Genomic DNA, 57,671 nt, shown 5'->3' with positions numbered 1-57,671 from the left:
CAATGGTGTTTGCTTAACGGTAGTTGACTTCGGAAGCCACTATTACAGTGCTGATCTGTCATTAGAAACCTTGAAGAAAACTGGGTTTGCTGATTACCAAGTAGGCGATAAGGTGAATCTAGAAAAAGCCATGTTGCCAACAACGCGGTTGGGTGGACATATCGTTTCTGGCCATGTCGATGGGGTTGGTGAAATTGTCGAACGCAATTCAGTTGGCCGTGCGATAGAGTTTTGGGTTGCAATGCCTGCGGAAATTAGCAAGTACGTTGCAGAGAAAGGCTCGATTACTGTTGATGGTATTAGCCTAACCGTCAACGACTTACGTAAAAATGCTTTTAAGCTGACGATCGTTCCTCATACGAGTGAAGAAACTACGATTGACCAGTTTCAAGTGGGGCGCAAAGTCAACTTAGAAGTTGATGTACTTGCGCGTTATATGGAGCGTTTACTGCAAGGACAACAAGAAGATAAGGCCGAGTCTCGTATCACGATGGACTTTTTACAGCAAAACGGTTTTGCATAAGTCTTGGGAGTGGCTGCGTGAGGCATGCGATAAAGAGCAGACTCACAGAACACCGCGAGATTCATTGACTTGCTTAATGCAAAGCTCAAACTATTGACCTAACTAGCATTCACTGCAACGTAATTTTTCATTGCTGTCGCAATAACAAATTTAGAATAACGGGATAACAGACTATGCCAATCAGTACGCCACAAGAAATTATTGATGATATTCGCGCAGGCAAAATGGTCATCCTAATGGATGATGAAGACCGCGAGAATGAAGGTGACTTGATCATGGCTGCCGAGCATATTACGCCGGAAGCCATCAACTTTATGGCAACCTATGGCCGTGGCCTGATTTGTTTAACCATGACCAAAGATCGTTGCGAAAGTCTAGGTCTGCCACCAATGGTGCAAGACAATAATGCGCAATACACCACCAACTTTACTGTTTCGATTGAGGCAGCAGAAGGGGTAACGACTGGTATTTCAGCCGCAGATCGCGCACGTACCGTTCAAGCAGCAGTCGCGCCAAACGCTAAAGCTGCGGATTTGGTGCAGCCTGGTCACATCTTCCCTCTCGCAGCTCAAGACGGCGGTGTACTGACTCGTGCAGGTCACACTGAAGCTGGCTGTGATTTGGCTCGTCTTGCTGGTTTAGAGCCAGCATCGGTGATTGTTGAGATCTTAAATGACGACGGCACGATGGCTCGTCGCCCAGATCTAGAGATCTTTGCAGAGAAGCACGGTATTAAATTGGGCACTATTGCCGACCTAATTGAGTACCGCAATAACACTGAGACAACGATTGAGCGTGTGGCAGAGTGCAAGCTACCGACAGAGTTTGGCGAGTTCACGTTAGTCACGTACAAAGACACCATTGATAACCAAGTGCACTATGCAATGTGCAAGGGCGATTTGAAAGAAAAAGCGCCATTGGTTCGCGTTCATCTTCAAGACGTTTTTACCGACTTACTACGTAGCGATCGTAATGCAGAGCGCAGCTGGACACTAGATAAGGCAATGAAACGCATTGGTGAAGAAGGCGGTGTGCTGGTTGTTCTTGGCCATGAAGAATCGACCGATCTACTTATTCATCGCGTGAAGATGTTCGAAGCGCAAGACAAAGGTGAAGCCCCAACGCTTGCTAAAAAACAAGGCACGTCTCGCCGTGTTGGCGTTGGTTCACAGATTCTTGCGGATCTCGGTGTACATGATATGCGCCTTCTGTCATCGACCAACAAAAAGTACCACGCGTTAGGTGGTTTTGGTCTGAACGTTGTTGAGTACGTCTGCGAGTAACAACCGAACAATAAGTTCCTAGTCTTTGACGTGCTTAACTCGTCAATGGCTAGGAACCGGTGATTTGCCTCCAATTTCCATTAGATATTGCTCACAAATTTGTGCTAGAATCCGGCGATTCTCACTTGATGAACATATTTCACTTATAAATAGAGTTAAAGGAAAGCTTATGAAAGTGATCGAGGGTGGCTTCCCAGCGCCAAATGCAAAAATTGCTATCGTTATTTCTCGTTTCAACAGTTTTATTAACGAAAGCCTACTTTCTGGTGCGATCGATACACTAAAGCGTCACGGACAAGTAAGCGAAGACAACATCACGGTTGTGCGTTGTCCAGGTGCCGTAGAACTACCTCTAGTAGCTCAGCGTGTTGCTAAAACTGGCAAATTCGACGCTATTGTTTCTCTAGGGTCTGTTATTCGCGGTGGAACGCCTCACTTTGACTATGTTTGTAGTGAAATGAACAAAGGTCTAGCACAAGTGTCTATGGAATTCAGCATTCCAGTAGCATTTGGTGTTTTGACTGTTGATACGATCGATCAAGCGATTGAACGCGCAGGAACCAAGGCTGGTAATAAAGGTGCAGAGGCTGCACTAAGCGCACTTGAAATGATTAATGTACTATCTGAAATTGATTCCTAATGGGGGCCAGTGTGAAACCAGCCGCACGTCGTAACGCACGTCAATTCGCTCTACAGGCGATCTACTCATGGCAAATTACTAAAGAGAATGTTGCCAAGATTGAAGAACAGTTTTTGTCTGGCGACAAATACGATGAAGAAGAACTTCATGCATCTGAGCCAGCGCTTGCTGCTCCAGAGACAGACGTAGCTTACTTCCGTGAACTATTAAGCGGTGTTGTACTTAGCCACGCTGAGCTAGATAGCAAAATTCGTCCATACATCTCTCGTCCTATGCAGGATTTAGATATGATGGAACTTGCTCTTCTTCGCCTTGCTATGTACGAGATGACTCGTCGCGAAGATGTTCCTTACAAAGTTGTTATCAATGAAGCGATTGAACTTGCAAAAGTTTTCGCAGCAGAAGATAGCCACAAGTTTGTGAATGGTGTACTTGATAAAGCAGCACCTCACATTCGTAAGAAATAACGATTTCTTCAATGAAAAGGTCAGCACATGCTGACCTTTTTTGTATCAAAAGCTTTTACATCAAAAAGTAAGTGAATTATGTCTGGTGAATTTAATCTGATAGACAAGTACTTCGTCGGTCGTCAGAGCCAACGTAAAGATGTCCATCTAGCCGCTGGTGATGATTGCGCTTTGGTCAAAGCGCCAGCTAATGTTCAGATTGCGATTAGCACGGATACATTGGTAGCTGGAACGCATTTCTTAGCCGACGCGAACCCAGCATGGGTCGCACACAAAGCATTGGCTTCTAACATCAGTGATTTGGCAGCGATGGGCGCAACGCCTGCATGGGTGAGCTTTGCATTAACGATGCCCGAGCCAGATGAAGAATGGCTTGCACCTTTCTGTGATGCATTTTTCGAACTGGCTGATTATTATGGTATTCAGTTAATAGGCGGTGATACCACCAAAGGGCCATTGTGTCTGACACTCACGGTGCAAGGTTTTGTACCTGAAGACAAAGCGCTCAAGCGATCCGGCGCAAAGCCTGGGGATTGGGTATACGTAACGGGAAACCTTGGCGATGCAAAAGCTGGCTTGGATGTGATTCTAGATGACTCTCTGCGCAGCAGAGCCGGCGCGGAAGCACTAGAGCGAGCTCATTACCTTAGTTCTCCGCGTGTGCTTGCTGGACAAGCTCTTGTTGGCTTAGCCTCTTCTGCGATAGATATTTCAGATGGTTTAATCTCTGATATTAAGCACATTTTACAGCGATCTCAGGTTGGGGTGAGTATTGATGTCTCTCAGCTACCGATCTCTTCAGAATTAGTTCAGTTTTTAGATGATAAGATCAGCGCGCAGCAGTATGCTTTAGCAAGTGGCGAAGAATACGAGTTGTGTTTTACCGTGCCGGAGCAAAATCGAGGCTCGTTACAAAGCGCTTTATCTCATACTGGCTGTAAGGTCACATGTATTGGTCAAATCCGACCAAATGGAACCTTCGAGCTGCATGATAACAATCAACCACTTGATTGGGACTTAAGTGGCTTCGACCACTTTAAATGATCTAAGCTAAGCTCTAGCCAAGAGCCTGTTACTATTGAGTAACTCGCAGGCATGACGATTGAAACCAAACTAGCAGTATAGGTTTAAGGATATGACCAACCCTCTTTCTCTGATTTCATTAAAGAACCCGTGGCATCTATTGGCAACGGGTTTTGGCAGTGGATTATCCCCGTTTATTCCTGGAACAATGGGCACACTGGCGGCCGTGCCTTTATTTTTGTTGTTGGCACAATTACCATTTACGGCGTATGTCATTGTTGTTCTGATTTCGTGTGTGATCGGCATTCAAATATGCCAAGTGACCTCTGCAGACATGAAAGTACATGATCATGGTTCAATCGTATGGGATGAGTTTGCAGGCTTTTGGATTACGATGAGCATTGTACCTGCACTGAATATTCCACTCACTGAATGGAAGTGGTTGATCACTGGCTTCATCTTATTTCGTTTTTTCGATATGGTAAAACCTTGGCCAATTGGGTGGCTAGATAAGCGAGTTCACGGTGGGCTAGGTATTATGGTTGATGATATCGTGGCGGGAGTTATGGCCGGTGTTGCCCTGTTTCTAGTCGCAAAATATGCGGGCTGGATGAACTAAACGTTGACCGTAAAAAAAGGGATGCGATGAGCATCCCTTTTTACATTCTATTTTGCTAAATAATCCAAGATGGATTTTTCAATTCCTTTTGCATCGAGACCAAGCTCTTCATGCAGTTCATCTTGTGTTCCCTGATGAATAAACTCATCTGGTAAACCTAGGTTCAACACAGGTTTAATGATTTTATCTTTCATCATGAACTCAACGACACCAGCACCAGCACCACCCGCGATAACATTTTCTTCTAACGTCACGAGCACGTCATGATCTGCGGCTAGTTGACGAATCAATGCCTCATCGAGCGGCTTCACAAAGCGCATATCAGCAACAGTGGCGTTAAGGTATTCTGCCGCTTCTAGCGCGTTACCCAAGAAAGTACCAAAGTTCAGAATAGCAACTTTTTCACCTTGGCGAACCATGCGTCCTTTACCGATTTCTAAAGCCGTAAACTCAGTTTCGATTTCTACGCCCATGCCGCTACCACGAGGGTATCGAACCGCACTCGGGCCAGAATGCTTATGGCCAGTGTAAAGCATTTGTCGGCACTCGTTTTCGTCGCTTGGCGCCATGATCACCATGTTCGGAATACAGCGCATAAAGCTCAAATCGAACGCACCTTGGTGAGTTTGACCATCTGCGCCAACGAGACCTGCGCGGTCGATCGCAAACATCACTGGTAAGTCCATGATCGCGATGTCGTGGATCAATTGGTCATAACCACGTTGCAAGAAAGTCGAATAGATAGCAACGATTGGATGATCGCCCGCAATTGCCATGCCTGTTGCCAGTGTCACCGCGTGCTGCTCAGCAATCGCCACATCAAAGTATTGGTCTGGGTACTCTTTTGAGAAACGCACCATACCCGAGCCTTCGCGCATCGCTGGCGTAATTGCCATTAGCTTAGGATCTTGGGCCGCCATGTCACATAAAAAGTCACCGAAGATCTTTGAGTAAGTTGGCTTACCGCCACTGCTCTTCGGTAAGCTATTGTTTGCCGGTGCGAACTTCGGCACTGCATGGTAGCCGATAGGATCTTTCTCGGCAGGCTCATAACCTTTGCCTTTCTTGGTCATGATGTGTAGGAATTGAGGACCTTTGAGCTCACGCATATTTTTCAGCGTTTTGACGAGTTCATTGACGTCGTGCCCATCAACCGGGCCAATGTAATTAAAGCCGAACTCTTCGAACAGAGTACCAGGCACCACCATGCCTTTTAGGTGCTCTTCCGTACGGCGAACCAACTCTTTAATAGGTGGAACACCAGACAGCACTTTCTTACCGCCTTCACGGATAGAAGTGTACAAGCTACCAGAAAGTACTTTCGCAAGGTGGTTATTCAGGGCGCCGACGTTTTCTGAAATCGACATTTCGTTGTCGTTCAAAATCACCAACATATCAGGATGAACGTCGCCAGCGTGGTTCATGGCTTCGAATGCTATGCCTGCTGTAATTGCGCCATCGCCAATCACACTGACAATTTTACGGCCTTTGCCTTCTTTTTGTGCGCTGATGGCCAAGCCAAGACCTGCACTGATAGATGTCGAAGAGTGACCGACAGACAACGTGTCATATTCACTTTCTTCACGCCAGGGGAAAGGGTGTAGACCATCCTTTTGGCGAATTGTTGGCATTTTATCGCGACGTCCGGTGAGGATTTTGTGCGGGTAAGCCTGATGACCAACATCCCAAATCAATTTGTCGATAGGGGTGTTGTAAACATAATGCAGAGCGACAGTTAGCTCTACGGTGCCTAAGCCAGACGCTAAGTGTCCGCTAGATTGGCTCACTGAATTTAGCAGATACGTTCGCAGTTCATCACACAGATTTGGTAATGTTTCTTTCGGAAGAAGACGTAATTCTTCCGGTGTATTTGCTAACGCCAGTGTTGGGTACTTTGAAATATCAAGAGTCATATAAATGCGCGCTTATAGTGTTAATTTTTGCGCTCGATGACATATCGGGCGAACTCTTCGAGTAACTGAGTATTGTATGGGATAGCTTCCAATGCTTGAAGTGCTTCCTGTAACAGAGTGTGAGCTTTCTCTATGGCTCCCTCTAAACCCAGCAGGGAAGGATAAGTGCTCTTATTCAGACCTTGGTCGGAACCTTGAGGCTTACCCAGTGTTTCTGTGTCACTGATGATATCAAGAATATCGTCTTGAACCTGAAACGCCAAACCAATTGCTTTTGAGTAGCGCTCCAAGTGAGGTAGAACCTCGATACCTTTCTCACCAGCAGCTAATGCACCTAATTTTACCGCACAATCAATCAGAGCTCCGGTTTTTTTACGGTGTATCTCTTCCATTTCTTCAAGAGAAACTTGGCGATTTTCCGCGCCTAAATCTAAGGCTTGCCCTACACACATGCCGCTGGCACCAGAGGAATGCGCTAAGGCTTTGATCATGCTGATGCGTTGAGCTTCAGCCGCCGGGCTTAATTGACCATCAGCAATAATAGTGAAGGCAAGAGTTTGTAGTGCGTCACCTGTCAGTATTGCGGTTGCTTCATCAAACTTAATATGACAAGTTGGTTGACCTCGACGCAGTTCATCATCGTCCATGGCTGGCAGATCATCATGAATGAGTGAGTAGGCATGTATACATTCGATAGCAGCGGCGGGGGTGTCTAAGTCTTCAGGTTTACAGCCGAGCATTTGACCTGTGATGTAAACAAGAAAAGGGCGAACGCGTTTTCCACCTAGCAAAAGGCCGTATTTCATTGCTTGAATCAATGGCTGCTCTTGATATGGAAGCTGATCGAGCCACAAATTCAATTGCTGATTGTTTCTTTGTTGAAAAGACGTCAATGTCTGTTGCATCACATTGCTCACTACTGATTGTTATTCTGAATCTGGTTTGAAGTCACTCAGTGGTGCTTCATCATCTTCATTAAGAAGAATGCTCACGCGCTGTTCGGCGTCGCTTAATTTAGTTTGGCCTGCACGAGCTAAGGCAATGCCTCGTTCAAACTTACGCAGGGCATCATCTAGAGCAAGATCGCCATTTTCTAATTGATCAACCAAGCTATCAAGCTCTTCAATGGTTGCTTCAAAGGTCATGTTTTCTGGTTTCTTGACCGCCATCTTTTTTCTGCCTTAATCAAGCCTCGGGTAAGATGCACGAAAGTTACCTTAGCCTAGTAACTTGGTCAAATTTAACCTTATATAATTGTCACAAAATTAGCGTTCAACGAGTCTAAGCGGTGAAACCCCATATTTTGGTTGAGGTTGTTAGGTGTAATTTGTGATCCATTAGCTAAGATTTTTCTAAAAATTCTGCGCGAGTTGTCGATACAGGTAATAATCCGCCCAATGGCAGTATTTGAGTATAGCGTGAGGAGTGCTTTGTGGATTTAGCAACCCTATTAGGTTTGATTGGTGGTTTTGCATTCGTCATTATGGCGATGGTGCTTGGTGGCAGCATCGGCATGTTTGTCGATGTCACGTCGATCCTTATTGTCGTTGGTGGCTCAATATTCGTCGTGTTGATGAAGTTCACAATGGGACAGTTTTTTGGTGCGACAAAGATTGCAGGCAAAGCTTTCATGTTTAAAGCGGATGAACCCGAAGACCTGATCGCAAAAATTGTGGAAATGGCCGATGCGGCGCGTAAAGGTGGTTTTCTTGCTCTTGAAGAGATGGAAATAAACAACACATTCATGCAGAAAGGCATTGATCTACTGGTTGATGGCCATGATGCCGACGTTGTGAGAGCGGCACTCAAAAAAGACATCGCGCTTACGGATGAACGACATACGCAAGGTACTGGTGTATTTCGCGCCTTTGGCGACGTTGCTCCTGCAATGGGAATGATTGGCACCTTGGTTGGTCTTGTTGCGATGCTTTCAAACATGGATGACCCTAAAGCGATTGGACCAGCAATGGCCGTTGCACTCTTGACCACATTGTATGGCGCGATCCTGTCCAATATGGTGTTTTTCCCTATTGCGGATAAGCTTTCTCTTCGCCGTGACCAAGAAACGCTAAATCGCCGTTTGATCATGGATGGCGTATTAGCGATTCAAGATGGCCAAAACCCGCGAGTGATCGATAGTTACTTGAAGAACTACCTCAATGAAGGTAAACGTGCCCTTGAGATTGACGAGTAACTTGGAGAGTCGTGATGGATGATGAAGATAACAAATGCGATTGTCCGCCACCTGGCCTCCCGTTATGGATGGGGACATTCGCAGATTTGATGTCGCTACTGATGTGTTTCTTTGTTCTTCTGCTCTCGTTTTCTGAGATGGATGTACTGAAGTTCAAACAAATTGCAGGATCAATGAAATTTGCCTTCGGTGTGCAAAATCAGCTTGAAGTGAAAGACATTCCTAAAGGTACTAGCATTATTGCCCAAGAGTTTCGACCGGGTCGGCCGGAACCAACTCCGATTGATGTCATCATGCAGCAAACCATGGACATCACTCAGCAGACGCTCGAATTTCATGAAGGGGAGTCTGATCGAGCTGGTGGCACAAAACGTGATGAAGGCAAGTTAACGGGTGGGCAATCGCCAGAAACGTCAACTCAAAACAATGAATCTGCCGAAGCGGACATGCAGCAACAGCAATCTAAAGAGATGTCGCAAGAGATGGAAACCTTGATGGAAAGCATCAAGAAAGCCTTAGAGCGAGAGATTGAACAAGGCGCCATTGAAGTTGAAAACCTCGGTCAGCAGATTGTTATACGTATGCGTGAAAAAGGTGCATTCCCAGAAGGTTCGGCCTTCTTGCAGCCTAAGTTTCGTCCTTTAGTTCGTCAGATTGCAGAGCTAGTAAAAGACGTGCCAGGCATTGTTCGAGTATCTGGCCATACAGACAATCGACCGCTAGACTCGGAACTTTATCGTTCTAACTGGGATCTCTCTTCTCAGCGTGCAGTATCAGTCGCGCAAGAGATGGAGAAAGTGAGAGGCTTCTCTCATCAACGTTTGAGAGTGCGGGGTATGGCGGATACGGAGCCCTTGTTACCGAATGATTCTGATGAAAATCGCGCGCTTAACCGACGGGTTGAAATCAGCATTATGCAAGGCGAGCCTCTCTACAGTGAAGAAGTGCCGGTAATTCAATAACTAGGCTTTAGTTTTAAGTCAGTAAAGAGATAAGAAAGCGAGCAGATTGCTCGCTTTTTTTGTTTTTCCAATCCGCTTGGGTGTATAATCTTGCGCCTTAAAAGTGAGCTCAGACTACTTTTTGTGACTGAAACGCGGTTTTACTGCGTATGAAGTATTGAAGTTGAGTGTCACTCTTTGTTGATTGCGAAACTAACCTGCGAATTAGACTATGAAATTTATTGTAAAGCCCCATCCAGAAATTTTTGTAAAAAGTGAATCTGTGCGTAAGCGCTTCACAAAGATTTTAGAGTGCAACATTCGTAACATCATTAAGAGCCGCACGGAGTCTGTCGCGGTATTTAACCGTCGTGATCACATTGAAGTGACCTCTGAGAGTAACGAATTCCACGCTGAAGTTCTTGAGGTTTTGACTCATACACCAGGCATTCACCACGTACTGGAAGTGAAGCAAACTGAATTTAAAGACTTGCACGATATCTTCGAGCAAGTGCTAGAACTCAACCGTGCTGCACTCGAAAATAAAACCTTTGTTGTACGTGCGAAGCGTCGTGGCAAGCATGACTTTACCTCTATTGAACTAGAGCGTTATGTAGGCGGTGGTTTAAATCAAGCGATTGAAAGCGCTAGTGTTAAGCTACGAAACCCAGACGTGACGATCAAGGTAGAAGTCTCGAACGACAAGCTAAACCAAGTATTGTCTCGTCATAAAGGCCTAGGTGGTTTCCCTCTGGGTACGCAAGAAGACGTGTTAAGCCTGATCTCGGGTGGTTTCGATTCTGGTGTTTCAAGCTATCTTCATATCAAGCGTGGTTCAAAAGTACATTACTGCTTCTTTAACTTGGGTGGTCCAGCACACGAAATCGGCGTTAAGCAGGTTTCTCACTACCTATGGAACAAATACGGTTCTTCAGCAAAAGTACGTTTTATCTCAGTTGATTTCGAGCCTGTGGTTGCGGAAATCCTAGAGAAAGTCGATGACGGCCAAATGGGCGTGATCTTGAAGCGTATGTTCATGCGTGCAGCAGGCATGATCGCTCAGAAGATGAAGATCGAAGCATTGGTAACAGGTGAAGCGCTAGGTCAAGTATCGAGCCAAACGCTAACCAATCTACGCCACATCGATAACGTAACAGACACGCTGATTCTGCGTCCGCTTATCAACTGGGATAAAGAAGACATCATCAATCTAGCACGTGAAATCGGCACAGAAGATTTCGCGAAGACAATGCCAGAATACTGTGGTGTTATCTCTAAGAAGCCAACCGTGAAAGCGGTGAAAGGCAAGCTAGAAGCTGAAGAAGAGAAATTCGACTTCAGTATCCTTGAGCAAGTGGTTCAAGAAGCTCGCATGATGGACATTCGTGATATCGCGAAAGAGTCTGAGCAAGCCGCACCAGAAGTAGAGCAAGTTCAAGCGGTAGAAGAGCACGCGGTTGTGCTAGATATTCGTAGTCCTGAAGAGGAAGACGATAACCCACTTGAAATCGAAGGTGTGGATGTGAAACATATCCCTTTCTACAAGCTGGGTACACAGTTTGGTGACTTAGACCAGTCTAAGACATACCTACTTTACTGTGACCGCGGTGTGATGAGCCGTCTGCAAGCGCTTTACTTGCAAGAGCAAGGCTTCAGCAACGTAAAAGTTTACCGTCCATAGCTGACTGTTAAAATACGTTAAAAGGCGCAAATTGAGACATCAATTTGCGCCTTTTTTGTTTTTGATCGCGTTACAGACAACCATTACTTAGCATAATGTTGAGGCTTATCGCAAAGCCATACACTTTGTGTTGATATAACGATAATTAATCCGAAAGAAGAGTAATAAAGTGATATTGCTGCCAGATATGCGGATGAGATTTTTGATAGATAAAAAAACACCGCCTAATTTAGGCGGTGTAACAAATTTGACAGACAGGTCAAAAATAAATACAGGAAGTATATGTTTTGTCACAGGGAGTGTGGACAAAACATTATGGTAGAAATCTACCTAACTCGAAATACGAGTTTGCAAACACAACATCGCAACAACGAAGCCAATTGATTTCCAAAGAAATCAAGCCGTTCAGGCCCGTGTTGCGGGGTGAAATATAGAATTTATCTGGCTGTTCGACAACGGACATTTTATAATGTTTCAGATTAAAAAAACTAATCCTATTAGAGGTCCCATATGTCTCGCAGATTGCCTCCATTAAATTCGCTTCGAGTCTTCGAAGCGGCTGCTCGTCATCTCAGTTTTACACGAGCAGCAGAAGAGTTATTTGTTACTCAAGCCGCGGTCAGTCACCAGATTAAAGCGCTTGAAGAGTTCTTATCATTGAAGCTCTTCCGTCGACGTAATCGTTCTTTGTTGTTAACAGAAGAAGGCCAAAGTTACTTTCTCGATATCAAAGATATTTTCACCTCGATTGCGGAAGCGACAGATAAGGTGTTGGAACGTAGCGAAAAAGGGGCATTGACGATTAGCCTACCGCCGAGTTTTGCTATCCAATGGCTTGTACCTCGTTTGGCCGATTTTAATGCTCAAGAGCCCGATATCGATGTACGTATTAAAGCCGTAGATATGGATGAAGGCTCACTGACTGATGATGTTGATGTGGCGATCTACTATGGCCGTGGGAACTGGCCAGGTTTGCGAGCAGATAAATTGTACCAAGAGTTTTTGATCCCACTTTGTTCACCTTCATTACTTTTGGGTAACAAACCATTAGAATCTTTAAGTGACCTCAAATTACATACTTTGTTACACGATACTTCGCGTAAAGACTGGAAGCAGTTTGCTCGTCATTACAACATTGAAGGCATCAACGTAAACCACGGTCCTATTTTTAGTCACTCAACGATGGTGCTACAGGCTGCTGCACACGGTCAGGGGGTCGCGCTCGGTAACAACGTACTCGCCAAACCTGAAATGGAAGCCGGACGACTCATTGCACCATTCGACGAGGTGTTGATATCTAAGAATGCATTTTATGTGGTGTGTCATGAACAGCAGGCAGATATGGGCCGAATCGCAACGTTTAGAGATTGGATGTTAGCAACCGCGAGAAAAGAACAAGAGGAAGTATTGGATGAATCACTGGATAGCTGAGGGGCCTGAAAACGGACCGCTGTTTATTTTTGCTCACGGCGCAGGTGCGGGGATGGAGCATGACTTCATGACAGCGGTCGCCAAAGGATTAGTGGAGCAAGGTATTCGTGTAGTGCGTTTTAATTTCCCTTACATGGTGAAACGTTCGGAAGATGGCAAAAAGCGTCCGCCCGATCGCGCGCCAAAGTTGCTCGAAGCATACAGCGAAGTGATCGCTCACTTTACTTCTTCTCCCGTGGTTATTGGTGGTAAGTCAATGGGCGGTCGTATGTCGAGCTTGTTGGCTGAAAATGAGCTGGTGGCGGGCATTGCCTGTTTAGGGTTTCCATTTCACCCGCCGGGAAAGCCAGAGAAATACAAAGGCGAACACTTAGCAACCATTGAGAAACCTACGCTGATTCTGCAAGGGGAACGAGACACCTTTGGTAAGCGTGAGGAATTCGATGATTTCGTCCTTTCGTCACAAGTAACGGTGAGCTTTTTACCTGATGGTGACCACAGCTTCAAACCGCGCAAGATCTCAGGTCATACTGAAGTGGGTAACATTGCACTCGCGATAGAGCAGTTAGCGGCGTTTATAAAAGAGGTGTACAGTGAAAAGTAAGTGGTTACTCTCATTCTCTGGTTTGTCTGGGCTGCTTTCGGTCGCTCTTGGAGCATTTGCTGCTCATGGGCTAAAAGCGACACTGGCCCCTTATTTGCTCGGTGTATTTGAGACCGGAGTTCTGTATCAATTTATTCACACGTTGGCGATTGTGTTTTGTGCCATTCTGCTTCTGCTCAATTTGGGACAAAAAGCACAAAAATATTTTTTCATTGCGGCGATTTGCTTTATTATCGGCATCTTTTGTTTTAGCGGCAGTCTTTACGCGCTGGCGCTGACGGGCATTAAGTGGTTTGGGCCAATTACTCCTGTAGGAGGGTTGCTGTTCATGATTGGTTGGTGTCTGTTCTTTTTAGCTGCGTTCAATATCAAAGAGGTCTCCAAGTGAAACAACTAATGCTCTATTGCCGTTCTGGCTTTGAGAAAGAGTGTGCTGGTGAAATTCAGGACAAAGCGACACAGTTGGAAGTGTATGGCTTCCCTCGTGTGAAGAGAAACTCAGGTTATGTTGTCTTCGAGTGTTACCAAGATGGAGATGCCGACAAACTTGCGAGAGGTTTAGACTTTAAGTCTTTAATTTTTGCTCGACAAATGTTTGCGGTAGCAGCTGAGTTTCAATCGTTGCCAAGTGATGACCGCATTAGTCCAATTTTGAATGAACTAGCAGACATTGAAGCATTCCCTCGTTGTGGTGATTTAAGAATTGAAACGCCAGATACAAATGAAGCGAAAGAGCTACTGAAATTCTGCCGTAAGTTTACCGTCCCAATGCGTCAAGCGTTGCGCGGCAAAGGCTTAATGCTGAACAAAGATAACGCGAAAAAACCAGTACTGCACATTTGCTTTGTTGAGCCTGGCCACTGTTACGTTGGTTACTCTTACACTGACAACAACTCACAGTTCTTCATGGGTATCCCTCGCCTTAAATTTCCAGCAGACGCTCCAAGTCGTTCAACACTTAAACTGGAAGAAGCATTTCATGTCTTTATTCCACGTGAAGAGTGGGATGAGCGTTTGGCACCAGGTATGTGGGGTGTGGATTTAGGTGCATGTCCAGGCGGTTGGACGTACCAATTAGTGAAGCGCTCAATGTTCGTTCACTGTGTTGATAACGGCATGATGGCAGACAGTTTAATGGAAACTGGCCAGATCAAGCACCATATGGTGGATGGTTTTAAGTTCGAACCAGACCGCAAGAACGTAACATGGATTGTTTGTGACATGGTGGAAAAGCCAGCTCGTGTTGCTCACCTAATGGGACAGTGGCTGTTAAAAGGTTGGGCAAAAGAGGCTATCTTTAACCTTAAGCTGCCAATGAAGGGGCGTTATGACGAAGTCCTGCAAGACCTTGAAAATCTGAAGCAGTTCCTCATTGATAATAAGGTAAAGTTCAAGCTACAAGCTAAACATTTGTATCATGATCGTGAAGAGATCACGATTCATATCCAATGTCTGTCGAATATTTCACCTTACTAACTTTATTCCCCGAGTCTTTTGGGAATAGTGATTAGAATAGAAAAAGCGCCTTCAAATGGCGCTTTTTTAATATCTGAGGGTTTCATGGTGTGAAACTACCATCGGGCACTACTTCGCTTTGTTTGGCCCTAAAAAGCGAATATCTTGCAAGTTAAAGCCTAGTTCGATATCGCACTTTAAAGCGGCGACGCGTTTACATAAACGAGCAGACTCAATGTGCTCGTCCAATTTTTTACGGTATTTCGGTACGAGGTCTTCACTAGCGTAGGCAGCTTCAATACTCTCAAACTGAGTGAGAATCTCTTTCGCTGCTTTCGGGCCAATTCCAGGTACGCCCGGAACCTGGCTAGAGCTTATCCCTGTCAATCCCCAGTAGTCCGCTAGTTGATTTGGTTTTACGCCGAACTCTTTTTCGATAAATGGTTCATCTAACCAACGGTGTTGGAAATAATCACGGATTTGTAGGGTAGGGGAAAGTAGCTGGCAGTAACCTTTGTCTGTGGAAACGATGGTGACTTTTTCACCATGGCTGGCCACTTTCGTTGCGAGTGTAGCAACCAAATCATCTGCTTCATCGCCTTCAGAAAGCAATGAATCAATACCTTGCTCCCACCACGCTTGTTGAATCGCATCTAACCCTTGCAGTAGTGGCTGAGGCATTGGTTTTCGGTTTTGCTTATAGTCAGGGAGAATTTCAGCGCGCCAACCTCTGTCTTGTTCGTGGTGATCAAAAACTGCGATGATGTGTGTCGGGTTGGCCTCTGACAGAATGCGAGTGAGGGTTCTTTGCGTTGTGGTTATGGTTCTTGCTATGTCGGTTGGATCTGGTTGTGCTGAGTGCACTCGGCGGATCAGGTTTAGGGCATCAATGATAACAAGATGAATAGACATAATGACTTAGCAATAAAAAAGGGGCGTAATGCCCCTAGTGTAACGAATGCTAGCCTGACTATCGACCACCAATTTCCGGGTGAGCGATTCGATAACACGGTTCGTAGTCTGAACCGCCAGGTAATTTCATTCGGTGCTGTTCGACAAAGTCTTTTAGCAACTTATCGAGTTTTTTCATGAGGACTGCGTCGCCATGAATGGTGAAAGGCCCTCTACGTTCTATTTCTCGAATGCCTTCAGCCTTTACGTTACCTGCCACTATGCCAGAGAAGGCTTGACGCAAGTTGGCCGCTAAAACTTGCGGTTCTTGATCTAGGCTTAAATCCAATTGTTCCATCGACTCATGAGTAGGCTCGAATGGCAGTTGGAAGTTTGGCTCAATTTTCAATGACCAGTTAAAGCTGTACGCATCGCCTTTCTCTTTTCGGTGAAGGCGTACCGAGTCCATGGAGCGTTTCATAATACGAGCGACTTCTGCCGGGTCGTCAATGATGATCTCGTAGTGCTTTTGCCCTTCCTCACCAAGTGTGTCGCGAATGAACTCATCAATAGAGCGGAAGTACTCTTCACTCTCTTTTGGTCCTGTTAATACGATAGGCATTGGTTGATCGGCGTTATCCGGGTGCATCATGATGCCAAGAATGTACAGTAGCTCTTCCGCTGTGCCCGGGCCTCCTGGGAAAATAACGATACCATGAGCCATACGGACGAAAGCTTCCAAGCGCTTTTCGATGTCGGGCATGATGACCAGTTCATTTACTATTGGGTTTGGTGGCTCGGCCGCAATAATCGAGGGTTCGGTTAAACCAAGATAACGTTGCTGAGTATAACGTTGCTTTGCGTGCCCAATTGCTGCACCTTTCATCGGCCCTTCCATTGCGCCAGGGCCGCAACCTGTACAGATGTTAAGTTCACGCAGGCCCAGTTCGTTACCCACTTCACGTGTGTACTGATACTCCACTCCATTGATAGAGTGACCACCCCAACATACGACAAGATTCGGTGCGATACCTGGAGTTAATGCTCTGGCATTACGAAGAATGCCGAACACGAGGTTCGTAATGTGAATTGGGTTAGTAAGGTTGAGCCGTTGGGCGTCTGCCAAATGCATGTTTACGTAAACGATATCACGCAATACGGAGAACAGATGCTCTTGGATACCTTTAATTATTTCGCCGTCAACAAAAGCGTGCTCTGGCGGATTAGTCAGCTCAAGCTTAATACCACGCTCACGACGCACGACGTTGACATCAAACGATTGGTATTTATCGAGCAGTTCTTTCGAGTTATCGGTATGGCTACCGGAGTTCAACACCGCTAATGTGCAATTACGGTACAGCTGATAAAGTTCACTCGAGGCTGTGTTCTTTAAGCGCTCTACTTCTAGTTGAGATAGCAAGTCCATGCTACCAGCGGGGCTTATATGGGTAATCATAACGCCTCCTTGTGTTGCATTAATTTGAGGGAAAGTACCAACTTACCTTTTTGGTGTTATACGTATGGTTTGATGAAAGGTAGTTGGCCGATTTGGTTTTATGGTTATCAACTCCCAAGCAACCTCAAGATGATACATTTGCCTTTTATAAATACATCATCTTGAAGTGACTTGGGTTTTTACAGCTTAGCAGACTAAAAGGGAAGAAATGTGATAACTCGTTGAAAATGGGTGGTTATAAAGCGTAGATTGCACCAAATTTGGTTTGTTTGCTCGCTTTTTGTACGAATCTTAGCTCCAGTTAAGCTGGTTTGTTCCACGTTTTTTAGCGTCCGCAAGCATCTTGCCAAGACGATCGAGCACATACTCTGGCGTATCGGACTCTTTGAAAGACGTCGATACAGCAGCTAAGGTAATCATGATATTTTGCTCACGGAACTTAAAGGGTAATTGGCTAATATCACGCTGGATATGCTTAATCAGATCCAGTGTGTATTCTTCAGATTGTTCCGGGACGAGTAGAATAAACTCCTCGCCACCAAAGCGAGCTACTGTTTCCGTTTCTGATACGCGCTTGTTAATAGTACGAGCGATGATCTTCAGCGCTTTATCGCCAGCCGTATAACCATAGCTATCATTCACCGCTTTGAAGTTGTCTACATCAAATAGCACAACACGAAGGTTTTGCTGAGAGCGAATCCAACGGCGATACTCTAGCTCTAGTCGATCGTTAAATGCAGTGCGGTTATAAACTTTAGTCAGCGGGTCGAGCAACATACGCTGAGCTTGGTCATCTAAGCGTCGACGATAATCTTGCGTAGTTTCAAATACCGCTTCGAGTTGGTTCTTACTGTAACTTAACCGCTCTTGCAGCGCTTGCTCTCGCTCTTCCGTCATTTTCAGTCGCTCTGTCAGCGACGCCATTTTTTCGAGAAGAGGCGTGATTTCTTTTTTCACAACCGCGATATCTTGAGCTTGATTAAGTGACTTTTGGCTTAATTCAACCAAGCTGTTCATTTCTGTGTTGAGCTCTTGGCGGTGTTCAAAGTAGGTATGATGCTGGTCGACGTTCTGATGAACGGTTTTTAGGTTACTTGCGAGAGAAGTGTTCAGCTGATCAAGGAATTGGCTAGACGCCTCGCGCTCGAACTTTGTTGCTTCGACAACCAATTTCAGCGTTGAGAGCGTAAGCTCAATGAGAGACTCGGCACTCACGCCAAGGAGCAACTTAGCGCGAATATCCAGCAATCTATCGCCTGATTCTCCCTCGAAATCCAGCTCTGTAATAGTATGTTGGAGGTCGCTGGCTAAGCACTCAAGCTGAGATCTGTCGGGATTGTTTTCAAATTCACTAAGATGTAGACGTGAATTAGACGTGATGATTTTCAGAGCGCGTTCGTAAATACTCAGTAGCTTAGTGGCTTGATCAGCTTTATTGCTGGCGTGAACTTCAGAGAAACTCATCAGGTTCCGTAGTTCACGTTTTAACTGCGCAGGTAAGCCCGTGACACGTTGCAGTGTTTCACCACTGTGCTTGATTTGTTCGTCAAGGTAACCGTTTTGTTTATCCATCGTCTTCGACTGCTGTTTGAGCATCCTCTCTAATACCGCTAAACGCGGGATAAGAGTGCTGATATCTTTTTGATGTTGCAGCTCTTGTTGGATTTCAAATAGGTAGTTGGATACCTGAGTATTCGAACCCTGGCAAGCTGAAGACAATGATGCCACAACGCGTTTAAGAACTTGTTGTTCACGTTTGAATTTGAGTGAAGTATCACGATGAGTCAGTCTGAGTTGGTCAAGTTGACAACTCAGCTGATGCAGCTGCGACTGAATATCGGATTCCAAGATTCCCATGAAGTGACTACGGTTAAGTCCATGTACTACTGACAATTATCTGATAATAACAAAAAACTTTATAGCGTCATTAGTTATTACGTTCAACAGGCGTTTAATTATCCATTTTTTAATATTTTCTTGATGTCGTCCTCATTCTTGTAGGACGAATGGATCTTGATCAGGCCTTGGCTAATGGCATGTTGACAGGCAGTTCTTATGTTACCTGTTGCAAAGCTAGCAGCAGGCGCATTATCGATGGCTTTTAAGAACACCCAGTGGCTTTGCTTATCCTTCAAGCTGACTTCTCGTGCGATGTGAGTCGCAAGCAACAACAGATCGAGTAATTCCTCATCGTTAATTGCAGTGTAGGCTCGGGGTAAGAACGGATAATCACTGATGCCCATACGAATAATACGATTGACGTTGTGCTGCTGAGCGAACTCATCCACCCAAGTCTGGAATTTTTCGAACATGACTTCGGCAGAAGCATCACGGTCAGCGTTCGGTTCTATATAGAGTAAGTTCGCATCTGAGAAATGGTAAAGACGCGACGGTTTTTCTATTTTTTCCGCAAGGAAGTCGCCAAATGCCCGTTCTAGTTCTAGACCTGCCTTATAGCCGTTATGGACGTACATGCTTCGTAAGAATGGCAAATCGATCATAACAAAGCGTAGGCGATCATTAAGTGGTTCGTGGATCAATTCACCCATTTGCCATTGCTCGAAAGTTTCGCTCGACTTTTTCAATGAGCGAGAAAGCTTAACATTCAGCATACGCAAGTTACGTAAACGAGAGCGAGAGTGGGTGAAGAGGTCGTTACGCAGTTTTTCGATTTCACTTGCTTGGCGCTGCATAATGACCCCACGGCGCATAATGAACAAAAACATGACCAAGACAGTAATAAACAATGCAAATGAGATTTTCTGGAATTTACGATGCTCTCTTTCCACTTGCTCTAAGCGTTCTGATTGACCGATGTAATGGATGGTTTGTTCGGCAAATTCTTTTTGCTGACGGAACGCATCCTCACTGATTTGGTTAAGCTGCTTTTGTTCTAGACGAACGAGGTTGGTGTATTTTTTATAAGCTTGCAGAGAAAGTTTGTATTCGCCTGCCTGCTCGTAACCCAACCCAAGTAAACGGTATGACTGCTGCTTAATGAAGTTGTTATTTTCAGGTGACTTTTCAGCAAGCGCTAACGCCAGCTTAGCATTAGTAATGACGTCTTTACTGTCATTTTGATGATAAGCCAGACCTGACTGAAGCAGGGCAGCCTTTGCTTCAAGCTTAGGAATATTGGTGTATTCTAAAAGCTCTTTAGAGCGGTCTAAGTACTGCTCTGCTAGCGCGTAGTTATAGAGTTGTAGGTAGGTAGCCGCCAAGCTTAAGCGAATTTTAATGATTCTATTGATGTTCTTACTGGTACTTTCATGGTCAAGCACGTTGAAGTAATGCACTAACGCAAGGTTAAACTTACCCTGATAAAAGTAGATGTCGCCCATTTGCTCTAGGACGTCCGCTAGGATCGGAGAGCTAGGGTAAGAGTCATAAAAATCTGCGGCTTGAGATAAGTATTCGATCGCTTTGTCGTACACTCGTCGCTCCTGGAAGAGCCTAGCCAAAAGGCGATTCACTTTTGCTAATCTTGCACCACTGTTACTTTCAATAGATTGCCAATAACCGTATAGCAGTTCTGACAAAGCCAAATTGTATTTCTTGCTATTGAGGTAAAACTCGCCGACGGCTGTGTAGTAGTCGATCAAGGCTAACTCAGAGCGGCTATCGTCAAGCATGGTCTTTGCTTCAGAGTACAAGTTTTCCGCTTTAATGATATCGCCACTATGTGAAGCGAGGAGTGCTCTTTGCATCACTAGTCGGTAGCGAACGCTGTCGGTGCGTTGTAATACGGCATCGGCTTCATCGAGCTGTTGTTCAATTTGGTTAAGCGTGTCTTCCGCTTTTGAGTAGTTTTCGTCGTACATCCAAATCATTTGGTTGCGCATCAGCTGGAGATCTAAGTCCATGTACGGCAATTGATATTCTTGCGCTAAGCGTTCCGCTTTATTTAGGTGCTCGATAGCCGAACGAACATTACCCATGGCGTAATCTGCCTGAGCGATAATCTTGTGCGCTTCGATGGTGCTGCTTGGTGTGCGAACGCTACGATCTGTTTCGTCGCGAGACATGGCTGACGGGCTGTCACTCTCTTTGCGTTCTGTTAGCTCACGCTGTGATAAATAGTTGGTTGCCGCTTGTTTTGCTTGTGATGGCTCTATTTCCGCCAATTGTTGTGCTTCGTTGAGTAACGCGGACGATAAAATGGTTGCATGAAGCGGCTGTACACACAGTAAGCAAAGAAAGCCAATCAACTTGAATAGACGCGAACTGTCCCAAAACATCCTTTCGTTCCCTCGAACTGTTTTTAGATATGGCGATAACGGCGAAAAGCCTCAATTAGCCGTTTAAATGCGGGTTGAAGCCATTTGATATAGTAACATGCCTGGACAATAAAAACGTCCGGCAACCCTTTAGATTGCCGAACTTATTTCTGTTGCCTATGCGCTTACTGACGAGCCATACGGTGATTGTGAGCTGGCTTATCTTGTTCCGTTGAGCGGTAAGGGTTGATATCCAAGCCTCCACGGCGCGTATAGCGGGCAAATACGGTCAGTTTGCTAGGTTGGCAGTATTTCATTAGATCCGTAAAAATACGCTCTACACACTGCTCGTGGAACTCATTGTGCTCGCGGAAAGACACTAAGTAACGTAACAGCTTCTCACGATCTATTTTTGCGCCTTGGTAGCGAATTTCTACACTGCCCCAGTCAGGTTGGTTAGTGATCAAACAGTTTGATTTCAATAGGTGGCTATGTAGCACCTCTTCAACTTGTACTTCACCTGCTGCACCTTCAAGCAAATCGGCATCGAAATCGTAACTGGTGATGTTAATGTCTTGGTCATCAATACATTCACCGTCCATTGTTACGATAGGTTGATTGGTATAGTGGGTCACTGGATTCACCTCAACCAGCACCTTTTCACCTGCGCATTCAGAAAGGTCTTGTGTTAAACGCTCAGTCACTTCTTCCCAGCTTGCAAAGCGGGTTTGGTTATAGCTGTTTAAGTACAGTTTGAAAGACTTCGATTCAATCAAGTTTGCGCTGGTGGCTGGAATGTATACTTCGCCAACGGCCACTTGTGGTAAACCTTTACTATTTAACCAAGACAGTTCGTACAGCGTCCAAATGTCGTGCCCCATGAAAGGCAGAGTATCGCCTAACTGGAGGTCATCTCGGTTCAGGCTGCGAGGGACTGGTTGCAGCAAGCTTGGGTCATACTGGTTCGCATACTCGGTCGTTTTACCTAGTGTTAGGCCAGCAAGCTCTTTAGCGTCAGAATATTTGCTCATACTTTGTGGTCGTTTTCGATTAGAATGGCGAGAATTTTACTGAATCCGCTGGTCAATTGCCATCCGGCAAGTACGGCTATCTGATAAATAAGGAATGAGGAGACCTTCATGACCCCAAACGTTACTCAGGCGCTACAAGAGTTCAGCCTGCGCTACCAACAAGCTTGGCAAGCTAAGCACAATGAGTTGCCAAGCAGTGAAGAGCTTGCAGAGCTTGTTTCTCCTTGTGTCGAAGAGAAGCGTGATGGAAAGGTGCTTTGGAAAGCGGTCGCACGTGATGAAATGGCCGATTTCACCAATGTGGAAAATGCGATTGAGTTGTCACTGCAAGATGATGTTAAAGCCTTTTATGGTTCTCAATACTGCGCTGATATGGAGGCAACTTGGCAAGGTAATTCGTTGACGCTGCTGCAAGTCTGGAGCGATGACGATTTCGTGCGTCTACAAGAAAATATTCTTGGTCATTTGGTGACGCAGCGCCGCTTGAAACTTAAACCAACAGTATTTATCGCAGCGACAGATGAGGAAATGGATGTGATTTCTATTTGTAACCTCACTGGCAATGTGATTCTAGAGCGTTTGGGCACCTCTAAACGTGATGTATTGGCAGATTCATTGGTTGAGTTCTTGAATAAGTTAGAGGCTGCCGTCTAAGTATGTATGTTGTTGAGTTGCAGTTTGAGTGTTTTGATAACACCACCGTCAGCGCGGTAGACAAAGCCATTAATGGCTTGATGGATGCTCTGCGTTACAACGGCCAAGTATTAGGTCGTGAATTTCCGATAGTGATGGGAGAAGGTGAATTTTTCGTTCGTGTTGTTTGCCCAGAACAAGACAGCTTGCATCCACGTTATCACTCAGATTTCGTCAAAGTGTGCATGAACCGTTTGTCGGATGCGTCTTTGCTTGCTCCGAAAATGCGTATGCTGGGGCGTGATTTGAATTCAGAACAAGCAGCCGAAGAAGAGACACCTAGCTGGCAAGTGTTGTACACGACTTATGTTCATACGTGTTCGCCTTTGCGAAGTGGTGAAACCCTGTTGCCAATTCCTTTGTATCGTAATGAGCCAACACTTAATGGAGACCATAAAGCCGTCATTAAGTGGCAGACTGAGTGGCAAGCGTGTGATGAAATCCAAATGGCAGGGGGTTGCCGAGCGGAACATGCGGCGCTGCACGAAATTTGCGATGTGGATAGTGTGCTGTTTCGCCGAGGTTGGGACTTACGTGGCCGTATCGAATACATCACGAAGATCCCTACGTACTATTACCAGTATCGTGTCGGTGGTCAGTCGCTGGAGAGCGAGAAAGCGCGCAAGTGTCCAAAATGCGATGGCGAGTGGCTACTCGATGAGCCACTACATGACATATTTCATTTTAAGTGTGATGACTGCCGAATCGTGTCGAATATCTCTTGGGACCATCTTAAGTAGCGAATTGAAGCTACTTAAATGGGTAGATAGACAAATAGAAAGGGCTGATGTTTTCACATCAGCCCTTTTGTGTTTAGAACGTTTATGTTTAGAACGTTGTTTTCAGTCATGTTTTGAAAAGTGGGATTACCAACCTTTCACAACACCGCCTTTGAACAGCTCTTTTGCCGCTTCGTAAACTTCTTCCGTTTGGTAAGCTTTTACGAAGTTTTGTACGTTTTGCGCATTAACATTTTCTTCGCGAGCGACAATTAGGTTTACGTATGGTGAGTCTTTATCTTCAACGAACACGCCGTCACGCTCTGGCGATAGGTCGATAGAGCTTGCGTAAGTGGTGTTGATGATAGATAGCGTTACGTCATCCAGTGAACGTGGAAGCTGTGGGGCTTCTAGTTCAATGATTTCGATATTTTTAGGGTTGCCTACGATGTCACGTACTGTAGCGAGTAGACCAACGCCATCACGTAGCGTAATCAAACCTTGTTGCTCAAGAAGCAGTAGTGAGCGACCTAGGTTCGTTGGGTCGTTTGGTACTGCGATGCGTGCGCCATCTTGAATTTCATCAATTGATTTTACTTGCTTTGAGTAACCAGCAATAGGGTAAACGAATGAGTTACCCGCGATAGCCAGTTTGTAGCCGCGGTCTTTCACTTGTTGGTCTAGGTATGGTTTGTGCTGGAACGCATTCGCGTCTACTGAACCATCATCCAGAGCGGCGTTTGGTGTTACGTAATCGGTAAATGTTACTAGCTCAACATCTAGGTTGTATTTCTCTTTTGCTACTTTAGCGGCAACTTCGGCTACTTGTGCTTCAGCACCAGCAATAACGCCAACTTTTACTTTGTTTACGTCTACTTCTTTGTCGCCGCAACCCGCTAGAGCAAGAGCAGAGGCGGCCGTTGCTACAGTCAAAAGGCCTTTAAGGCTAAATTTCATCTTTATCTCCTTATAATTTGTATTTTTGATGCTTATCTGTGATCTACACGGCGCACCACTGCGTCGCCGATAGACTGAATAATCTGTACTAGAACAATCAACATCACGACAGTCACGGCCATGATAGTTACATCGTAGCGGTGGAAACCGTAACGAATGGCTACGTCACCTAGGCCGCCGCCGCCTACCGTACCCGCCATAGCTGAGTAGCTAACGAGAGTGACCAAGGTAATCGTTACTGAGTTAACAATAGTCGGCATTGCTTCAGGTAGTAGAACTTTTGTGATGATCTGTGTTGGTGTCGCCCCCATTGACTGCGCTGCTTCCACCAAGCCTGTTGGTACCTCTAACAAAGCACCTTCAATAAGACGTGCAACAAACGGAATGGCACCAATAGTCAGTGGGACGATTGCTGCGGTTGTACCGATAAAGGTTCCAACTAGCATTTTTGTCACTGGAATAATCGCAACCATCAGGACGAGGAATGGCACAGAACGACCAATGTTAACGACAGCGCCTAAGCTGCTATTTAGTTTGGTGTTTTCAAGTAGGCCGCCTTTCTTCGTAATATGGAGGATTACGCCTAATGGAATACCCACGGCAAAGCCGACTAATCCGGCAACCGCAACCATGTAAAGCGTTTCCCACGTTGCACCTAAAAGTAGTTTGCTGTTTAAACTCAGCCATTCAGAAATCGTATTAAAGGACATAACCAAGTACCTCTACTTTTACGTTGTGCTTACGCAGGTATTCAAGCGCTGCGTTGTCATCTTCTTCGTTACCAAATAGCTCTGCGACCATCATGCCGAATTTCACGCCACCAGCGTAATCAAGGTCGGAACTCAAAATACTCACATCAATATTGTATTTACGAGAAATTTGCGACATTAACGGTGCATCGACGGTTGCGCCAGTAAACTCTAAGCGAACCAACGGGTAGCTGCCATCAACACGCTCTGCTTGCAGACGTGCTTGGTAATCTTCAGGAATGGAAAGATCCAGCGTTGAGCGAATGAATTGGTGCGCTAGCTCTGTCTTAGGGTGCGCAAAAATATCGCCAACGGTGCCTTTTTCCACCAGCTCACCACCACCGATGATTGCTACTTCGTGACAGATACTTTTTACGACTTCCATTTCGTGAGTGATAAGTAAAATCGTGATGTTGAGTTTGCGGTTGATCTCTTTCAATAACTCAAGGATAGATTGAGTTGTTGCCGGGTCTAGCGCACTAGTGGCCTCATCACAAAGCAGCACGCTAGGATCGGATGCCAATGCACGAGCAATTGCCACACGCTGTTTTTGTCCGCCACTTAAGTTAGATGGGTAGCTCTCGTGTTTGTCGGCTAAGCCCACAAGCTTTAGCAACTCAGTTACTTTTGTTGTGATTTGCGATTTGTCTTTACCTGCCAGTTCTAGTGGCAGTGCTACATTATCAAACACAGTACGAGACGAAAGCAGGTTAAAGTGCTGGAAGATCATGCCAATGTTACGGCGTGTTTCGACTAGTTGTTTTTTGCTGAGTTTGGTTAGATCTACACCATCAACGATGATGGAACCAGAGGTCGGCGCTTCTAACATGTTGACACAGCGGATCAGCGTACTTTTACCAGCACCTGATGAACCGATAACACCAAAGATAGTGCCTTTGTCGATGTGTAAGTTAATGTCTTTCAGGGCAAGGATTTCCTTACTGCCTTGGTAGAACACTTTATTGACGTTTTTTATTTCTATCATGTTTCAACCTGCCCAAAGATACGGGGAACTTCGCTGTCAAAAACGGCCTTTGACAGAACTTAATGTTGAGCTTTATCTCAATTTTCAGTTGATGCTATGGGTTAAGCAGAATGAAGTCAATAGATATTTTTACGTCTAGACGTCTAAATGTATGGATGTTCTGTTTTGAAACGAAGATGTATAGATAACAAGCAGGAGGTAGACGGCAGGGCACCCTCAGATTTACCGATTCTTGCCCAACAAATCAACCGTTTTGTCGAGGCCAAGAATGAATTAGATAGTGTTGAAGTTTATAAGGTATGTAATAATCTGATTAAACCGAGTTAATAGAGAAATACGTTTTGGCAAAACCTGCTGTTTTTATCGATCGTGATGGCGTGATAAACGTTGACCACGGCTACGTTCATGACGAACATGATTTTGAGTACATTGATGGTGTTTTTGAAGCGACGAAAGCGCTAAAAGATAAAGGCTACCTTCTAGTGTTAGTGACGAATCAATCGGGCATCGCACGCGGTAAATTCAGTGAAGACCGTTTCTTGTCTCTGACTCAATGGATGGATTGGAACTTTGCTGATAATGGTGTTGAGTTCGATGGTATCTATTACTGTCCACATCATCCAGAACATGGCATTGGCGAGTACAAGCAAGATTGTGAGTGCCGTAAGCCAAAACCAGGCATGTTCATTTCTGCGCGTGACTTCTTGAAGATCGACATGGAGAAATCTGTGATGATCGGCGATAAAGCTGAAGACATGATGGCAGCAGAAGCGGCAGGCGTTGGCACTAAGATTTTGGTTCGCACTGGTAAGCCAGTAACGGAACAGGGCGAAGCTATTGCAACGGTAGTATTAGATAGCATTGCAGATGTGCCTGCGTACTTAAACAAGTAATCTTAATTACTGACTGAGATAAGGGAAGCCACTGCTTCCCTTTTGTTTGATTCCTTCTTTTAGTCTGAACACTTATGAGCAAAAAACTCACCATTCTTGATATCGCAAAATTGGCAGGCGTGGGCAAATCAACAGTAAGCCGTGTGCTTACCAATGATCCCAAGGTAAAACCGCAAACGCGTGAGAAGGTAGAGCAAATCATTCGTGAATCAGGCTACGTCCCATCAAAGTCGGCGCAGTCGATGCGTGGTGGCAGCCAAAAAGTCATTGGGGTTATCATCTCCCGTTTAGACTCACCATCAGAAAATCGCGCCGTTGGTACCATGCTCAATGCTTTGTATTCCGCTGGTTATGATGCGGTGATCATGGAGAGCCAATTCGATCGCGATAAAACCAATGAGCATTTGGATGTGCTTAAACGTCGCAACGTCGATGGGGTGATCGTGTTTGGTTTTACTGGATGTGATGAGCGAGCATTGGCGGAGTGGGGTAATCGTATCGTCGTGATCGCGATGGACACGCAAATGGTTTCTTCGATCAACTACGACAACCAAGGTGTGATAGACATGGCTTTGTCTCATCTTGAGCAGCAATCTTTATCTCGCATTGCTTATATTGGTGTTGACCCTGAAGACAAAACCACTGGCTTAGCTCGTTTAAATGCTTATAAAGCTTGGTGTCAACGCAAACAAATTACACCTTGTTTCCAGACGGGTAAGTTGAGCCATGAAAGTGCTTATCAGTTGGTAGAGAAAGTCCTTCAATCTGACACTCAGGCCATCGTGTGCGCCAGTGACACCATCGCGTTGGGCGTGATTAAGCGTCTTCAAGAGTTAGGCCGTGAAGATGTGGTTGTGACAGGTGTTGGTGGTAATGAATTGCTCTCTTTCCTTTTCCCTAAAGTATTTAGTGTCGACCCAGGTTATACCCTTGCAGGTGAGAAGTCCGCTAACATGCTGATCAATCAATTAAATGGCGATGAGGAAGTGGTTCACTTTACTCAACAGCCTATCGTTTATTGACCCACACTAAAACGATCTGCTCTAAAATTATACTGTGATCACTCTCAATTAATGGGACTGTTCCCATTTTGTTTTTTGCCTTCGGATGGCAATATTAAAATTAAGAAATGGGAATGTTCCCATTTATAAAAACAAAATGATGAATCGAATGTATCCAATACAGGGTGGACAAAGTTATGAGTAAGATTGCGCGTAAAGACGTGGAGCGTCTTATTGAGCTGGTCGGGGGGCCGGACAATATTGCCAGTGTAAGTCACTGTTTAACTCGCTTGCGTTTTGTTCTAAATGATACGGACAAAGCAGATACGAAACAGTTAGAAGCATTACCGATGGTGAAGGGCTGTTTTACCAACGCAGGCCAGTTCCAAGTGGTTATCGGTACTGAAGTGGATGAAGTTTACAAGGTACTGATCGGACTGACGGGTAAAAGTGAAGCCAGCAAAGACGAAGCGAAGAACGCTGCTCGTCAAAACATGAATATCGTTGAGCGTGGTATTTCCCACCTTGCAGAAATCTTTGTACCACTGCTACCAGCGATCATCACTGGTGGTCTGATCCTTGGTTTCCGTAATGTGATTGGCGACATCAAGATGTTTGATGGTCAAACGCTAACGGAAATCAGCCAGTTTTGGGCTACGGTACACTCTTTCTTATGGCTGATTGGTGAGGCGATCTTCTTCTTCCTACCAGTTGGCGTGTGTTGGTCGACAGTGAAAAAGCTCGGCGGTACTCCGATTCTGGGTATCACGCTTGGTGTAACATTGGTTTCGCCACAGTTGATGAACGCCTACCTGATTGGTAAGCAAGTACCCGAAGTGTGGGACTTTGGCTTATTCGCCATCGAGAAAGTGGGCTATCAGGCGCAAGTGATTCCAGCAATGCTTGCTGGTATGGCACTGGCGTTTATTGAAACCAACTTAAAACGCATCATTCCGTCTTACCTTTACCTAGTGGTCGTGCCGTTTGTCTCAATCATTGTGTCTGTGATTCTTGCGCACTCTATCATTGGTCCATTCGGTCGTATGTTGGGTGACGGCGTTGCTTTCGCAGCAAAAGCAGCCATGACGGGTGACTTCGCTATGATTGGCTCAACCATCTTCGGCTTCCTATACGCGCCATTGGTCATTACTGGTATTCACCACACTACCAACGCGGTAGACCTTCAACTGATGCAAGAGCTAGGCGGTACGCCAATTTGGCCTCTGATTGCACTTTCAAACATTGCTCAAGCGTCTGCGGTCGTCGGCATCATTATCATCAGTAAAAAACACGGCGAGCGTGATATCTCAGTGCCTGCGGCTATCTCTGCTTACCTTGGCGTGACTGAACCGGCGATGTACGGCATCAACTTGAAATACAAGTTCCCAATGCTGAGCGCGATGATCGGTAGTGCGTGTGCTGCTGCTATTTGTGGTAGTGCGGGCGTAATGGCGAACGGTATCGGTGTGGGCGGTTTGCCGGGCATCTTGTCTATCCAACCGCAGTTCTGGGGCATTTTTGCTTTGGCTATGTTAGTCGCAATGCTGGTACCTGCTGCATTAACGTTAATTCTTTATAAGCGTGCACAAGCCAAAGGTGAGCTTGAGCCTGCAAACGCGTAATTCTATTTGAGGCAGTGACTTGGCTGCCTCCTCCTATTTTTCTTTTCAAATTTTAAGTTTCCGATTACTGGTAAGTGAGTGTTAGAAATGGCTATGACCAAGCATGATGAGAGCTGGTGGAAAACCGCAACCATCTATCAAATTTACCCAAAAAGCTTTTGTGACAGTGGCAGTAAAGGCACGGGCGACATCAAAGGGATCATTTCTAAGCTGGATTATCTTAAGCATCTTGGTGTGGATGCGATTTGGCTGACGCCGGTTTACCAATCGCCAATGATCGACAACGGTTATGACATCTCCGATTACTACTCGATCAACCCTGAGTTCGGCACGATGCAAGACTTTGATACTTTGCTAGCAGAAGCGCATCAGTTGGGTATTCGTATCATCATGGACATTGTAGTGAACCACACGTCGACAGAACACAAGTGGTTCCAATCCGCACTGGGTGATAAAAACAGCCCATACCGTGATTACTACATCTGGAAAGATCCGGTAGATGGTGCTGAACCAAACAACTGGCAATCAAAGTTTGGTGGCAACGCTTGGGCGCTGGATGAAAAAACAGGCCAGTACTATTTGCACCTTTTTGCTAAAGAGCAAGCGGATTTAAACTGGGAAAACCCAGTAGTGCGTGAAGAAGTGAAAGAAGTCATCAGCTTCTGGGCAGAAAAAGGAGTGGATGGTTTCCGTCTCGACGTTATCAACCTGATTTCCAAGCAGCAAGATTTTCCAAGTGACGATATTGGTGATGGTCGCCGCTTCTACACGGATGGTCCACGTGTGCACGAATACCTTCAAGAGATTAGCGAATCTGTGTTTCAAAAATACGGCAGCGTGACGGTGGGTGAAATGTCTTCCACTACGCTAGAGCACTGCCAGCAATATTCTTCGCTAGACGGCAAAGAGCTATCCATGGTGTTCAACTTCCATCATCTGAAAGTCGATTATCCAAATGGTGAAAAATGGACCAAAGCGCCGTTTGATTTCATTCAGTTAAAACAGATCTTCAATCATTGGCAAACGGGCTTAAATGGCAAAGGGTGGGGGGCGCTGTTCTGGTGTAACCACGACCAGCCACGCGTTGTGAGCCGATTAGGTAACGACGAGCAATACCGTGTTGAATCTGCCAAGATGCTTGCGGCATCAGTGCACATGATGCAAGGCACACCTTATGTTTACCAGGGGGAAGAGATCGGCATGACCAACCCGGATTATACCGAAATCAGCCAATATCGTGATGTTGAAAGTACTAACATGTACGACATCATGGTCAACCGTGATGGTGTATCTCATGACGACATGATGGCGATCTTGGCGCAAAAGTCGCGTGATAATTCACGTACACCAATGCAATGGAACAGTGCAAAACACGCGGGCTTTACTGAGGGCAAGCCTTGGCTTGAAGTGGCGCAGAATTACTCTGAAATCAATGCTGAAGCTGCGGTTGCCGATTTAAACTCGGTGTTCTACTTTTACAAGCGTCTGATTGAACTGCGTAAACAGGTTCCAGTGATCACCGATGGTCGTTACGAGGACCTGCTGCCAGAGCACAAACGTATTTTCGCTTACGCTCGTCAGAACGATAAGCAAACGCTGCTGTGTATCAATAACTACTACGCTGAAGAGGTGGAATGCGTTCTGCCAAAACGTTTTGATATGAGTAAGGCGAAAAACTTGCTATCTAACTATCAAAACTCAGCGATCGCAGTCGCGTCAAACCATCAAGTGTTACGACCTTACGAAACTCGTATTTTATTGATAGAAGAATAAACTCGGGTGTCATCACCCCTAAGATTGATGTTCGAGATGAAGGCTTTGGTGTGCTCCCCAAAGCCTTCTTTTATTGAGATATCTATAAAAAATGCGAGCTTATTTTGTTTCAATCGCTGTTAGCTGCACTTTCTCTTCGTTGATTTGTACTTGTTGTACTTTCAGCAGTTCAATTTGTTCTATCAGACCTAAGCTTGGATTAAACCAACGTTCTGCCGAAGTGGCGAACTCCATTGAGTCCATATCATCACAGTTTAGGTTGTAGATGTTCTCTTCCATCAGGTATGCCGCTTCAATTTTCTTGCCTGAGATCGAGAACGCTTTACGCACGCCAGTTTCTCGGATTTGCTGTTGCCAAACCACTTGGCAAGATGCTGTCATAGGAAGGTTTTGTACCCACTCATGCTCTTCAAAACGGTCTAGTAGGTTGTGAACTGAGTAGCCTGTAAGAGTGGTTTGCAGAGACATAGTTTCTTCACCGATGTCAATATTCGGGCTTTTCTCTTTTACGTCGTCACCGTTTAGGCGGAAAATCGGACCGCTGTGTATAAGCATGGCAATAAACTGATGACCAATGAAATAAGCGTCAGTGATTTCATGGAGTGCACCATCTGATCCTGCAAAGTAAAGCGTATTGCTCTCTTCGTCGTCGTTGTACTGCTCGTCTGAATAGTAGAACTGTTCGGCGCCGTAGTTCATCAAGTCATTAACCAACTGGACCATTGCCTCGCTGTTTGGGATTTGTGCCAATGCTGCCAATATTTGCTCGCTATCCATCGCTTGGAAGCTCAGTTTCATGTCGCCTTCTGGTTGGCCATCCAAGCTAAACGAATAGCTCAATTGTGTGTTTGGTACAGGAGCGAAAATGGAGTTGTGAATCGAGACGTCGAAACTTTCTTGAGGCACTTTGTTTGGATTCGCACTGCCAGAAGACGAACCTCCGCCACAGCCGTAAAGAGCCAGAGTTGCTGCTGCGATAAGCGTCATTTTGTTTAGCATGGTTTACATTCCTGATTGATAAGGCCGCTTCATGTTGGGCCGTTGCTTGAATGCGAGCATGCTAAGTTCAGTGAGAGAAAAAGGGCAAAAAACAAAAGATAACAGGGGTTAATGAAAGCTTAATTTTATATTTAGGTCTTTGTTTTATTTGGAGTTATTTCGTTGGCCACATTAGTGCAATACTCGTTAATGAGCGCTTTCCATCGGCTTATGATTTCTTGATCGGTCACACTAACATGCAACGTTTTCCATGGTTGGAGGCAAGTCTCTTTTGATTCAGATTGAGAAAGACGCTCAAACAAGGTTTCGGAAGGTAAAACGCGCAGCAGCGCCACCAGTGATTCCATGTAGTTGAGACGGAACTGTTCAAGTTTGTTCTGCTTATAAGCAATGTGAGACACAAAGGTATAAATCAGTGCGTTTTGGATACGTGAGTCGCCATCTGGTGTCGTTAACAGGGCTTTTGCCCTGTCTAAGTTACCTAATTTGAAATGCAATAGACCTAACCAGAGGCCCAGCTCATCTGGCAAAACATCAAACGACGATTGTACTTGAGTTAAATATGCTTCCAGCTTTTGATGTTCGTGCTCGTATAAGGCGAGATGTCTTGCCGTTGTTATAGCCGCAAACTCATCAGATTGTCTGAGAGGTTGGCTAGAAAAGGCATTCTCGAATAACATTTTTTTGTGAATATTCGAAAGCTGCCACGAACTTGCCGAAGGTGCAGGCAGATTGAAGTATTGCGCGACATCCGAGTGCATTTGGAAAATATCCGATTGTAAGTCAGATAAACGCAGTGTGTACTCATTGCGAAACGCCAACTTGCCCGTCGCAGGATAAATAAGGTTCATCTGCGCTTTCAAGATGCCCTGTTTTGTGCCGTCTTTTAACTCGATATTGAGCTCGTAGTCGCTGGTCTGCATGTTTCGTGCGCCAGGGAAATATGGCGTATGACCGATAGGATCAAGAAAGTAACTGGGAGCATCTTGGTTGGCGATGTCGGTGTATGGATATTCGACCTGTTGTTGCAGCAAGATGGCTTTGACCAGTATGCGGTATTTTCGCGCCTGAGAGCCGATTGAATCGACACGGTTGAGTAGTAGCTCGACTTTGGGAATCAGTAGTTGATGACGCGTTTGTTGTGTTGAGATTTCTTGGCGTTGCCATAACAAGCTTGCGAGCGTCATGCTACATACCGCAAGTATGGCACATAAGCTGTAAGCGAAAATCAGCTTGAAGTTCTTATTACTCGCCACCTGGGTTGAGATAACGCGCCGATGGTTTTTCGCTGGTGGCACTAAACGAATATTGGCAGGGTTAAGAAAGTAGCCTTTGCGGGGGTAAGTGACTAAAAGCTTAGCGGCATCGTATTCGGGTAAGTACTGCTGTAGCAGGGCACGTAAGGTGCTAATGCGGTTCGTGAGCACATTCTTAGAGATGAACTTGCTCTGCCAAATGGTTTCAATAATGGTGTCAGCAGAGAGTGGGTGGCCAACGCTTGTTAACAGCAGTTCTACTAATTCAATGGTGCGAGGTTCAAGATCAATCGCGATAGCATCTTGATGAAGGGTCTGTGTCTTCGGGTTATAGATCAGCTCTCCAATCGCAATACAACTGTGAGTCTGTTTAGCTTGTTGCAGAAAGTCGCGCATACCGTACCGATCTATTTGGAAATCGCGAAGTATTATATAGCGATTGGAGCGCGAAATCTTATAAATCGCGCTTCAATCATTATCAAAAAATTATGAACCGTAGGTCACGGAATAGCGGTGCGGTTTGTGGTTCATCGCTAACACGAGATTGAGTGCAAACGCCCCCAAAATTGAAAGGCCAATCACTTCTGGTGTGACAAAGAAGAATGAAGCAAACAGGATACATGCATCGATTGCCATTTGGCTTTTGCCAACTGAAATGCCAAATTTGTCTTGGATAAACAAACACAGCACGTTAAAGCCACCTAAGCTGGAGCGATGTCGGAATAGGATCAGCATACCGAGCCCCATTAAAAGCCCGCCTGCGACGGCGCAATAAACTTCATTTACCGATTCGAGCGAGATTAGCAAATAAAGATGATCGGCAAAGATAGAAACCAACGCGCCAGAAATGGCACTATTAATGGCGAAATGACGGCCGAAGCGTTTCCATGCTAGTAAGTAAAAAGGACTGTTTGCTAAAAAGTACAGCACACCAAAGGTAAAAGGTGTAAATTGGCTAATAAGCAGAGCCAATCCAGTCGTGCCTCCCGTTAGAAGGTTCGCGGATTGGAGAAAGAAAACGCCTTGAGCTACTAAAAAGGTACCCGTGAGAATCGCTATCCAGTCTTCTTTTAATGAGTGTTTTTCCATCAATGTTGCAGTCATTTGTGATAAATAAGGCGTGCATAGTAGTAAAAAGATGATCTTTTCGGTAGCTAGAGGGTAAAATTTACGGTAAACCTATGTAATTGCTGTTTTACAGGGTGTAAAGCACAAATTTGACAGGCAATAGATTGTCGTTATGCGATTGCAATGCTGGCATGATAAACATTGCTTGTCATCATGAAAAAACTGCATGAGAAAAATTGTAAATTTCTCTTTATGACCTAAATCAAATTATGTAGAATGCGCGCCATTAGGGTGACGAAAACGTTTGCGTCGGGTCATTCAACAGTTTTTTTGCAACTTTCAGTACTAATCTGAGTCAGGAGATACAGATGCTTAAGCGTGATATGAACATCGCAGATTACGATGCGGAACTGTTCGCAGCTATCCAGGAAGAAACTCTTCGCCAGGAAGAACACATTGAACTTATCGCTTCTGAAAACTACACAAGCCCACGTGTAATGGAAGCGCAAGGTTCTCAGCTAACGAACAAATACGCTGAAGGCTACCCAGGTAAGCGTTACTACGGCGGTTGTGAGTACGTAGATAAAGCTGAAGCACTAGCAATTGAGCGTGCATGCCAACTATTTGGTTGTGAGTACGCTAACGTACAGCCTCACTCAGGTTCTCAAGCAAACAGCGCAGTTTACATGGCGCTTCTTAACCCTGGCGATACAGTTTTAGGCATGAGCCTAGCGCACGGTGGTCACCTAACTCACGGTTCACCAGTAAACTTCTCTGGTAAGCACTACAACGTTATCCCTTACGGTATCGATGAAGCTGGTCAAATCAACTACGACGAGATGGAACAGCTAGCACTTGAACACAAACCTAAGATGATCATCGGTGGTTTCTCTGCTTACTCGCAAATCGTTGATTGGAAACGCATGCGTGAAATCGCTGACAAAGCAGGTGCTTACTTATTTGTTGATATGGCGCACGTAGCTGGTCTTATCGCTGCCGGTGAATACCCAACACCAGTACCGCATGCTCACGTGGTAACAACAACGACGCACAAAACACTAGCAGGTCCTCGCGGTGGTCTTATCTTGTCAAATGCTGGCGAAGATATGTACAAGAAATTGAACTCAGCAGTGTTCCCTGGTGGTCAAGGTGGCCCTCTAATGCACGTTATCGCTGGTAAAGCAGTAGCGTTCAAAGAAGCGATGGAGCCAGAGTTCAAAGCTTATCAAGCTCGCGTAGTGAAAAACGCAAAAGCAATGGTTGGTCAGTTCCAAGAGCGTGGCTACAAAATCGTATCTAACGGTACAGAAAACCACTTGTTCCTTGTTGACCTAATCGACAAAGATATCACTGGTAAAGACGCAGACGCGGCACTAGGTGCAGCAAACATCACTGTAAACAAGAACTCAGTACCAAATGACCCACGCAGCCCATTCGTAACGTCTGGTATTCGTGTAGGTACGCCAGCGATCACTCGCCGTGGCTTCACTGAAGAAGATGCAAAAGAGCTAGCAAACTGGATGTGTGACGTTCTAGATAACATCGGCAACGAAGAAGTTATCGAAGCGACAAAACAGAAAGTGCTAGAAATTTGTAAGCGTCTACCGGTTTATGCCTAACTGTTCTTCATAGAATGAGTCGACTTCGGTGTCGAACATACTCATTTGCTCGCGCAAACTCCGTGTGTTCTCCTAGAACTCGACTCGTCTATTTTGAACATTGATATACTAAAGGTCCTCATTTGAGGGCCTTTTTGTTTGTCTGGCGTTTGGAATGAGATATAGCGAGAGAGTGTGATAAGGGGATGGCTACCAACACTGTCCCTTTTCAATATACCCAAACCACGTCATTCCGACGAGCCGAGGCGAGATCAGGAATCTTGTTGAGGCACACTCTTTTACTCAGAGTTTCCCTAAAAATCCTCAGTATTCTGAAAACAGATTCTGAATCACGTTCGTACCTCGCTGTTCAGAATGACGGTGGTAGAATGGCTTTTTATCATCATTTGCCAGATACAAAAAAGGTTGGCACTGAGCCAACCTTTTCTCTTCAAAACAAGCTTTTCAAAACAAGCGAGAGCTTATTTAATCTCGATACCTTGAGCTTGCATATCGGCATGGTAAGAAGAGCGCACAAATGGACCACACGCTGCATGCGTGAAGCCAAGTTCTAGTGCAACTTCTTTTAGCTCGTCAAACTCTGATGGTGGAACGTAACGTTCTACTGGCAAGTGGTGACGGCTTGGCGCTAAATACTGGCCTAGAGTCAGCATCGTTACGCCGTGTGCGCGTAGATCTTTCAGTACTTCGATGATTTCTTCTTTGGTTTCACCAAGGCCCATCATCAAACCAGACTTGGTCGGTACATCTGGATGCTGCTCTTTGAACTTCTTAAGGAGCTCAAGTGACCATTTGTAGTTCGCACCTGGGCGAGCTTTACGGTAAAGACGTGGCGCGGTTTCTAAGTTGTGGTTGAAGACATCTGGCGGATTGTCTTTCATTAGATCAAGCGCTACATCCATGCGACCACGGAAGTCAGGAACCAGTGTTTCAATCTTAATATGCGGGTTTAACGCACGGATCTCGCGGTTACAATCGGCAAAGTGTTGTGCACCGCCGTCACGCAGATCGTCACGGTCAACAGAAGTGATTACTACGTATTTCAGCTTCATATCGGCAATGGTTTTCGCCAGTTTTTGAGGCTCTTCTGCTTCCGGTGGTAATGGGCGGCCATGAGCAACGTCACAGAAAGGACAACGACGAGTACAAATAGCACCTAAGATCATGAAGGTTGCTGTACCGTGGTTAAAACATTCCGCTAGGTTCGGGCAAGATGCTTCTTCACATACGGAGTGAAGTTTATTCTTACGCATCGCCGCTTTGATGTCTTGAATTCGTTGGCTGTCGGCTGGTAGCTTGATCTTCATCCAATCAGGCTTACGTAGCACTTCTTTCTGCTCTGTAGGCATGTTCTTTACGGGAATCAATGCCATTTTATCGGCGTCACGATATTTAACGCCTTTTTCCATCTGGATTGGTTTGCTCATGCTTTATTACCTTGAGAAGGTGCTTCTGTGCTGAATTCTACTTGCTCATAATCGAGCAAAGTAACGAGTTCTTCTATTAATTGTTTTTCTACGGCTTCTACATTGTCTGGGCCGCCAAATTGGCTGACCTGAACCATTTCCATACCTTCATAACCACAAGGGTTAATACGCAGAAACGGTGTTAAATCCATATTTACGTTCAAGGCTAAACCATGAAACGAGCATCCTTTACGAATGCGTAAACCGAGAGAGCATATTTTCTTACCGGCAACGTAGACACCTGGTGCGTCAGGTCGTGCGGCTGAGTCAATATTGTATGCTTTTAGCGTGTTGATCACGAGGTTCTCGATTGTGGTAACGAGATCTCGTACACCTAATTTTTTACGGCGTAGGTTGATCAAGAAGTAGGCGACCAACTGACCAGGGCCATGATACGTAACCTGGCCTCCGCGATCACTTTGTACAACAGGAATATCGCCAGTGTTAATCAAGTGCTCAGCTTTACCTGCCTGTCCTTGTGTAAATACTGGGTTATGTTCTACCAACCAGACTTCATCACGGGTTTCTTCTGTGCGTTGGTCGGTGAACTCATGCATCGCCTTCCATACAGGCTCATAGTCTTGGCGGCCAAGTCGTTTTACAACAAGTTGGTGTTGCATGGGAATTCCTGTTGCTAATATATAAAGTTTTTGGATTATAAACCGGATAACCCTGATGCTCTACCGCTGCGTAACAGATTTTTAACTGAAAGTGATGTAAAGCCTCGTTATCTCTTTGATAAATAAAAAGAAAGCAGCCAAGGCTGCTTTCAAAAAAAATTTAATCTATCAAAAAATTATAGAACCATGCGTACGATGTCAATTTCACCTAACTCTTTGTACAGTGTCTCGACCTGCTCGATAGAGGTTGCAGTAATGTTGATTGACACAGAGTGGTAGTTGCCCTTAGCACTTGGTTTAACGGTCGGGCTGTAGTCACCTGGAGCATGGCGCTGAATAACTTCAAGAACAAGCTCTGGAAGTTCAGGCTTTGCATGACCCATTACCTTGTAAGTAAATGAACAAGGGAACTCAAGCAGGTCTTTTAATTTTGCATCAGAGTTGATGGTTAGCATATCGATAACTCCAGTAGATATTCGTTGCGGTGCGAAATAGTACAGTCAAATTAGGGGGAACTCAAGACGAGGAGCTCAAACTTAAAAAGCCGCCCATTCAGGCGGCTTTGCGAATAAGTTTGCTACTCTAACGTTCTTTTTAGAAGAAGCTCTTGAATAACAATACGATGTAATCCCACATGCGGCTAAATAGACTACCTTGCTCTACGGTTTCTAGTGCCATTAGTGGGTACTCGGCAATATCTTCACCATCGATCTGATAGTATAGCTTACCAACTACATCACCTTTATTAATTGGGGCTTCTAGCTCTTTTTCAAGGACGAAGCTGGCTTTTAGGTTTTTCGCTTCACCACGCGGTAGTGTTACGTAAGTATCTTGGTCAAGACCCAGTGCTACGGTGTCTTTGTTACCCATCCACACTTTTTCTTCTACGAACGTTTCACCTGCTTTGTGCGGTGCCACTGTTTCGAAGAAACGGAAGCCGTAGCTTAGCAGCTTTTTGCTTTCTGACTTACGAGCATTGGCATCTTTAGTACCCATAACGACCGCAACCAAGCGCATTTGACCTTCAGTTGCTGAACTTACTAGGCTGTAACCCGCATTACTTGTGTGACCCGTTTTGATGCCGTCAACGTTCATGCTCTTATCCCAAAGTAGACCGTTACGGTTGTATTGGGTGATGCCGTTGTAAGTAAATTTCTTCTCTGAGTACACTCGGTACTCATTTGGTACGTCACGGATAAGTGCTTTACCTAGCAGTGCCATGTCGTATGGTGTTGAGTACAATTCTGCGTTATCTAAGCCATGAACGTTGGCAAAGTGCGAGTTAGTCATACCCAATGTGTTGGCCCAAGCGTTCATTAGGTCAACAAATGCATCTTCTGAACCTGCAATATGTTCTGCCATCGCAACACAGGCATCGTTACCTGACTGGACGATGATACCTCGGTTCAGGTCACGTACTTTAACTGTTGTGCCTACTTCAATGAACATCTTTGATGAATCAGGGAAGTTTTTCGCCCACGCATTTTTACTGATGGTGACATCATCATCTTCTGAGATATTACCACGCGCTAGCTCTTGGCCGATTACATAGCTGGTCATCATCTTAGTCAGACTAGCTGGAGACAATTTTGTGTTCATCTCTTTCTCTGCCAGTACTTTACCTGAATGGTAATCCATCAGCACGTAGCCCTTCGCCGCGATTTGAGGGGCATCTGGAACAACGATAGGTGATGCAAGAGCAGATTGAGCGAAAGTTGCAGAAAGGGCAACCGAAGAAACGAGAATAGATTTCACAAACTTATTTTTATTCATGGTAATTCAAATTTTTGGGTTAACTGCAGACATCTTATCAGAATCCCTAGTTATGTAAGAGGGGGATCAAAGAGAAATTCATGACACGAGGTCATTTGGCAGTGTTGTGTTTTTTAATAAATGCAGACGAATAGCCGAGCAACTTTACTTTATCTAATGTGGCTTGCGTCAGGGAATAGTCAGTAAATGGCCCTAACAACAAGCGATAAGACTCTTTCGCACTCTCTAGGAAAGTTTCTGTATCCAATTTTTGACCAAGCTCGGTACCTAAAGTTCGCGCGCGTTCTTCATTTTTTGATGATGCCACTTGAATAACGTACCTAGGGTGCGCTTCTAATGACTTTTTATCCGTGGGCTGATTGATACTGATCACTTCAATTTCCACGTTCGCGGTGCCTGTTTTTATGACATCTAACTTGTGCGCGGCGGCATAGCTTAAATCAATGATACGGCCATCGTGAAAAGGACCTCGGTCATTAACTCGTACTATGGTGGTTTTGCCGTTGTCAGTATTGGTAACTTTTACGTAACTTGGTAACGGTAGCGTTTTATGCGCTGCCGTCATTGAGTACATGTCATAGATTTCGCCATTAGAAGTCAAATGACCTTGGAATTTTTTCCCATACCAAGATGCTCGGCCTTTTTCTTTAAAGCCTTTCGCATTGCGAACTATTTTGTAGTCTTTGCCACGCAAGTGGTAATCTTTGTTCCCACCTAGGCTGTACGGTTCATATTTAGGATGCGCATCCTCGATGTGTTCGACTGAAAGCGGTGTATCCGGTGCAACATCGGATTCGAGTTCGTAACGGCCTTCTTGTTCTTTTTGGCTAGTTGATGAACAGCCTGCCAAAATAAGAGCAGAGAAAACCAAGGAATATAAAGCGCGTTTTTGCATGTCTAGGTCGCCTTAGAGAATGCTTTTCGGTGCGTATGAATCGACATCAGAATACCAAAACCAGCCATCAAGGTTACCATTGATGTGCCGCCATAACTGATGAGTGGCAACGGTACACCTACTACAGGTAGGATGCCACTTACCATGCCAATATTTACAAAAATATACACGAAGAAGCTGAGTACAATACTGCCTGCCATCATTCGTCCAAATGCGGTTTGCGCTTGGCTGGCGAGATATAAACCTCGTCCAATAATAAATAGATAGATGGCTAAAAGGCAAAGGAAGCCAATCATACCCCATTCTTCAGCAATTACTGCAAAGATAAAGTCAGTGTGTCGTTCAGGAAGAAATTCTAGTTGTGACTGCGTACCTTGCAACCAACCTTTGCCGGAAATACCGCCGGAGCCAATCGCAATTTTACTCTGAATAATGTGGTAACCCGCTCCTAGCGGATCAGACTCCGGGTTAAATAGAGTACGAACTCGCACTTTTTGGTACTCTCGCATCAAGAAAAACCACAGAATTGGAATGAAACCACCTAATGCAATCGCAGCACCAGCAATTATTTTCCAGCTAATGCCTGCGAGGAAGATAACAAAAATACCGGAAGCCGCGATCAGGATCGAGGTACCTAAGTCAGGCTGTTTTGCAATGAGAATGGTTGGTAAGCAGACCATAATCAGTGCAACAATGAGTGTTCTTAGCGTTGGTGGGAGGGGCTGTCTACCAACATAGCGAGCCACCATTAATGGCACCGCGAGCTTCAATAGCTCTGACGGTTGAAAGCGCACAAAACCGAGGTTAAGCCAACGCTGCGCGCCTTTCGATGCTTCACCGAAAAACAGCACGCCGAAAAGCAGTATAACGCCACCAACGAACATCAAAGGTGCCAAGCTTTCGTAAGTTCGTGGAGAAAGCTGTGCAAGGACGAGCATCACAACGAGTGAAAGCACCATTCGCATGGCTTGGCGATCCATCATCAGTAAACTTTGGCCACTGGCGCTGTACATGATCACCAGGCCAAACCCCATCAGGGCCAGTATGCCAAGTAGGAGTGGTAAGTCGATATGGAAGCGTTCAAACAGGGCGCGATTTTTACCTGTAGAGGGATCCATCTTCATTACTATTTTACCTCTTTCTTCGCATTGTTTTCAGGCTCAATTTCTTCTGGACCAAGAACGACTCGGTCAAAAATTTTCCTTACTACTGGGGCACCGTTACTAGAACCACCACCGGCATTTTCTAGTACTACAGTGACGACCACTTTAGGATCATCAAATGGTGCAAAGCCAGTAAATAACGCATGGTCACGTAAGTGCTCGGCGATCTCATCGGCGTTGTATTCTTCGTTTTCACCCAGACCGAAGACCTGTGCAGTACCTGATTTACCCGCTGTTTCATAATTCATTTTGTAGAATGAGCGGCGAGCTGTTCCGCGCGTGCCATGGTTTACCCGACGCATGCCTTCTTTCGCCATATCCCAGTACTTTTTAGGCACATTCTTGATTGGTGGGTAAGTCACGTATTCTGTCGTTTGCTGCTCTTCGAAGTCGTTACCATTTTCTATCGTCGCTTTGAGCAAGTGAGGTGCGATCACTTCTCCCTCGTTTACTAATACGGAGGTTGCTTTGGCGATTTGCATTGGTGTTGCTGTCCAATATCCTTGGCCGATACCCACAGGGATCGTATCACCTTTATACCATGGGGTTTTATGGCGAGACATTTTCCAGTCACGAGTCGGCATATTCGCCTTACTTTCTTCGTAGATATCAATGCCAGTGTAATCACCAAAACCGAACATCATCATCCAATTCGAAATACGGTCAATACCCATGTCATAAGCGATTTGATAGTAGAAGGTATCAACAGACTCTTCGATCGACTTAATGATATCGACGCGCCCGTGCCCCCAACGCAACCAGTCACGAAACGGGCGTGTGTTGGAGTTTGGTATGCGCCAATAACCAGGGTCATTTCGTGTGGTGTTAGGTGTGACGACACCTTCTTGCAGCGCGGCTACCGCCATAAATGGTTTGATGGTAGACGCAGGAGGGTAAATGCCAAGTGTAGTGCGGTTGACTAAAGGACGGTTTTTATCGTTCAAAAGGGCGCGATAATCTTTACCTGAGATTCCGTGCACGAACGAGTTAGGATCGTAGCTAGGGCTTGAAACCATAGCCAGTACGCCGTTGTCTCTAGGATCGATTACTACAGCACTGCCTCGGCGGCCGTCCAACAATTGGTGTACGTACAACTGCAAGTTGATATCAAGGTTTAAAACGATGTCTTTTCCGGGTACAGGTGGAACGTACTTTAAGGTACGAATTACTCGGCCGCGGCTGTTTACCTCGACTTCTTGATATCCGGCTGTACCGTGTAAGAGGTCTTCGTAGTATTTTTCAATACCCAGCTTACCAATGTCGCGAGTGGCTTGATAGTTTGCGTCTTTTTCTTCTCGGATCAGGCGTTGCATGTCGCGATCATTAATTCGAGAAACATACCCAATCACGTGGGTTAAGACTTCGCTGAAAGGGTAGTAGCGCTTTAAGGTCGCACTTATTTCCACACCTGGAAAGCGGTACTGATTGACGGAGAATACCGCTACTTGTTTTTCGTTCAGTTGGGTAAGCAGTGGGACCGATTTAAATCGACGAGTCCGTTTACGCTCGTGGTGGAAACGTTCAATCTGGTCTGGTGTAATTTCCAGAATAGTTTGTAATTCTTGGATGGTTGCATCAATGTCTTTAATTTTTTCTGGGGTCAGTTCTAAGTTAAAGACGGGACGGTTCTCTGCCAGTAAAACGCCATTTCGGTCATAAATTAGACCTCGGTTAGGCGCGATAGGCACTACTTTGATGCGGTTATCGTTCGAGCGGGTTTGATAGTCTTGAAACTGGTTCACCTGAATGTTGTACATGTTGGCAACCAGAGCTCCCATCAAGACAACAATGCCGATAAAAGCAACAATAGCGCGGCTGGCAAACAGACGCGCTTCGGCTTGATAATCTCGGATTTGACTGCGGCGTTTACGAATCATTAACGCTAGGCTCTAAAGTTAAACAACGATTATTCGCGATGATAAGGGTGGTTAGCGGTGATGCTCCACGCTCGGTATAAGCTTTCTGCCATTACGATACGCACTAGAGGGTGGGGTAGCGTTAAGGCAGATAATGACCAGCTTTGGTCTGCTGCAGCTTTGCATGCAGGAGCGAGTCCTTCGGGACCGCCGATTAATATTGATACATCACGACCATCTAATTTCCAAGCTTCTAACTGCTCAGCGAGTTGAGGAGTGTCCCATTTTTTACCTGGGATATCTAACGTGACGATACGGTTGCCTTTTGGTACCGCCGCGAGCATCGCTTCTCCTTCTTTTTGCAGGATGCGAGCGATATCGGCATTCTTACCACGCTTGCCAGCAGAGATTTCAATCAACTCCAACGGCATATCATGCGGGAAACGGCGACGATATTCTTGAAAGCCTTCCTCAACCCATTTTGGCATTTTTGTGCCAACAGCAATTAGTTGAATTTTCAAAAGATTAACCCCAGAGTTTTTCTAGCTGGTAGAGTTCGCGGTGCTCTTCTTGCATCACGTGAAGCATGGCGTCGCCCATATCTAGGACTACCCATTCACCTTCGTTTTCACCTTCCATTCCTAGTGGCTCAAGACCGGCTTTTTTCACTTCTGTTGCAACATGGTCAGCGATGGATGAAACGTGGCGTTTGGATGTACCAGTACAGATGATCATGTAATCTGTCACGCTTGATTTATCTTCCACATTTAGGACGATAATGTCTTCCGCTTTCATGTCGTCGGCTTTATCAGCTAAAAAGTCTTTCAGTTCTTCGCGAAGCACTCGGTTTTCCTCGGTTTGTCTCTTATCTCTACAGTGTTTTACATTCTTGCTTGCAAAACAGGTCGCGCACTATATCACGCTTTGATTTTTAAATTGCCAGCTTAATATCAGGAGAGCAGGTTTCTAAGCTCAACTGATGAATAGTTGGCCATACAGACTCGTCATATTGAGTTTTGGCTTTTATCTCGGCTTGAGCCAACAAGGAGAGCAATGCACAAATACGACTCGCTGATAAGCGGGCCAGTGCTGCGTTATAGAGTGGACGCTTGTTTTGCCAAACTCGATATTTCTCAAATACCTGGTTCATTCCCATTTGAGTTAAGTCTTGATGCATATTTAAAAGTTGGCTCAACTCTTTTTGTACACTTCGAATCAAGATCACGGTCTCAACCCCTTCCGCCTCAAGTTGGCGAAGAATACGTTGTGCACGGTTTGCTTTACCTGCCAGTAAGGCGTCGATCCAGTTAAAGGTAGTGAAGTGATTATGGCGACTTAGGGCTTCCTCTAAACGTATGATGGTCAGCTCACCATCCGGATAGAGTAGGGCCAATTTCTCTAAGCTTTGTGTCAATGCAAATAGGTTACCTTCATGCCATTGAGCCAACATTTGCAGTGATTGCTGATCGGGTTTTAGTCCTAACGTGCGGCAACGTGTCTGAATGAACATAGGTAGGCGTTGAAGGTCTGGCGACAAGCAGCTTACCCAATCGCCTTTTGAGCTTAATGCTTTGAACCATTTCGCATTTTCTTGGGCTTTGGTCAGTTTGCTACCAACAATGACGAGCATGATGTCATCATGCAGCATATCACACAGTGTTTGCAGCTCTTTGCTGACGGCTGTTGTCACGCCACTTTCTGGAATTTCAAGCTCGATCAATTGACGGTTTGAGAACAGGCTCATCGCTTGGAAGCAATCGTAAACTTGATTCCAGTCGATGCTTGCGTCTACCGCAAAACGGTGTTTTTCCTCAAAACCTTGTTGAAACGCTGCCTTTTGGATGGCTTGGCGGCTTTCTTGAATCAGTAACGGCTCATTACCAAAGATTAAGTAAACCTGTTTAACTTGTTTAGTTAAATGATCCGTTAATTTATCGGCATAAATTCGCATAGTGATTAAGAGTTTGTGTTCGCTGGCTCAGAGATTTGTCCTGCTTCATATTCGGCACGGATACGACCCAACTGGCGCATCATTTGTTTTGCAGCTTGCAAGCGCATCTCGTCTTCAATTACGTCACGTTCAACAGATTTTGCAAGTGCCGTTAACGGGTTGTCTAGGTAATTGCGGTTTACTGTTGTCGTAAAGTTTTTAGAGCCATAGCCAGGAATCGTCACACGGTATTTTACTACGTATGTCAGCTCTTTTTCTGCTGCACGGCTATTTTGATAAAGCGATAGTGTACGCTCATCGATTGTCGCTTCCGTCAAATGAAGGTTGGGTACCGTCGATGATGGTTGAACAAGTTCAACTTTGTTCAGTTCGAGTTGAGAGCGAACATAGCGAGTTAATTCACTGTATTCATCGTAGCTGGAGAAAGACATAGTGTGCAGCTCTTCCGGTACGGAATACTCGCCGCGAAGGTGAAAACCACAGGCAGAAAGAAGCCCCGCTAATACCAATACCACTGGTAGTTTAATCAAAGAGAAAAAGCGCATTGATTGTATTCATCCTAAATTGAAGGGGTTATTTACCTTAAACCACTCATGTGAATGGTTTGAGGTAAATAAACAGGGTAGAAAACTACCCTGTTTAATGACTCTTGGTTAACAAATAAGTTCGCTAAACAGAGACAAATTGACAGCTGCGATTAGTTTGCAACGATGTTCAGCAGTTTACCTGGAACGTAAATAACTTTACGAATAGTCAGGCCATCAGTGAACTTAACCACGTTTTCGTCGTTTAGACCAAGCTGTTCGATATCGTCTTTAGAGATATCAGCTGGGACTGTTAGCTTCGCACGTAGCTTACCGTTAACTTGAACAACGATAGTTTTTTCGTCTTCAACTAGCGCTTTTTCGTCAAACGTCGGCCATGCCGCGTTATCAATGTCTGTTTCCCCTAGTGCTGCCCATAGCTCGTATGAGATATGCGGAGTGATAGGGTAAAGCATGACAACAATAGCTTTCAGTGCCTCGTCAAGGATTGCACGATCTTGCGCAGATTCTTGAGGCGCTTTCGCTAGTTTGTTCATCAGCTCCATGATCGCTGCGATCGCGGTGTTGAATGTTTGACGACGAGCGATATCGTCCGTCACTTTCGCGATAGTCTTGTGAACGTCACGGCGAAGTGCTTTTTGATCACCAGAAAGCGCTGCGGTATCTACTGCTTCTGCTGCGCCTTTCGCTGTGTGCTCTTTCACTAGTTTCCAAACACGTTTTAGGAAGCGGTTCGCACCTTCTACGCCAGACTCTTGCCATTCAAGTGTCATGTCCGCTGGAGACGCGAACATCATGAATAGACGTACTGTGTCAGCGCCGTACTTGTCTACCATTTCTTGAGGGTCGATACCGTTGTTCTTAGACTTAGACATCTTGATCATGCCTGAGTGCGTTACATCACGACCTTCAGTGTCTTTAGCAGAAGTAATGCGGCCTTTACCATCACGTTCAACGGCTACGTCTGTTGGAGCTACCCACTCTTTGCCGCCTTTCTCGTTCTCGAAGTAGAACGCATCAGCCAGTACCATGCCTTGACACAGTAGTTGCTTGAACGGTTCGTCAGAAGTTACGTAACCCGCATCGCGCAGTAGTTTGTGGAAGAAGCGTGAGTACAGTAGGTGCATACAAGCGTGCTCGATACCACCGATGTACTGATCTACTGGTAGCCAGTAGTTTGCTTTTTCTGGGTCTAGGATGTCGTCCGCTTGTGGTGAACAGTAACGCGCGTAGTACCAAGAAGATTCCATGAACGTATCGAACGTATCTGTCTCACGTAGAGCAGGTTCGCCGTTAAAGGTTGTCTTCGCCCACTCTTTGTCTGCTTTGATTGGGCTAGTGACGCCGTCCATTACCACGTCTTCTGGAAGAATCACTGGTAGTTGGTCAGCAGGTACTGGGTGAACTTCACCGTCTTCAGTCGTTACCATTGGGATTGGTGCGCCCCAGTAACGTTGACGAGATACACCCCAGTCGCGTAGACGGAAGTTTACAGTCTTAGTGCCTTTGCCCTCTGCTTCTAGCTTCGCTGCGATTGCGTCGAATGCCGCTTGGAATTCTAGGCCATCGAATTCACCTGAATCGAACAGTACACCTTTCTCAGTGTATGCTGCTTCAGAGATGTCTAGCTCGCTGCCATCAGCAGGCTTGATAACTGGCACGATGTCTAGACCGTACTTCGTTGCGAACTCGTAGTCACGTTGGTCGTGCGCAGGTACAGCCATTACCGCGCCTGTACCGTAGTCCATCAGAACGAAGTTTGCTACGTATACTGGTACTTCGCGGCCGTTCAATGGATGAATAGCAGTAAGGCCAGTTGCCATACCTTTCTTCTCCATTGTCGCTAGCTCAGCTTCTGCAACCTTGTTGTTCTTACATTCGTCGATAAACGCTGCAAGCTCTGGATTGTTCTCTGCTGCAAGAGCTGCAAGAGGGTGGCCGGCTGCGATACCCACGTAAGTCACACCCATTAGCGTATCTGGACGTGTTGTGTAAACTTCTAGGTCTTGTTGACCCTTAACTTCAAACTTCAGCTCAACGCCTTCAGAGCGGCCAATCCAGTTGCGCTGCATGGTTTTCACCATTTCAGGCCAACCTTCAAGCTTGTCTAGGTCGTCTAGTAGCTCTTGAGCGTATTCAGTGATTTTGATGAACCATTGAGGGATTTCTTTTTGCTCTACAGGCGTATCACAACGCCAGCAACAACCGTCTTCAACCTGCTCGTTTGCAAGAACAGTTTGGTCGTTAGGACACCAGTTAACAGAAGAAGTCTTTTTGTAAACTAAACCTTTCTCGTAAAGTTTAGTGAAGAACTCTTGTTCCCAGCGGTAGTACTCCGGTGTACATGTTGCGAATTCACGGTTCCAATCGTAACCAAAGCCTAGAAGCTTAAGTTGGTTCTTCATGTATTCGATGTTTTCGTAAGTCCAAGGTGCTGGCGCAGTTTTGTTTTTTACTGCTGCGTTTTCTGCAGGTAGACCGAATGCGTCCCAACCGATTGGTTGCATCACGTTTTTGCCTTGTAGGCGTTGGAAACGAGATACTACATCACCGATAGTGTAGTTGCGCACGTGACCCATGTGCAGTCGACCACTTGGGTATGGGAACATGGACAGACAGTAGAATTTTTCTTTATTTGGGTCTTCACTTACAACAAAGGTTTTGTTGTCATCCCAGTGCTTTTGAACTTTTTGTTCAATATCTTGTGGGTTGTATTGTTCTTGCATCGATGGTATCCGTTATCTTGGAATTTGTGAGTTCGGTTAGAACAGACTTAAATAGATCGTCATAGAATACCTAAAGCTAGGGATCACAACAATAGCCAATCTGTACCCATGCGCCCTTAAGTGACGCAGGTAGGAGAAAGATGGAGGTCAGTTATGCCTAAACGTAAAACAGGTTATGAGGAAATGCTCGAGGATGTGATTGAAACCTTGAAGCACAGTCCGGAAGAAGTTAACAAAGCGATTGAGACGTCGGGCAAAGTGGTGGATGCTGCTAATGACTTGACCAAAGATGAATTGGCTTTAATCAAAGCGTACCTTAAAGCCGACTTAAAAGAGTTTTCAGAGAGTTACGAGGATAGCAAAAGCGGCCCGTTTTACTTAACGATTGCGGACTCGATATGGCAAGGGCTGTTAGAGATTACTGACCGAACTAAAGTTGAGTGGGTTGAGTTGTTCGATGACTTAGAGCATCAAGGGCTATATGAAGCAGGAGAGGTGATAGGCTTAGGCACTTTAGTCTGTGATGAGTGTGGTCACAAGACAACGTATAACCACCCAACTGTAATCATTCCGTGTATTAAATGTGGTCACAAAGGCTTTACTCGTCAGTCATTAAAGCCATAAATGGCGCGTAACGACAGTATAATGCTATGAATAAAAAAGAGGCTTAGTCGCCTCTTTTTTGTCTTTTCTACTTTCAAGCTGTTATCAGCTCTGTTTTCTTCTTAAGCCGAAAGCCAGAGCTAAACTTAACCCAACCCAAATATACAATGGCCAAGTACCAAGGACTCGATATGGCGTTTGTCCATTGGTTGGGGTGAGCTCTGCGCGCAGTACTGCAGTTTCAAACTGCGGTACTTGCTCAACGATTTTACCTTTGTGATCGGTTACCGCTGTTAATCCGTTGTTAGTCGAGCGGATGAGCGGTTTACCTAACTCTAAGGCACGCATACGGGCGATCTCCATATGCTGAAGAGGACCGATAGAGTGACCAAACCATGCATCATTTGAAAGCGTTAGAATGAAGTCTGTTTCGTCAGTCACATTTTGACGCACTTGCTCATTAAAGATGATCTCATAGCAAAGCGCTGGTGCCATGTGCATGCCATTCGCAACGATGTTTGGCTGCACAAAAGCCCCACGGCTAAACGACGACATCGGTAGGTTAAAGAATGGCGCTAATGGGCGCAAAATATCTTCAAATGGTACAAACTCACCAAATGGTAGTAGGTGATGCTTATGGTAACGTTCGCTTAAATCGAAGCTGTAGTCACCGTATGGTGTGATGCCTAGGGACAGAATACTGTTGTAGAACTGTCGATCTTCAGCTTGGTTGACGACACCGGTGATGATTGCGCTGTTATTCATTTTTGCAGCGCTGTCGATATTGCTCAAAAATGAAGGCACTTCAATTTCAAAAGCGGGAATTGCTGCTTCTGGCCAAACGATAATGTCAGCGTCCCAGTTTTCACGAGTTAAGTCAGCGTACTTCATGATGGTTGGCCAGCGTTGACTTGGTAGCCACTTTAGGTTTTGGTCTACGTTACCTTGAATTAGTGCGAGCTTAGTCGTGTCTTCTGGTCGGGGTGTTACCCAATCGTAGTTGCGAATCCCAAAGCCAGTACTGAGTAGCACCGCAGGGATAATCACCATCAGCCACTGCTTATGAATCCAGGCATAGGCTAACGCCCCTGCGCTGATAAGGATAAATAGAGTAAGCAGTTCTACGCCGCCAATTGGTGCAAAGCTTGCGAGTGGAGCATCTATCTGGCTATAGCCTAGCCATAACCAAGGGAAGCCAGTCATCACCCAACCACGCAACCAATCACTGATCAGCCATAAAGCAGGTGCAGCGAGAAGTGCTTTTGTGAGCGTAAATTGAGGAAACAGCTTGTTGTTGAGCCAAGCAAATAAGCCTGAATAAACAGCCAAGTAGGCAACAAGCAAGCCCATTAAAAATAAATTGGCAATGAGCGGCATACCGCCAAAACCGGAGATACTGACGTAAACCCAGCTAACGCCAGTTGCAAATTGACCTAACCCCCAAGCATAACCAATCCATAGTGCGCGTTTCGGAGTTTGGTTAGCAAGAAGAATCAGTAGAATTGCAGGGCTAAGAATGGCAATAGGCCACAGCTGGTAAGGAGCGAAAGCGAGTGTAGTAGAGGCGCCAACAAAAGCGGCCACTAAGGGCCGCTTAAGGCGATGAAAGAGTTCATTCATCATTGTAATTTTCTGAGATTCCCAATGGGTATCGCGTTACTCTTGAGTGGCTTCAACCAGGGTTTCTTCGTCTGGGATCGTCACTTGGAGTTGAATGACACGACGGTTATCGGCAGCGGTGACTTTGAAGTTGTAGCCTTCAATTTCAACCAGTTCACCACGAGAAGGTAAGTGACCAAAGGCAGTCATGACCATACCACCAACGGTATCAACTTCCTCATCGCTGAAGTTGGTTCCGAATGTCTCATTAAACTCTTCGATGGTTGTCAGCGCTCTGACAGCAAACGTATGCTTGCTCAGCTTACGAATGTCCGTCTCTTCACTTTCATCGAATTCATCTTCAATATCCCCGACGATTTCCTCAAGGATATCTTCAATGGTCACAAGACCAGAAACACCACCGAATTCATCGACAACAATGGCCATATGATAACGTTCTTCACGGAATTCTTTCAGCAGTCGATCAACGCGTTTACTTTCCGGTACTACAACCGCTGGTCGAATGACTTCTTCGATATCAAATGGATTACTGCCTGAGCCTAAGTATTTAAGTAAGTCCTTCGCTAGAAGTATGCCTTCCACATGGTCTTTATCTTCGCTGATCACAGGGTAGCGAGAGTGTTGAGCATCGGTAATCAAAGCAACCAAGGTATCAAGGTCGTGAGTACGCTCAACTGTAACCATTTGCGAACGCGGGATCATAATGTCACGCACACGCATTTCGGAGATTTCCATAACACCTTCAAGCATATCGCGAGTGTCATGGTCAATCAGGTCGTTAACTTCAGAGTCGCGGATAACATCCACAAGCTCTTGGCGATCTTTTGGTTCGCCCTGAAATAGTTGACCTAGACGTTCAAAGAAGGACTTTCTACTCGGACCTTCTGCCTTTTCTTTCTTATCTTCGTTAGAAGAGGGAGAATTATCTTCGTTCATTGTTTCTCAATTAAGTAACGCTATCAGAAGTGTGATAGCACACATAGAGAGGCGAACACGAGAGTCATTTAGGTGGTTCGCCTTTCCCTGTCGAGTGGCCAATAGCTACTCTTTTTCAGCAATGTAAGGATCTTCATAACCCATACCTTGCATGATTTCGGTTTCGAGGGACTCCATCTCTTCGGCTTCGTCATCCTCTATATGATCATAACCTAGCAGATGCAAGCTGCCATGTACAACCATATGCGCCCAATGTGCTAGCAGAGGCTTGCTCTGTTCAACCGCCTCTTTTTCAACAACTTGGCGGCAAATAATCAAATCACCAAGTAAATCTATTTCCATACCAGGAGGTGCTTCAAATGGAAACGACAACACATTAGTTGGTTTATCTTTGCCGCGATACTCATGGTTGAGCGTATGACTTTCTTGTTCATCAACAATACGAATGGTGACTTCGGCTTGTGGCTGGAAGAGAGGGATTGTCTTATCTAGCCACAATTGGAAATCTTGCTGCGAAGGCAGACCTTCTTCATTTTCGACTGCCAGTTGCAGATCAAGTTCAATCGCCATGATTATTCCTTAGTTGAAGCAACTTGTGCATTCAGTTCGGCTTTTGCTGCTTCTAGTAACTTCGCATCGCGTTCTTCACGACGGCGTTTCTCGAACTCTTTACGCTCTTTCTGGTCTTGTGCTTCCCACTTCTCGTACGCGTTAACGATACGAGCAACCACAGGGTGACGTACAACGTCGTCGGCTAAGAAGAAGTTAAAGCTGATGTCGTCAACTTCGCTTAGTACTTCAATAGCATGACGAAGACCCGATTTCGCACCACGAGGTAAGTCAATCTGCGTGACATCACCAGTGATAACCGCGCGAGAGTTAAAACCAATACGCGTTAGGAACATCTTCATCTGCTCAACAGTGGTGTTCTGACTCTCATCAAGAATGATGAAGGCGTCGTTTAGAGTACGACCACGCATGTAAGCAAGAGGAGCAACCTCAATCACGTTACGTTCAATCAGCTTCTCTACGCGCTCAAAGCCCAGCATTTCAAATAGGGCGTCGTATAGCGGACGTAGGTATGGGTCGACTTTCTGGCTTAAATCACCAGGCAGGAAGCCCAATTTCTCACCAGCTTCAACCGCTGGACGAGTAAGTAGAATACGGCGGATCTCTTGGCGCTCTAGTGCGTCAACAGCTGCTGCTACAGCAAGGTAGGTTTTACCTGTACCAGCCGGGCCAATACCAAAAGAAATATCATGCGTGACCATGTTAACCAAGTACTGCGCTTGGTTTGGCGTACGTGGTTTGATCACACCTTTCTTGGTTTTGACGAAGACTTCTTTACCATGCTCGATGTTAGACTCAGTATTCTGCTCAAGAACACCAGATTCTTTGATCGCTAGATGGATTTGCTCAGGCTCAATATCTGGGATCTCACCTCGTACAGGTGCGGTATCAACATATAGAGTTTTCAGGATATCCAGCGCAGCTGATGCGGTATGAGGTTTACCGACAATCGTAAAGTGGTCACTACGGTGGTTAATTTCAACGCCTAGACGACGTTCTAAATGCTTGATGTTGTCATCGAATGGACCGCACAGGCTAGCTAGTCGGCGGTTGTCTGAAGGTTCTAGGTTAATTTCTAGAGTTACGATTTTATTGCTCAATGTTGCCTCTCATTTTTTGCCACTTAGTGAGAGCCTGATAACGACCAGGCTCTCTATGGCTATTTATACGAGCTTACGGCGTAAAAGTAGCTACACCCAGCTCATCTTCGCGACGTGTTTTCGCCATCATCTGCGTTGGGGAAATCACACTACGAAGATCCATGTCTTTTTCAGTACGTACTAGCTCACCACGCAGTGAGTTTGCAAATACGTCTACGATCTTCACATCAACGAACTGACCAATTAGGTCTGCACTACCTTCAAAGTTTACTACACGGTTGTTTTCTGTACGAGCGCGTAGTTCCATTAGGTTTTTCTTCGAAGGACCTTCAACTAGAACACGTTGTTCTGTGCCAAGCATTAAGCGAGAGTAACGCATCGCTTGAGCATTGATAGTTTGCTGTAGTTCGTAAAGGCGCTCTTTCTTCACTTGTTCTGACACATCACAAGGGTAATCCGCTGCTGGCGTACCTGGACGTGGAGAGAAAATAAAGCTGAAGCTCATGTCAAAGTCTACATCTTTGATTAGCTTCATGGTGTCTTGGAAGTCTTTGTCTGTCTCACCAGGGAAACCAACAATAAAGTCTGAACTGATTTGGATATCAGGACGAGCTTTACGCAGTTTACGGATGATCGATTTGTATTCGATAGCGGTGTGAGGGCGTTTCATCATCGTTAGGATACGGTCACTACCACTTTGCACAGGTAAGTGCAGGAAGCTCACAAGTTCTGGCGTATCTTCGTATACTGCGATGATGTCGTCTGTGAATTCTAACGGGTGGCTCGTCGTGAAACGAATACGGTCGATACCATCGATAGACGCAACCAAACGAAGCAGTTCTGCAAATGAACAGATCTCACCATCGTGCATAGGACCACGGTACGCGTTTACGTTTTGACCCAGAAGGTTTACTTCACGTACGCCTTGTTCAGCAAGTTGGGCGATTTCGAACAGTACGTCATCCATTGGACGGCTTACTTCTTCACCACGAGTGTACGGTACGACGCAGTAAGTACAGTACTTAGAGCAGCCTTCCATAATAGAAACGAATGCTGTCGCACCTTCAGCGCGAGGTTCAGGTAGGCGGTCGAATTTTTCGATCTCTGGGAACGAAATGTCCATAACTGGTGCATCATCGGACTGAGATTGTTTGATCATCTCAGGTAGGCGGTGCAAAGTTTGTGGGCCAAAAATAACGTCAACGTATGGTGCACGTTCACGAATATGGTCACCTTCTTGCGTTGCTACACAACCACCTACACCGATAACTACGCCAGGTTTTTTATCTTTTAGTGTTTTCCAGCGGCCTAACTGGTGGAAAACTTTCTCTTGCGCTTTTTCACGGATCGAACAGGTGTTAAGTAGAAGTACGTCTGCTTCCTCTGGCTCTTCCGTCAGCTCGTAGCCGTTTGCAGCATTAAGCAGGTCGGCCATTTTTGATGAATCGTATTCGTTCATCTGGCAGCCCCAGGTTTTAATTAGCAGTTTCTTACTCATCTCACTTTCGCTCGTTCAGTTGTACTTAAATCGGAGAGCTATTGCTCAAATTATAGCCGCCATCACGGCGGTAAGCGGCGTATTGTACTGCTTTAAAAAGCACCTGACTAGTGATCTAGCTAATTCTCTGCAAAGCCTGATGAAATCTAGTTTTTCGCCCTATGCAGAACAAGGTTTTTTGTTAAACAATTTTGTAAAAATAGCCATGGAAAGTACAATAAAAAACGCCAATTAATCAGCACGATGAAGAGTGAAAAATGAACAAGTATGACATCGCCGTGATCGGTGGCGGTATGGTTGGGGCAGCCGTCGCTGTTGGATTTGCCAAGCAGGGCAGAAGCGTTGTCTTGGTCGAAGGTACAAAACCTAAAGTTTTTGATGCCGCTCAGGCGATGGATATTCGTGTATCTGCAATCTCGCACCAGTCGGTGGAGTTACTTGATTCACTCGGAGCATGGCCAGAGATCAAGAGCATGCGAGTTTGTCCTTATCGGCGCTTAGAAACTTGGGAGCACCCAGAGTGCCGTACTCGTTTTCACTCTGATGAATTGTCATTGGATCAGCTAGGTTACATCGTTGAAAACCGCCTAATCCAATTAGGTCTTTGGCAAGTCTTCTCTCAGTATGAAAATCTAACCGTGATGTGTCCTGAGCGATTAAAAGCCATTGAGTTTGCAGATGTAAATCTTGTGACACTAGAAAGTGGGGCGCAGTTTGAAGCTAACTGGGTGATTGGTGCTGATGGTGCAAACTCTAAAGTTCGTCAATTGGCTGGAATTGGTGTAACTGCGTGGGATTACCGACAACACTGCATGTTGATTAACGTGAAAACAGAATTGCCTCAGCAAGATATTACTTGGCAACAATTTACACCTTCAGGCCCACGTTCATTTTTACCTCTGTGCTCTTTGAGTAACGACGATGGTCAAGTAGTAGGCCAAGGTTCTTTGGTTTGGTATGACTCGCCTAAACGTATTAAACAACTGTGTGCGATGAGTAAACCTCAACTAAGAGAAGAAATTTTACGTCATTTCCCTGCTGAATTAGGCGATATTGAAGTTTTACAGTTTGGCTCATTCCCACTCACTCGTCGTCATGCGCAAAGCTACTCAAGCAAAAATTGCGTGTTAGTGGGTGACTCTGCCCATACGATCAACCCGCTTGCAGGGCAAGGGGTAAACTTAGGCTTCAAAGATGTAGACGTTCTCCTTTCGGTAACAGAACAACAAGAAAAGCTGGAAGATACCTTACTCGCGAAATACGAACGCGCACGTCGACCTGACAACTTACTCATGCAGACGGGCATGGACTTTTTCTATAAAGGTTTTAGCAACGATCTAGGGCCATTGAAGTTCGTACGTAATGCTGCATTGAAGCTTGCTGAAAACTCAGGGCCAATTAAGGCTCAAGTACTGAAATACGCGTTAGGTATGTAGTAAGCTACTCAAATCACAGATAGAAAAAAAGCGAGCCATGAGCTCGCTTTTTTAATTCGGCAAATCTAATGATTTCCCGAGTCCAGAACCAAAAAAAGAAAAAACCCAGCAAAGTCATGCTGGGTTTTCCGATAATGGTGCGGAAGGAGAGACTTGAACTCTCACACCTTGCGGCGCCAGAACCTAAATCTGGTGCGTCTACCAATTCCG

The 57,671-nt window shown here is 45.4% G+C and carries 54 protein-coding genes (1 of these 54 cut by a window edge); 22 read left to right on the top strand and 32 right to left on the bottom strand.

Annotated features, from left to right (window positions below; genetic code table 11):
* The 6 genes from R7P74_RS11810 to pgpA form a co-directional block, all read left to right on the top strand.
* Positions 1 to 523: the 3' portion of a riboflavin synthase gene (locus R7P74_RS11810; RefSeq protein ID WP_225473456.1), read on the top strand. 131 nt of this gene lie to the left of the window's left edge; the window shows 523 of its 654 coding nt (coding positions 132-654); its start codon lies off the left edge, out of view; its stop codon occupies positions 521 to 523.
* Positions 524 to 696: 173 nt separating this feature from the next.
* Positions 697 to 1,806 carry a bifunctional 3,4-dihydroxy-2-butanone-4-phosphate synthase/GTP cyclohydrolase II gene (gene ribBA, locus R7P74_RS11805; protein WP_005381573.1) on the top strand — a complete coding sequence of 370 codons (1,110 nt, stop codon included), beginning with the start codon at positions 697 to 699 and terminating at the stop codon, positions 1,804 to 1,806.
* Positions 1,807 to 1,975: 169 nt separating this feature from the next.
* The gene (gene ribH / locus R7P74_RS11800) at positions 1,976 to 2,446 is read left to right on the top strand and encodes a 6,7-dimethyl-8-ribityllumazine synthase (RefSeq protein ID WP_005381572.1); all 471 of its coding nucleotides are present in this window, start codon (positions 1,976 to 1,978) and stop codon (positions 2,444 to 2,446) included.
* Positions 2,446 to 2,913, top strand: coding sequence for a transcription antitermination factor NusB (nusB, locus tag R7P74_RS11795; RefSeq protein WP_005381571.1), 468 nt, complete (start codon positions 2,446 to 2,448; stop codon positions 2,911 to 2,913). The genes ribH and nusB overlap by 1 nt, the downstream gene beginning before the upstream one ends.
* A 78-nt stretch (positions 2,914 to 2,991) precedes the next feature.
* A complete protein-coding gene (gene thiL, locus R7P74_RS11790) occupies positions 2,992 to 3,957 on the top strand; it encodes a thiamine-phosphate kinase (protein WP_225473458.1) in 966 nt (321 codons plus the stop codon).
* A gap of 91 nt (positions 3,958 to 4,048) precedes the next feature.
* Entirely contained in the window at positions 4,049 to 4,555 is a 507-nt protein-coding gene (pgpA, locus tag R7P74_RS11785) for a phosphatidylglycerophosphatase A (RefSeq protein ID WP_053350269.1), read from the top strand.
* Positions 4,556 to 4,602: 47 nt separating this feature from the next.
* On the opposite strand, the gene dxs is transcribed toward pgpA, so the two are convergent.
* Genes dxs through xseB form a run of 3 tightly spaced genes read right to left on the bottom strand, consistent with a single transcriptional unit; the run spans position 4,603 to position 7,637 of the window.
* Positions 4,603 to 6,468: a 1-deoxy-D-xylulose-5-phosphate synthase gene (gene dxs / locus R7P74_RS11780; RefSeq protein ID WP_318122863.1), complete on the bottom strand. Its 1,866-nt coding sequence runs from the start codon at positions 6,466 to 6,468 to the stop codon at positions 4,603 to 4,605.
* 20 nt (positions 6,469 to 6,488) lie between these two features.
* Entirely contained in the window at positions 6,489 to 7,373 is an 885-nt protein-coding gene (gene ispA, locus R7P74_RS11775) for a (2E,6E)-farnesyl diphosphate synthase (protein WP_033905843.1), read from the bottom strand.
* Between the two features lie 21 nt (positions 7,374 to 7,394).
* Positions 7,395 to 7,637 carry an exodeoxyribonuclease VII small subunit gene (gene xseB / locus R7P74_RS11770; RefSeq protein ID WP_017635682.1) on the bottom strand — a complete coding sequence of 81 codons (243 nt, stop codon included), beginning with the start codon at positions 7,635 to 7,637 and terminating at the stop codon, positions 7,395 to 7,397.
* Between the two features lie 263 nt (positions 7,638 to 7,900).
* On the opposite strand from xseB, the gene pomA reads away from it, so the two are divergent.
* The 7 genes from pomA to rlmM all read left to right on the top strand — a co-directional run bounded on the left by pomA (position 7,901) and on the right by rlmM (position 14,795).
* Positions 7,901 to 8,662, top strand: a complete 762-nt coding sequence (pomA, locus tag R7P74_RS11765) for a flagellar motor protein PomA (RefSeq protein WP_005381564.1) — start codon at positions 7,901 to 7,903, stop codon at positions 8,660 to 8,662.
* Positions 8,663 to 8,676: 14 nt separating this feature from the next.
* Positions 8,677 to 9,624 (top strand): flagellar motor protein MotB, encoded by a 948-nt coding sequence (locus R7P74_RS11760; RefSeq protein WP_042521210.1) that lies wholly within the window; start codon positions 8,677 to 8,679, stop codon positions 9,622 to 9,624.
* Between the two features lie 211 nt (positions 9,625 to 9,835).
* Positions 9,836 to 11,284: a tRNA uracil 4-sulfurtransferase ThiI gene (thiI, locus tag R7P74_RS11755; RefSeq protein WP_005383617.1), complete on the top strand. Its 1,449-nt coding sequence runs from the start codon at positions 9,836 to 9,838 to the stop codon at positions 11,282 to 11,284.
* A gap of 510 nt (positions 11,285 to 11,794) precedes the next feature.
* Entirely contained in the window at positions 11,795 to 12,715 is a 921-nt protein-coding gene (locus R7P74_RS11750; RefSeq protein WP_005383616.1) for a transcriptional regulator GcvA, read from the top strand.
* Complete coding sequence (locus tag R7P74_RS11745) at positions 12,696 to 13,319, top strand: alpha/beta fold hydrolase (RefSeq protein WP_005383614.1); 624 nt, start codon at positions 12,696 to 12,698, stop codon at positions 13,317 to 13,319. Before R7P74_RS11750 ends, R7P74_RS11745 begins: the two co-directional genes overlap by 20 nt.
* Complete coding sequence (locus tag R7P74_RS11740; RefSeq protein WP_318122862.1) at positions 13,309 to 13,707, top strand: DUF423 domain-containing protein; 399 nt, start codon at positions 13,309 to 13,311, stop codon at positions 13,705 to 13,707. The genes R7P74_RS11745 and R7P74_RS11740 overlap by 11 nt, the downstream gene beginning before the upstream one ends.
* Entirely contained in the window at positions 13,704 to 14,795 is a 1,092-nt protein-coding gene (rlmM, locus tag R7P74_RS11735) for a 23S rRNA (cytidine(2498)-2'-O)-methyltransferase RlmM (RefSeq protein WP_017820611.1), read from the top strand. Before R7P74_RS11740 ends, rlmM begins: the two co-directional genes overlap by 4 nt.
* A 108-nt stretch (positions 14,796 to 14,903) precedes the next feature.
* Here rlmM and xni read toward each other — a convergent pair whose 3' ends face one another.
* From xni to queF, 5 genes are all read right to left on the bottom strand, one after another.
* A complete protein-coding gene (xni, locus tag R7P74_RS11730; RefSeq protein ID WP_025768895.1) occupies positions 14,904 to 15,686 on the bottom strand; it encodes a flap endonuclease Xni in 783 nt (260 codons plus the stop codon).
* Positions 15,687 to 15,744: 58 nt separating this feature from the next.
* On the bottom strand, positions 15,745 to 17,121 hold the full coding sequence (gene ppnN / locus R7P74_RS11725; RefSeq protein WP_005383611.1) for a nucleotide 5'-monophosphate nucleosidase PpnN: 1,377 nt from the start codon (positions 17,119 to 17,121) through the stop codon (positions 15,745 to 15,747).
* 291 nt (positions 17,122 to 17,412) lie between these two features.
* Positions 17,413 to 18,978: a GGDEF domain-containing protein gene (locus R7P74_RS11720; protein ID WP_005381978.1), complete on the bottom strand. Its 1,566-nt coding sequence runs from the start codon at positions 18,976 to 18,978 to the stop codon at positions 17,413 to 17,415.
* 98 nt (positions 18,979 to 19,076) lie between these two features.
* Complete coding sequence (locus R7P74_RS11715) at positions 19,077 to 21,359, bottom strand: tetratricopeptide repeat protein (RefSeq protein ID WP_213912396.1); 2,283 nt, start codon at positions 21,357 to 21,359, stop codon at positions 19,077 to 19,079.
* A gap of 164 nt (positions 21,360 to 21,523) precedes the next feature.
* Positions 21,524 to 22,369, bottom strand: a complete 846-nt coding sequence (queF, locus tag R7P74_RS11710) for an NADPH-dependent 7-cyano-7-deazaguanine reductase QueF (protein ID WP_005383608.1) — start codon at positions 22,367 to 22,369, stop codon at positions 21,524 to 21,526.
* A gap of 108 nt (positions 22,370 to 22,477) precedes the next feature.
* Between queF and syd the strand changes: the two genes are divergently transcribed.
* Both syd and R7P74_RS11700 read left to right on the top strand, forming a co-directional pair.
* Positions 22,478 to 23,023, top strand: a complete 546-nt coding sequence (gene syd, locus R7P74_RS11705) for a SecY-interacting protein (protein WP_025768899.1) — start codon at positions 22,478 to 22,480, stop codon at positions 23,021 to 23,023.
* 2 nt (positions 23,024 to 23,025) lie between these two features.
* Positions 23,026 to 23,802: a Zn-ribbon-containing protein gene (locus R7P74_RS11700; RefSeq protein ID WP_005383605.1), complete on the top strand. Its 777-nt coding sequence runs from the start codon at positions 23,026 to 23,028 to the stop codon at positions 23,800 to 23,802.
* 126 nt (positions 23,803 to 23,928) lie between these two features.
* On the opposite strand, the gene R7P74_RS11695 is transcribed toward R7P74_RS11700, so the two are convergent.
* The 3 genes from R7P74_RS11695 to metN are packed head-to-tail and all read right to left on the bottom strand — an operon-like array spanning position 23,929 to position 26,472.
* Positions 23,929 to 24,738 carry a MetQ/NlpA family lipoprotein gene (locus tag R7P74_RS11695; RefSeq protein ID WP_005381966.1) on the bottom strand — a complete coding sequence of 270 codons (810 nt, stop codon included), beginning with the start codon at positions 24,736 to 24,738 and terminating at the stop codon, positions 23,929 to 23,931.
* Between the two features lie 32 nt (positions 24,739 to 24,770).
* Complete coding sequence (locus tag R7P74_RS11690; RefSeq protein WP_005391355.1) at positions 24,771 to 25,448, bottom strand: methionine ABC transporter permease; 678 nt, start codon at positions 25,446 to 25,448, stop codon at positions 24,771 to 24,773.
* Complete coding sequence (gene metN, locus R7P74_RS11685) at positions 25,438 to 26,472, bottom strand: methionine ABC transporter ATP-binding protein MetN (RefSeq protein ID WP_005381962.1); 1,035 nt, start codon at positions 26,470 to 26,472, stop codon at positions 25,438 to 25,440. Before metN ends, R7P74_RS11690 begins: the two co-directional genes overlap by 11 nt.
* Positions 26,473 to 26,813: 341 nt before the next feature.
* Between metN and gmhB the strand changes: the two genes are divergently transcribed.
* The 4 genes from gmhB (at position 26,814) to treC (ending at position 31,761) form a co-directional block, all read left to right on the top strand.
* A complete protein-coding gene (gene gmhB / locus R7P74_RS11680) occupies positions 26,814 to 27,365 on the top strand; it encodes a D-glycero-beta-D-manno-heptose 1,7-bisphosphate 7-phosphatase (protein WP_005381961.1) in 552 nt (183 codons plus the stop codon).
* Between the two features lie 74 nt (positions 27,366 to 27,439).
* Complete coding sequence (treR, locus tag R7P74_RS11675; protein ID WP_318122861.1) at positions 27,440 to 28,387, top strand: trehalose operon repressor TreR; 948 nt, start codon at positions 27,440 to 27,442, stop codon at positions 28,385 to 28,387.
* Between the two features lie 176 nt (positions 28,388 to 28,563).
* Complete coding sequence (gene treB, locus R7P74_RS11670; protein ID WP_005381959.1) at positions 28,564 to 29,988, top strand: PTS trehalose transporter subunit IIBC; 1,425 nt, start codon at positions 28,564 to 28,566, stop codon at positions 29,986 to 29,988.
* 87 nt (positions 29,989 to 30,075) lie between these two features.
* Entirely contained in the window at positions 30,076 to 31,761 is a 1,686-nt protein-coding gene (gene treC / locus R7P74_RS11665) for an alpha,alpha-phosphotrehalase (protein WP_318122860.1), read from the top strand.
* 99 nt (positions 31,762 to 31,860) lie between these two features.
* Here treC and R7P74_RS11660 read toward each other — a convergent pair whose 3' ends face one another.
* The 3 genes from R7P74_RS11660 to R7P74_RS11650 all read right to left on the bottom strand — a co-directional run bounded on the left by R7P74_RS11660 (position 31,861) and on the right by R7P74_RS11650 (position 35,105).
* Entirely contained in the window at positions 31,861 to 32,760 is a 900-nt protein-coding gene (locus R7P74_RS11660) for a hypothetical protein (protein WP_318122859.1), read from the bottom strand.
* Positions 32,761 to 32,891: 131 nt separating this feature from the next.
* Positions 32,892 to 34,412, bottom strand: a complete 1,521-nt coding sequence (locus tag R7P74_RS11655) for a winged helix-turn-helix domain-containing protein (RefSeq protein WP_318122858.1) — start codon at positions 34,410 to 34,412, stop codon at positions 32,892 to 32,894.
* Between the two features lie 90 nt (positions 34,413 to 34,502).
* Positions 34,503 to 35,105: a YitT family protein gene (locus R7P74_RS11650; protein WP_017635671.1), complete on the bottom strand. Its 603-nt coding sequence runs from the start codon at positions 35,103 to 35,105 to the stop codon at positions 34,503 to 34,505.
* Positions 35,106 to 35,452: 347 nt separating this feature from the next.
* On the opposite strand from R7P74_RS11650, the gene glyA reads away from it, so the two are divergent.
* The gene (gene glyA / locus R7P74_RS11645; RefSeq protein ID WP_005381985.1) at positions 35,453 to 36,703 is read left to right on the top strand and encodes a serine hydroxymethyltransferase; all 1,251 of its coding nucleotides are present in this window, start codon (positions 35,453 to 35,455) and stop codon (positions 36,701 to 36,703) included.
* A gap of 461 nt (positions 36,704 to 37,164) precedes the next feature.
* Here the strand turns inward: glyA and lipA are convergent, their stop codons facing one another.
* The 12 genes from lipA to leuS form a co-directional block, all read right to left on the bottom strand.
* On the bottom strand, positions 37,165 to 38,130 hold the full coding sequence (gene lipA / locus R7P74_RS11640; protein ID WP_005391329.1) for a lipoyl synthase: 966 nt from the start codon (positions 38,128 to 38,130) through the stop codon (positions 37,165 to 37,167).
* Positions 38,127 to 38,789, bottom strand: a complete 663-nt coding sequence (gene lipB / locus R7P74_RS11635) for a lipoyl(octanoyl) transferase LipB (RefSeq protein WP_005384137.1) — start codon at positions 38,787 to 38,789, stop codon at positions 38,127 to 38,129. Before lipB ends, lipA begins: the two co-directional genes overlap by 4 nt.
* Before the next feature lie 176 nt (positions 38,790 to 38,965).
* Positions 38,966 to 39,244: a DUF493 family protein YbeD gene (ybeD, locus tag R7P74_RS11630; protein ID WP_005384135.1), complete on the bottom strand. Its 279-nt coding sequence runs from the start codon at positions 39,242 to 39,244 to the stop codon at positions 38,966 to 38,968.
* A 139-nt stretch (positions 39,245 to 39,383) separates the two neighbouring features.
* Complete coding sequence (locus tag R7P74_RS11625) at positions 39,384 to 40,562, bottom strand: serine hydrolase (RefSeq protein WP_005384132.1); 1,179 nt, start codon at positions 40,560 to 40,562, stop codon at positions 39,384 to 39,386.
* A 91-nt stretch (positions 40,563 to 40,653) separates the two neighbouring features.
* Complete coding sequence (locus R7P74_RS11620; protein WP_017635670.1) at positions 40,654 to 41,457, bottom strand: septal ring lytic transglycosylase RlpA family protein; 804 nt, start codon at positions 41,455 to 41,457, stop codon at positions 40,654 to 40,656.
* 2 nt (positions 41,458 to 41,459) lie between these two features.
* Entirely contained in the window at positions 41,460 to 42,581 is a 1,122-nt protein-coding gene (rodA, locus tag R7P74_RS11615) for a rod shape-determining protein RodA (RefSeq protein ID WP_005384128.1), read from the bottom strand.
* A gap of 2 nt (positions 42,582 to 42,583) precedes the next feature.
* Entirely contained in the window at positions 42,584 to 44,497 is a 1,914-nt protein-coding gene (mrdA, locus tag R7P74_RS11610) for a penicillin-binding protein 2 (RefSeq protein ID WP_225473470.1), read from the bottom strand.
* A gap of 29 nt (positions 44,498 to 44,526) precedes the next feature.
* Positions 44,527 to 44,997 (bottom strand): 23S rRNA (pseudouridine(1915)-N(3))-methyltransferase RlmH, encoded by a 471-nt coding sequence (gene rlmH / locus R7P74_RS11605; protein ID WP_017821762.1) that lies wholly within the window; start codon positions 44,995 to 44,997, stop codon positions 44,527 to 44,529.
* Between the two features lie 4 nt (positions 44,998 to 45,001).
* A complete protein-coding gene (gene rsfS, locus R7P74_RS11600; RefSeq protein WP_005373015.1) occupies positions 45,002 to 45,319 on the bottom strand; it encodes a ribosome silencing factor in 318 nt (105 codons plus the stop codon).
* An 88-nt stretch (positions 45,320 to 45,407) separates the two neighbouring features.
* Positions 45,408 to 46,427, bottom strand: coding sequence for a DNA polymerase III subunit delta (gene holA, locus R7P74_RS11595; RefSeq protein WP_042521234.1), 1,020 nt, complete (start codon positions 46,425 to 46,427; stop codon positions 45,408 to 45,410).
* Positions 46,428 to 46,432: 5 nt separating this feature from the next.
* The gene (locus R7P74_RS11590; RefSeq protein ID WP_005373019.1) at positions 46,433 to 46,972 is read right to left on the bottom strand and encodes an LPS-assembly lipoprotein LptE; all 540 of its coding nucleotides are present in this window, start codon (positions 46,970 to 46,972) and stop codon (positions 46,433 to 46,435) included.
* A 152-nt stretch (positions 46,973 to 47,124) separates the two neighbouring features.
* Positions 47,125 to 49,698 carry a leucine--tRNA ligase gene (gene leuS, locus R7P74_RS11585; RefSeq protein ID WP_005391313.1) on the bottom strand — a complete coding sequence of 858 codons (2,574 nt, stop codon included), beginning with the start codon at positions 49,696 to 49,698 and terminating at the stop codon, positions 47,125 to 47,127.
* 153 nt (positions 49,699 to 49,851) lie between these two features.
* On the opposite strand from leuS, the gene R7P74_RS11580 reads away from it, so the two are divergent.
* Entirely contained in the window at positions 49,852 to 50,322 is a 471-nt protein-coding gene (locus tag R7P74_RS11580; protein ID WP_005373024.1) for a zinc ribbon-containing protein, read from the top strand.
* Positions 50,323 to 50,406: 84 nt separating this feature from the next.
* On the opposite strand, the gene lnt is transcribed toward R7P74_RS11580, so the two are convergent.
* From lnt to miaB, 5 genes are all read right to left on the bottom strand, one after another.
* Entirely contained in the window at positions 50,407 to 51,924 is a 1,518-nt protein-coding gene (lnt, locus tag R7P74_RS11575) for an apolipoprotein N-acyltransferase (protein ID WP_054576929.1), read from the bottom strand.
* A gap of 33 nt (positions 51,925 to 51,957) precedes the next feature.
* Positions 51,958 to 52,857 (bottom strand): CNNM family magnesium/cobalt transport protein CorC, encoded by a 900-nt coding sequence (gene corC / locus R7P74_RS11570; protein ID WP_005384118.1) that lies wholly within the window; start codon positions 52,855 to 52,857, stop codon positions 51,958 to 51,960.
* Between the two features lie 105 nt (positions 52,858 to 52,962).
* Positions 52,963 to 53,427, bottom strand: a complete 465-nt coding sequence (ybeY, locus tag R7P74_RS11565; protein ID WP_005373030.1) for an rRNA maturation RNase YbeY — start codon at positions 53,425 to 53,427, stop codon at positions 52,963 to 52,965.
* Between the two features lie 2 nt (positions 53,428 to 53,429).
* Entirely contained in the window at positions 53,430 to 54,527 is a 1,098-nt protein-coding gene (locus R7P74_RS11560; RefSeq protein WP_005373033.1) for a PhoH family protein, read from the bottom strand.
* Between the two features lie 73 nt (positions 54,528 to 54,600).
* The gene (gene miaB, locus R7P74_RS11555; RefSeq protein WP_005373038.1) at positions 54,601 to 56,025 is read right to left on the bottom strand and encodes a tRNA (N6-isopentenyl adenosine(37)-C2)-methylthiotransferase MiaB; all 1,425 of its coding nucleotides are present in this window, start codon (positions 56,023 to 56,025) and stop codon (positions 54,601 to 54,603) included.
* A 257-nt stretch (positions 56,026 to 56,282) separates the two neighbouring features.
* Here miaB and R7P74_RS11550 point away from each other — a divergent pair, with 257 nt between their 5' ends.
* Positions 56,283 to 57,461 carry a 2-octaprenyl-3-methyl-6-methoxy-1,4-benzoquinol hydroxylase gene (locus tag R7P74_RS11550; protein ID WP_005384117.1) on the top strand — a complete coding sequence of 393 codons (1,179 nt, stop codon included), beginning with the start codon at positions 56,283 to 56,285 and terminating at the stop codon, positions 57,459 to 57,461.
* 13 nt (positions 57,462 to 57,474) lie between these two features.
* Here R7P74_RS11550 and R7P74_RS11545 read toward each other — a convergent pair.
* The coding region (locus tag R7P74_RS11545) for a hypothetical protein (protein WP_206949545.1) at positions 57,475 to 57,671 on the bottom strand (197 nt) is incomplete at its 5' end.

Source organism: Vibrio sp. 2033 (assembly GCF_033339735.1).
Note: the sequence above shows the minus strand (reverse complement) of the source record. Positions and strands in the feature narration are given on the sequence as shown.

Bases quoted from the DNA above. Each gene is read 5' to 3' on its own strand.
- ribH (WP_005381572.1), top strand. From the start codon at position 1,976: ATGAAAGTGATCGAGGGTGGCTTCCCAGCGCCAAATGCAAAAATTGCT.
- queF (WP_005383608.1), bottom strand. From the start codon at position 22,369: ATGAGCAAATATTCTGACGCTAAAGAGCTTGCTGGCCTAACACTAGGT.
- treB (WP_005381959.1), top strand. From the start codon at position 28,564: ATGAGTAAGATTGCGCGTAAAGACGTGGAGCGTCTTATTGAGCTGGTC.
- treC (WP_318122860.1), top strand. From the start codon at position 30,076: ATGGCTATGACCAAGCATGATGAGAGCTGGTGGAAAACCGCAACCATC.
- ybeD (WP_005384135.1), bottom strand. From the start codon at position 39,244: ATGCTAACCATCAACTCTGATGCAAAATTAAAAGACCTGCTTGAGTTC.
- pgpA (WP_053350269.1), top strand. From the start codon at position 4,049: ATGACCAACCCTCTTTCTCTGATTTCATTAAAGAACCCGTGGCATCTA.
- R7P74_RS11720 (WP_005381978.1), bottom strand. From the start codon at position 18,978: ATGGGAATCTTGGAATCCGATATTCAGTCGCAGCTGCATCAGCTGAGT.
- thiL (WP_225473458.1), top strand. From the start codon at position 2,992: ATGTCTGGTGAATTTAATCTGATAGACAAGTACTTCGTCGGTCGTCAG.
- treR (WP_318122861.1), top strand. From the start codon at position 27,440: ATGAGCAAAAAACTCACCATTCTTGATATCGCAAAATTGGCAGGCGTG.
- R7P74_RS11625 (WP_005384132.1), bottom strand. From the start codon at position 40,562: ATGAATAAAAATAAGTTTGTGAAATCTATTCTCGTTTCTTCGGTTGCC.
- lnt (WP_054576929.1), bottom strand. From the start codon at position 51,924: ATGATGAATGAACTCTTTCATCGCCTTAAGCGGCCCTTAGTGGCCGCT.
- dxs (WP_318122863.1), bottom strand. From the start codon at position 6,468: ATGACTCTTGATATTTCAAAGTACCCAACACTGGCGTTAGCAAATACA.
- thiI (WP_005383617.1), top strand. From the start codon at position 9,836: ATGAAATTTATTGTAAAGCCCCATCCAGAAATTTTTGTAAAAAGTGAA.
- R7P74_RS11715 (WP_213912396.1), bottom strand. From the start codon at position 21,359: ATGTTTTGGGACAGTTCGCGTCTATTCAAGTTGATTGGCTTTCTTTGC.
- miaB (WP_005373038.1), bottom strand. From the start codon at position 56,025: ATGAGTAAGAAACTGCTAATTAAAACCTGGGGCTGCCAGATGAACGAA.
- R7P74_RS11695 (WP_005381966.1), bottom strand. From the start codon at position 24,738: ATGAAATTTAGCCTTAAAGGCCTTTTGACTGTAGCAACGGCCGCCTCT.
- R7P74_RS11660 (WP_318122859.1), bottom strand. From the start codon at position 32,760: ATGCTAAACAAAATGACGCTTATCGCAGCAGCAACTCTGGCTCTTTAC.
- glyA (WP_005381985.1), top strand. From the start codon at position 35,453: ATGCTTAAGCGTGATATGAACATCGCAGATTACGATGCGGAACTGTTC.
- ppnN (WP_005383611.1), bottom strand. From the start codon at position 17,121: ATGATTACCCATATAAGCCCCGCTGGTAGCATGGACTTGCTATCTCAA.
- corC (WP_005384118.1), bottom strand. From the start codon at position 52,857: ATGAACGAAGATAATTCTCCCTCTTCTAACGAAGATAAGAAAGAAAAG.
- R7P74_RS11550 (WP_005384117.1), top strand. From the start codon at position 56,283: ATGAACAAGTATGACATCGCCGTGATCGGTGGCGGTATGGTTGGGGCA.
- xni (WP_025768895.1), bottom strand. From the start codon at position 15,686: ATGTCTATTCATCTTGTTATCATTGATGCCCTAAACCTGATCCGCCGA.
- xseB (WP_017635682.1), bottom strand. From the start codon at position 7,637: ATGGCGGTCAAGAAACCAGAAAACATGACCTTTGAAGCAACCATTGAA.
- ribBA (WP_005381573.1), top strand. From the start codon at position 697: ATGCCAATCAGTACGCCACAAGAAATTATTGATGATATTCGCGCAGGC.
- R7P74_RS11620 (WP_017635670.1), bottom strand. From the start codon at position 41,457: ATGCAAAAACGCGCTTTATATTCCTTGGTTTTCTCTGCTCTTATTTTG.
- R7P74_RS11745 (WP_005383614.1), top strand. From the start codon at position 12,696: ATGAATCACTGGATAGCTGAGGGGCCTGAAAACGGACCGCTGTTTATT.
- leuS (WP_005391313.1), bottom strand. From the start codon at position 49,698: ATGCAAGAACAATACAACCCACAAGATATTGAACAAAAAGTTCAAAAG.
- R7P74_RS11590 (WP_005373019.1), bottom strand. From the start codon at position 46,972: ATGCGCTTTTTCTCTTTGATTAAACTACCAGTGGTATTGGTATTAGCG.
- ispA (WP_033905843.1), bottom strand. From the start codon at position 7,373: ATGCAACAGACATTGACGTCTTTTCAACAAAGAAACAATCAGCAATTG.
- ybeY (WP_005373030.1), bottom strand. From the start codon at position 53,427: ATGGCGATTGAACTTGATCTGCAACTGGCAGTCGAAAATGAAGAAGGT.
- R7P74_RS11580 (WP_005373024.1), top strand. From the start codon at position 49,852: ATGCCTAAACGTAAAACAGGTTATGAGGAAATGCTCGAGGATGTGATT.
- R7P74_RS11700 (WP_005383605.1), top strand. From the start codon at position 23,026: ATGTATGTTGTTGAGTTGCAGTTTGAGTGTTTTGATAACACCACCGTC.
- R7P74_RS11650 (WP_017635671.1), bottom strand. From the start codon at position 35,105: ATGGAAAAACACTCATTAAAAGAAGACTGGATAGCGATTCTCACGGGT.
- lipB (WP_005384137.1), bottom strand. From the start codon at position 38,789: ATGCAACACCAACTTGTTGTAAAACGACTTGGCCGCCAAGACTATGAG.
- holA (WP_042521234.1), bottom strand. From the start codon at position 46,427: ATGCGAATTTATGCCGATAAATTAACGGATCATTTAACTAAACAAGTT.
- nusB (WP_005381571.1), top strand. From the start codon at position 2,446: ATGGGGGCCAGTGTGAAACCAGCCGCACGTCGTAACGCACGTCAATTC.
- metN (WP_005381962.1), bottom strand. From the start codon at position 26,472: ATGATAGAAATAAAAAACGTCAATAAAGTGTTCTACCAAGGCAGTAAG.
- R7P74_RS11750 (WP_005383616.1), top strand. From the start codon at position 11,795: ATGTCTCGCAGATTGCCTCCATTAAATTCGCTTCGAGTCTTCGAAGCG.
- lipA (WP_005391329.1), bottom strand. From the start codon at position 38,130: ATGAGCAAACCAATCCAGATGGAAAAAGGCGTTAAATATCGTGACGCC.
- R7P74_RS11760 (WP_042521210.1), top strand. From the start codon at position 8,677: ATGGATGATGAAGATAACAAATGCGATTGTCCGCCACCTGGCCTCCCG.
- rodA (WP_005384128.1), bottom strand. From the start codon at position 42,581: ATGAAGATGGATCCCTCTACAGGTAAAAATCGCGCCCTGTTTGAACGC.
- mrdA (WP_225473470.1), bottom strand. From the start codon at position 44,497: ATGATTCGTAAACGCCGCAGTCAAATCCGAGATTATCAAGCCGAAGCG.
- R7P74_RS11655 (WP_318122858.1), bottom strand. From the start codon at position 34,412: ATGCGCGACTTTCTGCAACAAGCTAAACAGACTCACAGTTGTATTGCG.
- syd (WP_025768899.1), top strand. From the start codon at position 22,478: ATGACCCCAAACGTTACTCAGGCGCTACAAGAGTTCAGCCTGCGCTAC.
- R7P74_RS11690 (WP_005391355.1), bottom strand. From the start codon at position 25,448: ATGTCCTTTAATACGATTTCTGAATGGCTGAGTTTAAACAGCAAACTA.